Origin of the sequence: Enterococcus sp. H57 (assembly GCF_003112495.1) — a bacterium.
Classification (GTDB): domain Bacteria; phylum Bacillota; class Bacilli; order Lactobacillales; family Enterococcaceae; genus Enterococcus_B; species Enterococcus_B faecium.
The window spans coordinates 1-56,948 of record NZ_BEHC01000025.1 but is presented as its reverse complement, the minus strand read 5'-3'; the positions used below and the strand labels follow the sequence as shown (position 1 = coordinate 56,948).

At 38.1% G+C, this 56,948-nt stretch carries 57 protein-coding genes and 1 tRNA gene; 43 read left to right on the top strand and 15 right to left on the bottom strand.

Annotation, left to right across the window (positions count from 1 at the left end; genetic code table 11):
* Positions 1–302 precede the first annotated feature (302 nt).
* From DIZ30_RS06635 to DIZ30_RS06625, 3 genes are all read left to right on the top strand, one after another.
* Positions 303–737: a universal stress protein gene (locus tag DIZ30_RS06635; protein WP_002292929.1), complete on the top strand. Its 435-nt coding sequence runs from the start codon at positions 303–305 to the stop codon at positions 735–737.
* Between the two features lie 22 nt (positions 738–759).
* Positions 760–1,080 carry a hypothetical protein gene (locus DIZ30_RS06630; protein ID WP_002295768.1) on the top strand — a complete coding sequence of 107 codons (321 nt, stop codon included), beginning with the start codon at positions 760–762 and terminating at the stop codon, positions 1,078–1,080.
* A gap of 140 nt (positions 1,081–1,220) precedes the next feature.
* Entirely contained in the window at positions 1,221–1,412 is a 192-nt protein-coding gene (locus tag DIZ30_RS06625) for a hypothetical protein (protein WP_002296424.1), read from the top strand.
* A gap of 70 nt (positions 1,413–1,482) precedes the next feature.
* Here the strand turns inward: DIZ30_RS06625 and DIZ30_RS06620 are convergent, their stop codons facing one another.
* A complete protein-coding gene (locus DIZ30_RS06620; protein WP_002300170.1) occupies positions 1,483–1,740 on the bottom strand; it encodes a hypothetical protein in 258 nt (85 codons plus the stop codon).
* Positions 1,741–1,897: 157 nt separating this feature from the next.
* On the opposite strand from DIZ30_RS06620, the gene DIZ30_RS06615 reads away from it, so the two are divergent.
* Positions 1,898–2,161: a hypothetical protein gene (locus DIZ30_RS06615; protein ID WP_002292935.1), complete on the top strand. Its 264-nt coding sequence runs from the start codon at positions 1,898–1,900 to the stop codon at positions 2,159–2,161.
* A gap of 23 nt (positions 2,162–2,184) precedes the next feature.
* Positions 2,185–2,373 carry a hypothetical protein gene (locus tag DIZ30_RS06610; protein WP_002288067.1) on the top strand — a complete coding sequence of 63 codons (189 nt, stop codon included), beginning with the start codon at positions 2,185–2,187 and terminating at the stop codon, positions 2,371–2,373.
* An 82-nt stretch (positions 2,374–2,455) separates the two neighbouring features.
* Here DIZ30_RS06610 and DIZ30_RS06605 read toward each other — a convergent pair whose 3' ends face one another.
* On the bottom strand, positions 2,456–2,641 hold the full coding sequence (locus tag DIZ30_RS06605; RefSeq protein ID WP_002288064.1) for a hypothetical protein: 186 nt from the start codon (positions 2,639–2,641) through the stop codon (positions 2,456–2,458).
* Positions 2,642–2,855: 214 nt separating this feature from the next.
* Between DIZ30_RS06605 and DIZ30_RS06600 the strand changes: the two genes are divergently transcribed.
* Positions 2,856–3,227 carry a YxeA family protein gene (locus DIZ30_RS06600; protein WP_002288062.1) on the top strand — a complete coding sequence of 124 codons (372 nt, stop codon included), beginning with the start codon at positions 2,856–2,858 and terminating at the stop codon, positions 3,225–3,227.
* A gap of 149 nt (positions 3,228–3,376) precedes the next feature.
* On the opposite strand, the gene DIZ30_RS06595 is transcribed toward DIZ30_RS06600, so the two are convergent.
* The 3 genes from DIZ30_RS06595 to DIZ30_RS06585 form a co-directional block, all read right to left on the bottom strand.
* Positions 3,377–3,449 (bottom strand) — tRNA-Gln (locus tag DIZ30_RS06595).
* Positions 3,450–3,494: 45 nt separating this feature from the next.
* On the bottom strand, positions 3,495–3,923 hold the full coding sequence (locus tag DIZ30_RS06590; protein WP_002295776.1) for a hypothetical protein: 429 nt from the start codon (positions 3,921–3,923) through the stop codon (positions 3,495–3,497).
* A 59-nt stretch (positions 3,924–3,982) separates the two neighbouring features.
* Positions 3,983–4,741 (bottom strand): C39 family peptidase, encoded by a 759-nt coding sequence (locus DIZ30_RS06585; RefSeq protein ID WP_109023150.1) that lies wholly within the window; start codon positions 4,739–4,741, stop codon positions 3,983–3,985.
* Between the two features lie 294 nt (positions 4,742–5,035).
* On the opposite strand from DIZ30_RS06585, the gene DIZ30_RS06580 reads away from it, so the two are divergent.
* The gene (locus tag DIZ30_RS06580; RefSeq protein ID WP_002288059.1) at positions 5,036–5,233 is read left to right on the top strand and encodes a hypothetical protein; all 198 of its coding nucleotides are present in this window, start codon (positions 5,036–5,038) and stop codon (positions 5,231–5,233) included.
* A 105-nt stretch (positions 5,234–5,338) separates the two neighbouring features.
* Complete coding sequence (locus tag DIZ30_RS06575) at positions 5,339–5,821, top strand: hypothetical protein (RefSeq protein WP_002288056.1); 483 nt, start codon at positions 5,339–5,341, stop codon at positions 5,819–5,821.
* A gap of 58 nt (positions 5,822–5,879) precedes the next feature.
* Here the strand turns inward: DIZ30_RS06575 and DIZ30_RS06570 are convergent, their stop codons facing one another.
* A complete protein-coding gene (locus tag DIZ30_RS06570; protein ID WP_002288054.1) occupies positions 5,880–6,476 on the bottom strand; it encodes a nitroreductase family protein in 597 nt (198 codons plus the stop codon).
* Between the two features lie 387 nt (positions 6,477–6,863).
* On the opposite strand from DIZ30_RS06570, the gene DIZ30_RS06565 reads away from it, so the two are divergent.
* The 6 genes from DIZ30_RS06565 to pheT all read left to right on the top strand — a co-directional run bounded on the left by DIZ30_RS06565 (position 6,864) and on the right by pheT (position 19,942).
* Positions 6,864–8,330: a peptide MFS transporter gene (locus DIZ30_RS06565; protein WP_002288052.1), complete on the top strand. Its 1,467-nt coding sequence runs from the start codon at positions 6,864–6,866 to the stop codon at positions 8,328–8,330.
* A gap of 178 nt (positions 8,331–8,508) precedes the next feature.
* A complete protein-coding gene (locus DIZ30_RS06560) occupies positions 8,509–12,036 on the top strand; it encodes a PD-(D/E)XK nuclease family protein (protein WP_002301086.1) in 3,528 nt (1,175 codons plus the stop codon).
* Entirely contained in the window at positions 12,033–15,755 is a 3,723-nt protein-coding gene (addA, locus tag DIZ30_RS06555) for a helicase-exonuclease AddAB subunit AddA (RefSeq protein WP_002301088.1), read from the top strand. The genes DIZ30_RS06560 and addA overlap by 4 nt, the downstream gene beginning before the upstream one ends.
* 68 nt (positions 15,756–15,823) lie before the next feature.
* The gene (locus tag DIZ30_RS06550; protein ID WP_002295781.1) at positions 15,824–16,165 is read left to right on the top strand and encodes a helix-turn-helix domain-containing protein; all 342 of its coding nucleotides are present in this window, start codon (positions 15,824–15,826) and stop codon (positions 16,163–16,165) included.
* Between the two features lie 308 nt (positions 16,166–16,473).
* Positions 16,474–17,517 carry a phenylalanine--tRNA ligase subunit alpha gene (gene pheS / locus DIZ30_RS06545; protein WP_002295783.1) on the top strand — a complete coding sequence of 348 codons (1,044 nt, stop codon included), beginning with the start codon at positions 16,474–16,476 and terminating at the stop codon, positions 17,515–17,517.
* Between the two features lie 4 nt (positions 17,518–17,521).
* Positions 17,522–19,942, top strand: a complete 2,421-nt coding sequence (gene pheT, locus DIZ30_RS06540) for a phenylalanine--tRNA ligase subunit beta (protein WP_002297428.1) — start codon at positions 17,522–17,524, stop codon at positions 19,940–19,942.
* 169 nt (positions 19,943–20,111) lie between these two features.
* On the opposite strand, the gene trpS is transcribed toward pheT, so the two are convergent.
* Complete coding sequence (gene trpS, locus DIZ30_RS06535; protein ID WP_002288045.1) at positions 20,112–21,122, bottom strand: tryptophan--tRNA ligase; 1,011 nt, start codon at positions 21,120–21,122, stop codon at positions 20,112–20,114.
* A 253-nt stretch (positions 21,123–21,375) separates the two neighbouring features.
* Between trpS and DIZ30_RS06530 the strand changes: the two genes are divergently transcribed.
* The 8 genes from DIZ30_RS06530 (at position 21,376) to cbpB (ending at position 27,741) form a co-directional block, all read left to right on the top strand.
* On the top strand, positions 21,376–22,113 hold the full coding sequence (locus DIZ30_RS06530; RefSeq protein ID WP_002288042.1) for an amino acid ABC transporter ATP-binding protein: 738 nt from the start codon (positions 21,376–21,378) through the stop codon (positions 22,111–22,113).
* A gap of 13 nt (positions 22,114–22,126) precedes the next feature.
* Positions 22,127–22,942: a transporter substrate-binding domain-containing protein gene (locus DIZ30_RS06525; protein WP_002288041.1), complete on the top strand. Its 816-nt coding sequence runs from the start codon at positions 22,127–22,129 to the stop codon at positions 22,940–22,942.
* 12 nt (positions 22,943–22,954) lie between these two features.
* Positions 22,955–23,602 (top strand): amino acid ABC transporter permease, encoded by a 648-nt coding sequence (locus DIZ30_RS06520; protein ID WP_002288038.1) that lies wholly within the window; start codon positions 22,955–22,957, stop codon positions 23,600–23,602.
* A gap of 15 nt (positions 23,603–23,617) precedes the next feature.
* A complete protein-coding gene (locus DIZ30_RS06515; RefSeq protein ID WP_002296876.1) occupies positions 23,618–24,274 on the top strand; it encodes an amino acid ABC transporter permease in 657 nt (218 codons plus the stop codon).
* 161 nt (positions 24,275–24,435) lie between these two features.
* Positions 24,436–25,257 carry a glutamate racemase gene (gene racE / locus DIZ30_RS06510; protein ID WP_002317207.1) on the top strand — a complete coding sequence of 274 codons (822 nt, stop codon included), beginning with the start codon at positions 24,436–24,438 and terminating at the stop codon, positions 25,255–25,257.
* A gap of 2 nt (positions 25,258–25,259) precedes the next feature.
* A complete protein-coding gene (gene rph, locus DIZ30_RS06505; RefSeq protein WP_002296875.1) occupies positions 25,260–26,615 on the top strand; it encodes a ribonuclease PH in 1,356 nt (451 codons plus the stop codon).
* On the top strand, positions 26,616–27,134 hold the full coding sequence (locus tag DIZ30_RS06500) for a metallophosphoesterase (protein ID WP_002288030.1): 519 nt from the start codon (positions 26,616–26,618) through the stop codon (positions 27,132–27,134).
* A 106-nt stretch (positions 27,135–27,240) separates the two neighbouring features.
* Entirely contained in the window at positions 27,241–27,741 is a 501-nt protein-coding gene (gene cbpB, locus DIZ30_RS06495; RefSeq protein WP_109023149.1) for a cyclic-di-AMP-binding protein CbpB, read from the top strand.
* 279 nt (positions 27,742–28,020) lie between these two features.
* Here the strand turns inward: cbpB and DIZ30_RS06490 are convergent, their stop codons facing one another.
* Positions 28,021–28,941 carry a mechanosensitive ion channel family protein gene (locus tag DIZ30_RS06490; RefSeq protein ID WP_002295791.1) on the bottom strand — a complete coding sequence of 307 codons (921 nt, stop codon included), beginning with the start codon at positions 28,939–28,941 and terminating at the stop codon, positions 28,021–28,023.
* Between the two features lie 125 nt (positions 28,942–29,066).
* Between DIZ30_RS06490 and DIZ30_RS06480 the strand changes: the two genes are divergently transcribed.
* Entirely contained in the window at positions 29,067–30,119 is a 1,053-nt protein-coding gene (locus tag DIZ30_RS06480) for a branched-chain amino acid aminotransferase (RefSeq protein WP_002321517.1), read from the top strand.
* A 109-nt stretch (positions 30,120–30,228) separates the two neighbouring features.
* Here the strand turns inward: DIZ30_RS06480 and fabI are convergent, their stop codons facing one another.
* On the bottom strand, positions 30,229–30,984 hold the full coding sequence (gene fabI / locus DIZ30_RS06475) for an enoyl-ACP reductase FabI (RefSeq protein WP_002295795.1): 756 nt from the start codon (positions 30,982–30,984) through the stop codon (positions 30,229–30,231).
* Between the two features lie 219 nt (positions 30,985–31,203).
* Here fabI and fabZ point away from each other — a divergent pair, with 219 nt between their 5' ends.
* Positions 31,204–31,644: a 3-hydroxyacyl-ACP dehydratase FabZ gene (gene fabZ, locus DIZ30_RS06470; protein WP_002295797.1), complete on the top strand. Its 441-nt coding sequence runs from the start codon at positions 31,204–31,206 to the stop codon at positions 31,642–31,644.
* Between the two features lie 114 nt (positions 31,645–31,758).
* Here fabZ and DIZ30_RS06465 read toward each other — a convergent pair whose 3' ends face one another.
* Positions 31,759–32,520, bottom strand: a complete 762-nt coding sequence (locus tag DIZ30_RS06465; RefSeq protein WP_002295798.1) for a peptidylprolyl isomerase — start codon at positions 32,518–32,520, stop codon at positions 31,759–31,761.
* A 188-nt stretch (positions 32,521–32,708) separates the two neighbouring features.
* On the opposite strand from DIZ30_RS06465, the gene DIZ30_RS06460 reads away from it, so the two are divergent.
* A complete protein-coding gene (locus DIZ30_RS06460; protein WP_002295800.1) occupies positions 32,709–33,803 on the top strand; it encodes a DUF871 domain-containing protein in 1,095 nt (364 codons plus the stop codon).
* Between the two features lie 162 nt (positions 33,804–33,965).
* On the top strand, positions 33,966–34,901 hold the full coding sequence (locus DIZ30_RS06455) for an alpha/beta hydrolase (protein WP_002289735.1): 936 nt from the start codon (positions 33,966–33,968) through the stop codon (positions 34,899–34,901).
* 84 nt (positions 34,902–34,985) lie between these two features.
* On the opposite strand, the gene gap is transcribed toward DIZ30_RS06455, so the two are convergent.
* Entirely contained in the window at positions 34,986–35,996 is a 1,011-nt protein-coding gene (gene gap / locus DIZ30_RS06450) for a type I glyceraldehyde-3-phosphate dehydrogenase (protein ID WP_002289734.1), read from the bottom strand.
* A 287-nt stretch (positions 35,997–36,283) separates the two neighbouring features.
* On the opposite strand from gap, the gene obgE reads away from it, so the two are divergent.
* The 7 genes from obgE (at position 36,284) to DIZ30_RS06415 (ending at position 43,717) form a co-directional block, all read left to right on the top strand.
* The gene (obgE, locus tag DIZ30_RS06445; protein ID WP_002296575.1) at positions 36,284–37,597 is read left to right on the top strand and encodes a GTPase ObgE; all 1,314 of its coding nucleotides are present in this window, start codon (positions 36,284–36,286) and stop codon (positions 37,595–37,597) included.
* A gap of 220 nt (positions 37,598–37,817) precedes the next feature.
* Positions 37,818–38,405 carry a DUF1269 domain-containing protein gene (locus DIZ30_RS06440; protein ID WP_109023148.1) on the top strand — a complete coding sequence of 196 codons (588 nt, stop codon included), beginning with the start codon at positions 37,818–37,820 and terminating at the stop codon, positions 38,403–38,405.
* A 176-nt stretch (positions 38,406–38,581) separates the two neighbouring features.
* Entirely contained in the window at positions 38,582–39,523 is a 942-nt protein-coding gene (gene rnz, locus DIZ30_RS06435) for a ribonuclease Z (RefSeq protein ID WP_002295809.1), read from the top strand.
* Complete coding sequence (locus DIZ30_RS06430; RefSeq protein ID WP_002296573.1) at positions 39,520–40,308, top strand: SDR family oxidoreductase; 789 nt, start codon at positions 39,520–39,522, stop codon at positions 40,306–40,308. Before rnz ends, DIZ30_RS06430 begins: the two co-directional genes overlap by 4 nt.
* Complete coding sequence (locus tag DIZ30_RS06425; RefSeq protein WP_199914197.1) at positions 40,309–40,752, top strand: lipopolysaccharide assembly LapA domain-containing protein; 444 nt, start codon at positions 40,309–40,311, stop codon at positions 40,750–40,752.
* Positions 40,753–40,893: 141 nt separating this feature from the next.
* The gene (recJ, locus tag DIZ30_RS06420; RefSeq protein ID WP_002297438.1) at positions 40,894–43,191 is read left to right on the top strand and encodes a single-stranded-DNA-specific exonuclease RecJ; all 2,298 of its coding nucleotides are present in this window, start codon (positions 40,894–40,896) and stop codon (positions 43,189–43,191) included.
* 13 nt (positions 43,192–43,204) lie between these two features.
* Positions 43,205–43,717, top strand: coding sequence for an adenine phosphoribosyltransferase (locus tag DIZ30_RS06415; RefSeq protein ID WP_002295813.1), 513 nt, complete (start codon positions 43,205–43,207; stop codon positions 43,715–43,717).
* Positions 43,718–44,005: 288 nt separating this feature from the next.
* Here the strand turns inward: DIZ30_RS06415 and DIZ30_RS06410 are convergent, their stop codons facing one another.
* Both DIZ30_RS06410 and lexA read right to left on the bottom strand, forming a co-directional pair.
* Positions 44,006–44,224, bottom strand: a complete 219-nt coding sequence (locus DIZ30_RS06410; protein ID WP_002297436.1) for a hypothetical protein — start codon at positions 44,222–44,224, stop codon at positions 44,006–44,008.
* A 179-nt stretch (positions 44,225–44,403) separates the two neighbouring features.
* Complete coding sequence (gene lexA, locus DIZ30_RS06405; RefSeq protein ID WP_002296572.1) at positions 44,404–45,027, bottom strand: transcriptional repressor LexA; 624 nt, start codon at positions 45,025–45,027, stop codon at positions 44,404–44,406.
* 146 nt (positions 45,028–45,173) lie between these two features.
* On the opposite strand from lexA, the gene DIZ30_RS06400 reads away from it, so the two are divergent.
* The 8 genes from DIZ30_RS06400 to DIZ30_RS06365 all read left to right on the top strand — a co-directional run bounded on the left by DIZ30_RS06400 (position 45,174) and on the right by DIZ30_RS06365 (position 53,157).
* Positions 45,174–45,425 (top strand): DUF896 family protein, encoded by a 252-nt coding sequence (locus DIZ30_RS06400; protein WP_002295816.1) that lies wholly within the window; start codon positions 45,174–45,176, stop codon positions 45,423–45,425.
* A gap of 101 nt (positions 45,426–45,526) precedes the next feature.
* Positions 45,527–47,524 (top strand): transketolase, encoded by a 1,998-nt coding sequence (tkt, locus tag DIZ30_RS06395; RefSeq protein ID WP_002295818.1) that lies wholly within the window; start codon positions 45,527–45,529, stop codon positions 47,522–47,524.
* 245 nt (positions 47,525–47,769) lie between these two features.
* Positions 47,770–48,657 carry a glucosaminidase domain-containing protein gene (locus DIZ30_RS06390; RefSeq protein WP_109023146.1) on the top strand — a complete coding sequence of 296 codons (888 nt, stop codon included), beginning with the start codon at positions 47,770–47,772 and terminating at the stop codon, positions 48,655–48,657.
* Positions 48,658–48,796: 139 nt separating this feature from the next.
* Positions 48,797–49,723 (top strand): cysteine synthase A, encoded by a 927-nt coding sequence (gene cysK / locus DIZ30_RS06385; RefSeq protein WP_002296093.1) that lies wholly within the window; start codon positions 48,797–48,799, stop codon positions 49,721–49,723.
* A gap of 235 nt (positions 49,724–49,958) precedes the next feature.
* Positions 49,959–50,405, top strand: coding sequence for a Fur family transcriptional regulator (locus DIZ30_RS06380; protein ID WP_002289542.1), 447 nt, complete (start codon positions 49,959–49,961; stop codon positions 50,403–50,405).
* A gap of 272 nt (positions 50,406–50,677) precedes the next feature.
* Positions 50,678–52,030: an NADH oxidase gene (locus DIZ30_RS06375; protein ID WP_002289543.1), complete on the top strand. Its 1,353-nt coding sequence runs from the start codon at positions 50,678–50,680 to the stop codon at positions 52,028–52,030.
* 170 nt (positions 52,031–52,200) lie between these two features.
* Complete coding sequence (locus tag DIZ30_RS06370) at positions 52,201–52,488, top strand: DUF5960 family protein (protein ID WP_002289544.1); 288 nt, start codon at positions 52,201–52,203, stop codon at positions 52,486–52,488.
* A gap of 102 nt (positions 52,489–52,590) precedes the next feature.
* Positions 52,591–53,157, top strand: a complete 567-nt coding sequence (locus DIZ30_RS06365; RefSeq protein ID WP_002321483.1) for a MarR family winged helix-turn-helix transcriptional regulator — start codon at positions 52,591–52,593, stop codon at positions 53,155–53,157.
* Positions 53,158–53,162: 5 nt separating this feature from the next.
* On the opposite strand, the gene DIZ30_RS06360 is transcribed toward DIZ30_RS06365, so the two are convergent.
* Positions 53,163–54,347: an MFS transporter gene (locus DIZ30_RS06360; RefSeq protein ID WP_109023145.1), complete on the bottom strand. Its 1,185-nt coding sequence runs from the start codon at positions 54,345–54,347 to the stop codon at positions 53,163–53,165.
* Between the two features lie 266 nt (positions 54,348–54,613).
* On the opposite strand from DIZ30_RS06360, the gene DIZ30_RS06355 reads away from it, so the two are divergent.
* Together DIZ30_RS06355 and nth are read left to right on the top strand one after the other, a co-directional pair.
* The gene (locus DIZ30_RS06355) at positions 54,614–55,312 is read left to right on the top strand and encodes a DnaD domain-containing protein (RefSeq protein WP_002289610.1); all 699 of its coding nucleotides are present in this window, start codon (positions 54,614–54,616) and stop codon (positions 55,310–55,312) included.
* A 6-nt stretch (positions 55,313–55,318) separates the two neighbouring features.
* A complete protein-coding gene (nth, locus tag DIZ30_RS06350) occupies positions 55,319–55,996 on the top strand; it encodes an endonuclease III (protein WP_002296097.1) in 678 nt (225 codons plus the stop codon).
* A gap of 125 nt (positions 55,997–56,121) precedes the next feature.
* Here nth and DIZ30_RS06345 read toward each other — a convergent pair whose 3' ends face one another.
* Positions 56,122–56,655: a hypothetical protein gene (locus DIZ30_RS06345; RefSeq protein WP_002289611.1), complete on the bottom strand. Its 534-nt coding sequence runs from the start codon at positions 56,653–56,655 to the stop codon at positions 56,122–56,124.
* Positions 56,656–56,948: the final 293 nt, after the last annotated feature.

Sequence of the window (56,948 nt, the reverse complement as noted above, 5' to 3'; positions counted from 1 at the left end):
TTTGTTGTGTTCAACGAGGAATACTTTAACACGTGAAAATATTTCATAGGTAAAAGAAGCATGACAATTTATGACAAATCCACGTTTTTTGTAACAGAATGATGTTCGCTCGATGTGAAAAATGATGAGGAATTTCACATAATGCAGTAATAATGGGATTAGAACAGGTGTTCTGATGAGAAAAGAAATGTATAAATAACTCGAAAGAAATTGCTTTTGTTCATCATTTTATTTACATATTGCGTATATTTTTTGTATTTTTGCTTGAGATGTTACAATAAAAGAAAAAGGAGGCGGTTCCAATGAGTAAAAGATACCAGAACATCATGGTAGCAGTTGACGGATCAAGACAATCGATCAAAGCGTTCGCTGAAGCCCTTGACTTAGCAAAGGACAATGAAGCCCACTTATTTATCGTGTCAATCATCAACAAAGTTGAGCTGACCCATAGTGCCTATGCCTTTTCAAAAATCTATGCAGATGAAAAACAAAGAACAGAAGTAGCCATGCTTAAAAAAATCAATGATGCCAAAGAGTTCGGCATTGCTGAGATCCACGCAATAGTTGAAACTGGAGATCCAAGAAATTTGATTGCCAATGTCATCCCTGGACAAGAAAATATTGATTTGATCGTTATGGGAGCGACAGGAAAAGGTGCTATACAACAAGCATTAGTTGGATCGACCGCTTCTTATGTCGTATCACATGCCCCTTGCAGTGTGTTGGTCGTGAAGTAATGAGATAAGGGAGGAATAGAAAATGGTTCGTCCTCAAGAAGTTCGTGCGCCAAAAGAAAAAATAGAAATTTTAGCAATTATTGAAGACGGCACACAAACAAAAAAGGGATACTCGATCGCTTTAGTAAAGTGGAAAGGAAAAAAAGGTGTCGCTCTGAGATGGGATGGAGATAATCAACAAGATAAAGGATTCCCTGTCACAGCTAACGGTTATCATCCAGCGTGGTTTGTTCTGCCTGATAAATTTATGGAATTATACAGCTATGATTATGCAAGAGCCGCAGCATCAATCAAAGCATTAGATAAATTAACAGAAGAGCAGAATGAAATGGAGGAAAAATAAAAAAGACGAACCAATCAGCCTTTAGAAAACTGATTAGTTCGAGGAGTAAAAATGAAAAAAGGTTATTTGGGATGAAACTAGAATAATGCGTATAACTTAAATAAAACTTAAAGCAATAAAATGGCAAGAGGGTGAGGCAAATGGAAGCAGGAAAAGTATTACAGGAAGTAAAAGCACTATGTGCAGATAAAAAATATGAAGAAGCGAAAAGCCTGATCGAAAAGAACAAAGAAAATTTGGAAGAAAAGTACCCGATCGCACAAGAATTTATAGAATTAAAACAAGGAACGATCCTTCACCGATTCAAACATTTTTTTGGTATAACAGAATAGAAAAAACGATTAAAGATCGGCAGAAATTTGCTGCATCTTTAATCGTTTTCTTTTTAAACATGCGAGGGATTCAATTCTGATTCTTATATAAAAAATAGATCCAAATAATAAGAAAAATTACTGAAAGCGTCAATTCGATGATTTGTGTTAATAATACAGACGTTGTTTCCCAATGCCTAAAAGAAAAAATTTGATAAGTAAAATATACAGCAGGTAAAGAGGCCAGTAAAACTGAAAACTTCTTTTTTGTCCATTTTATGTAATAGAAAAGAATGCTTATCATAATAAAAAAAGGAATATAAAAAACAAATTGACCGATCGCGATCATACTATTGCCTCCAATAAATAAAGTCCATGATACAAAATAACACTTTGTGCGAAATGGCGCAAGCAGTTTTGTGGATTTATCCAGTAAAATCTGTATCGATTTTGAAATTAGAGGAGAAACTTGCTATAATCAAAGTGAAAGAAGGAGTGGGATTTTCATGGATCATGTAGTGTTAGAAATCGATTTGCATTTAATCAATAATATTCGGGTGATTTACTATGTTGTAAGCAACAGTGTCGAACAACGTGTACTGACGAATAAAATAAATGGTATTTTAGCAAAGAAAGACGTTCACCGATTCAATAATGGTGAAGGAAGTTATTATAGTATCCCAGTAGAAAAAATTATTTATACGACAGTCAAAGTCAGAGAAGATCTAGATACCAAAAAAGCATATGAACCTATTTTTACAACTTATTGATTGACAGCAGATGGAGGAAAAAAATGAATCCATATGAACAACTTATTCAAGATTTGATCGATGGAAAAATCGAAAAGATTGATGTAAAAAGAGAAGAATTAATGGCTTTTCGAGAAGCGTGGCTGAAGTTGGAGAATCGTAAATATGTGGTGGGAAAAGCCTCACTGAACGGCAATGTGACTTATCATTACGATCCGACACGTTTATTTTAGTATGAAGTATTCAGAAAAGAACCAAAGGAGGACGATGCAGTAGCATTGTCCTCCTTTGATTTTACAAAAGTGAAAGTTTTACTTATTTGAATAGATTTTTAAATTTGTTTTTGACACTGTCGATATTTACATCTTTTAAAAGATTTTGGGCTTTCTCTTTATAAGGTCCTAATTGTTCTTTATGTTCTTCGATAAATCGTTTTGCGCCATCGAAATTGCCGTTCTTAATCATTTCCTTGACTTTTTGAAATAATTCTTCTTGATTCATTTTGAACACATCCTTTGCTATCAACATGATTTTTTACATGGACAAAACGAGAAAAACTGATTTATCCACACGTCAATAATATCAAATAACGATCATTTTTACTAAAAAAACACTCGATTCTCGCTTCTAAAGTAGGAGAAAAATCTCCAACTTGGGACGGATGGAATTTCTTTAACTGACCCATATACTGAATATATAACAAGGAGGTAGAAAGATGAAAGTGATTAAATATTTGATTGGACTGGCGGCGATTAGTGGTATTTTGCTATTTGGACTGAAATATTATACTGAAGGAAGTTATGGAGAAATCCCTGGTATACTTGATCAGCTAAATCCATTAGTTGAAAAAGGAGAGGTCTATGTAAAGACACAAAAACCAGAGGAAGTAAATGAATATGGTACAGCAAGGTATGTGCAGAAAGCTGCTGATGCCAATGGGAAAGAACGAACGGTTGAATTTAATGGTCTTTCTGTGTTAAAAGAAAATCATTATTTGAAAATCAGCAATAAAGGAGCACACATAGAAACGTATGAGGAAGTTCCTAGAGAAAAAGTTCCAGAGAAAGCATTAGCAATTATTGGGTAAATCAGTTTTTGTATTAAGAATACGCCCGATTTTATTATTCATAATTTAATTATGTAAACTAAATAGAAGTAGTAAAAATAATACAATAATCCCCCTGCAAAAAGATTGTTCTTTTACAGGGGGTTCATTTTTTCAGCAAGCACATCAAATTGGGATGGCAGGGTTCGAACCTACAATTGCTTGATTCAGAGTCAAGTGCCTTACCAGTTTGGCTACATCCCATTTATTCAACAAAATAATCATAGCACTTTCCTAAAAAAACGCAAGTTATTTTTCTTGATCGGATAGTTGTTGCTTTACTCGTAAAAGGCGGCGTACTAGTTTCTTTTCTAATCCAGCAGGAAGGGCAATCAGTTCTGCTACTGACAAGACGGTGTCCAATAACTGATATTCTTTGACAGGTTCATTCATAATATGATAAATGTTTGCTAAACGTTCAATATATTCAAAGCGAGTATACTCTGTTCGAGCAATCAGAAATTTCAATAAATCGGTGGCTTTCTCGTACTCTTGATCTGCGTAATAAACAAGAGATTGACGATACAATTTGATTTCCAGTTCATTGAGGGTAGCAGGTCTGCGACGCTCGTTCCACTCATTAATAGAGACTTTACCTTGAACATTTCCCTTGCAGTCACGGACAAAAATAATCGGAATTTCATTTGGATCCATTTTTTTATGTGTGAATTTTTCCATTATCTACGCTCCCTTCAAAGGTTTGGTATCTTGAGTATAAGGGATTTTTGTTTGAATTACTAGCTTTTCTCCAAAGTTAGCATCTGTCCACCCATTGCAGTGAAAATCGCCGAAAAATCGTTGATCGGTACTGCTCGATTTTTTACACCATAGGGATCGTTGACATAAATATTTTCTTTGACATATCCAGTGACTACACAAGCATGAACAAGAGGAGTGACTCTTACTTCTCCATTATTTGTGGTCCAAGTCATAAAATCAGTTTCATCTGGGACTTCAAAATTGATAGTCACAGAAGTCCAGACAGGATTTCCTTTAGATAGTGCTTTTTTGATATCATCGAGTTGAGCATCGGTTTTTGGAAAAGTGTGATAATCCGTTTGGACGATTTGCTGAGCAAGGGAGGCAACTGGGGGAACATAGACGCCCATAGCCCAGTCTCCGCCACTGATATCACCAACAAATCCTTCATTAGGATCGCCATGAGTCCCATCTGCATTGAAAACAGGGACGTAATCCAATTGCTCAGCTAACTGGTTTTTAGTTGTTTCATAACCATAAAAAGATAAAAGCATAGAAAGCGAAGTGACTTCACAGCCATTTTCTAAAGAAGGAGAATCAAACTGGCTCTCTAATGGAACATCTAGTAAAACTTCTGCTTTCTCTTTTGTCTTTTTTGTTTTTTGTGTTGAACTTTTTTGTGCAGTGTTCATTGTATGTTCTGGAGAATGGATATGTAGGTAATAACTTGTACCGCTTAATAAAAGAGCAGCTGTGCCCCCTAGAAACAATAGTTTTTTGAACGTTTTTTTCTTCATTTGAAAACTCCCTTTTCAGCTGTTTATCTTTCCTATTATAAATGTATTTTTATTGGAAATGGAAGTATTATATTTTAATATGTAGGAAATAATTAGTTTTTAAGGAATATGTTTTAATTTTTTGAAAAAAATTCTTCTAAATACAACAGCTGTTTTAATTGTGAAAACGAAAACAGTACGCTATAATGCCTGTAAGGTTGATTTTTAACTGTAAATAAAAATCAATGAGTTAAATCTCCAAAGAAATAGCAGTGGTAATGTGGAGAAAAGTTCCAGCAGTTTAGGAGGATTTTGATGACGGAAGAAATGATTAATTTAGGAGAACAATATGCATGCAAACCAATTGGTTTTACAAAAACGGTCATTGGTGAAGTTGTATCAAAAATGACAAACTGCGCCGTGGTCAAAGTTGCCCAATGTGCTGCAGAGGACCAAGAATTATTAGATGAAAAAGCAAGCATGGTTGTTGCAAAATATGATACATTTGAATAAAGAAAACAATTGGACGTGCGGCGTGCTGCAAGTCCAATTTCTTTGAGAAGGTAAATCAGTATTCTTTTCCTATTTTCTGGAGAAGAAAAAGCGAGGCGAGTTGTCATGGTAACATTCTTTACGGTTCTATTGTTTTTATTCGTTGTTGTGATGTTTTTATTTCTTTGGCTGGTTCGAAAAGAAATTATTTATCGGACTGTGCGAAATCGATGGGTCTACTTGGTGATACCCTTCTTAGTGTCACTAGTCATTTGGTATACACTCATCAGTCATCCTACAGCAGATGAATTGGCAAAAGGGATCTTGTCAGCAATGATTTTTATTAGTTTTTTGTTGGACAGCAGAGGAATCACAGAAGAAGGACTTGTTTTGAATAGCTTTGACAAAAAAGGTGTTCCTTTTTCTGAGATCAATAAAATTGTATTATATCAGCCAAAAGGTTCTAAAATCGTAAAAATGAATTTTTTCCGAAACGGATGGCGAGGACCGATGCTGAAATTTTCTGCATCATTAGAAGAATTAGTTCCATTTTTGTCCCAACGCTTAAACGATGAGGCAGAGATTGATATTATGATTGATCCAGAATAAAAAACAGAGGTTGCGACAAGATGTTTGTCACAACCTCTGTTTTTTATTTCAAATAAAATTATCCAAATACGCGGAAGCGATCGGCATCGTTCATGTATTCTTTTTCCCCAGCCGGTGTTTCTGGTGAACCGAATACTAATTGCGAACGTAGTTTCCAGTTTGAAGGGATATTCCATTCTTTTGCAACTGCTTCGTCAATAACTGGGTTGTAATGTTGCAAGTTTGCGCCCAATCCTTTATCAACTAATGCTACCCAAGTATTAGCTGTTGCGATTCCGTTTGATTGTTCTGACCAATCTGGGAAGTTGTCTGCATATAATTCAAATTGTTCTTGTAGACCTTTTACCACGTCAGTATCTTTGAAGAATAATACTGTACCATAACCATTTTTGAAACCAGCTAATTTGTTTTGTGTATTTGGGAAAGCTTCTGCTGGAGTCAATGGGCGAAGTGCTTCTTCAGTGATTTCCCAAAGTTTTTCATGTGCATCTCCGAAAAGGATAACTGCGCGTGTTGATTGAGCATTGAAAGCAGTTGGGCTTTCTTTAATTGCTTCTTTGATCAAAGTTGTTAATTCTTCATTAGAAAGTGAAACATTACGTCCTAGATGATAGATTGAACGGCGGTTTTTCAAAGTGTCAGTAAAAGTTGTCATAATAAAATTTCTCCTTTGATTTGCGTTTTGCATTTTTTTAATTGATTACGAAATGAAGTATAGCACCTTACAAAAAGTAAGTAAACAGATATGCTCACAAAAAATAAGCGAAGTTAAAAAAACAATTTTAATAAGAAAAATCGTTATGTAAGGATTTTCTTAGTTATCGCTTTCATTGTTGTGTTTTAGGAATTTTTGCTTATTTGAAAAAAACAGCTGATATATAATTATTAAATCTCTATCTTCTTTTTTTTTATGATATTGCCATTAAAAATTACTTGTTTTTATAGAAAATTAGTTTATATTTCTTAAATAAGTTTTTTAGTTAAATTTTTCGGTAAAGATGTATAATATTTTCTGAAAATTTAAAGAATTGGGGTATAGATTATGGAAAAACAGCAAGACAAGGGCTTCTTCGGGCAGCCGAAGGGATTGTCAACTTTGTTCTTCACTGAGATGTGGGAACGATTTAGTTATTACGGTATGCGTGCATTACTTATCTATTATATGTACGATACAGTTGCCAACGGGGGACTTGGATTACCACGAGCAACAGCATTAGCTATCATGTCGATCTACGGATCTTTGATCTACATGTCTAGTATCGTCGGCGGATGGGTATCTGACCGAGTGTTAGGAGCAAAACGCACTGTATTCTTCGGTGGAGTTTTCATTATGCTTGGCCACATCGTCTTGGCTTTACCATTTGGTGTAAGTACATTGTTTGTTTCGATGGCATTGATTATTATCGGAACCGCCTTTTTGAAACCAAATGTTTCTGGCATGGTCGGACATCTTTATTCAAAGACTGACTTGCGAAGAGATGCAGGATTTTCGATTTTTTACATGGGTGTCAACTTAGGGGCATTATTAGCACCACTAATCGTTGGTACAATCGGTCAAGAATATAACTATCATTTAGGGTTCTCTTTAGCTGCTATTGGGATGTTCTTTGGATTATTACAATACATCATCCAAGGACGCAAGACATTAGACGGAGTGGGTACAACACCGCCGAATCCTTTGACAACTGAAGAACGTAAAGGATTCATCCGTAACTTGATCATCGCACTTGTTGTTATCGCTGCAGTATTCGGCGGGGCACAACTAACTGGTCATCTGACAATTGACTTTTTTGTCAATACAATCAGTGTATTGGGGATTATCTTACCGTTGTATTACTTTATCAAAATGCTGACTTCAAAAGATGTAACTGCTGAAGAAAAACCAAGAGTATGGGCTTATATCCCATTATTCCTTGCAGCAATCATTTTCTGGTCATTACAAGAACAAGGTTCATCTATCTTAGCTTTATTTGCTAGTGAACGTACACAATCTACGCTATTTGGTGTAACGATCCAAGCAAGCTGGTATCAATCATTGAATCCAATTTTCATCTTTATTCTGACACCAGTATTCGTAACGATGTGGACGAAACTTGGTGAACGTCAACCATCTACAGTAGTGAAATTCTCTCTTGGACTTTTATTTGCAGGATTATCGTACTTGCTATTGATGTTGCCGGGTATGCTTTATGGTACAAGTGGGAAAGTAAGTCCATTGTGGTTGTTGGGAAGTTTCTTCATCGTGGTTATTGCTGAATTGTGTCTTTCACCAGTTGGTTTGTCTGTGACAACAAAATTAGCACCACGAGCATTTGAATCACAAACAATCGCTATTTGGTTCTTAGCTGATGCTTCTTCACAAGCAATCAATGCACAAATTGCACGCTTCTACACACCGGGAACAGAATCTGCTTACTTCGGTATTATCGGTGCAGTAGCAATCGTCGGTGGTATCTTGCTATTTACTGTGAAAGAACCAATCAAAAAACTAATGGGATCTATTCATTAATCAATGAACATAAAGACAGGAATTGCTTATTTGCAGCAGTTCCTGTTTTTTGCGTATACTTAAAAAAGTAGAAATATCAGAACCTTAAAAGGATATAATTTGAAGAATATAGAACAAATGTTCAGTATTTTTTGATATAATAAAGGAGCACCGTATCATGTGTTGAAGGAGGAAAAGCATGTCTTTACAATTTATTCTTGGAAACGGGAAAAAAGATCACCGTCAAGTCTTGATCGACGAAGCATCCGCTTGGATCGACCAGGATGCAAGTAACCAAGTATTTTTCCTTGTTCCCAACTACAGCAAATTCGAACAGGAACAAGAAATTTTAGCGGAGATGCGAAGAAGAAGCGGAAAAAAAGCTTTCAGCACAACAAACGTTCAAGTATTTAGTTTTTATCGTCTGGCTTGGTATTTGCTGCAACAGACAACTCTTCTTACAGGAAATGAATTATCAGAATCAGGATCTGCAATGATCTTGCGACAGATTTTAGAAAAAAATGAGGAAGAATTAACAATCTTTCGCGGAGAAATCAATAAAAGAGGGTTTATTCGTCAATTACAAGAACTTTACAGTGAATTGCGTACAGGAAATATTCAACCAGAAGACCTGATGCTTTTATTTGGTGATTCACCTAATGCAGAAGACCAGCAACTTAAAATGAAAGACTTGAAGCTGATTTTTTCAGCTTATGACAGCGAATTGACTCAACGTGCACTAACAAATGAAGATGCACTATCTATACTAGCAAATTATATGCAGACACAAGATTTCAACAACGTCAAATTTATTGTCAGTGGTTTTTCTCGAATCAATGGTCAAGAGTATCAATTACTGCAGGCAATGATGGAAAAGGGGCAATTGGTTGTCGATTTATTGCTGGATCGTCCTTATACAGCGGATCTTCCAGAAGTACTTACGCTCTTTCATGAGACTGGAAAGCTTTATTTCCGTCTTTTTCAAAGTGCAAGAGAACGGAAAGTCCCTATATTAGTGGACCGATTTGCACCAGAGCAGACTCGTCCGACAGAGCTTCAACTGCTGCAAACAATGTGGGAAGAGACATCTAGCCAAAAGAAAGCGGCAGTACACAAATTAGGGGGACAAGAGCATCTCCATTTGTGGGAAGCTGAAAATCCAACTGAAGAAGTCCGACAATTAGCTGTTGAAATCAGACGACTAGTCAGTGAAGAAAACTACCGTTATCGTGATATCCAAGTGCTGACAAAAAATATGTCTTTATATGGAAATATCCTTCGGCCGATCTTTCAAGAAATGGCAATTCCTTTTTATATCGATGAAGAACAAATGATGGAAAATCATCCGCTGATCGAATGGATCAACAGTCTGTTCGCTCTTGACCGCTATTCTTATCGGCTAAGTGATATTATGCGTTTTTTCAAAACTGAATTATTTCTGTCGACGGAAGCAGAAACCGAACTTGATGAATGGAAACAAGAGCGAGATGAATTCAGGAAAAAACTGGACATCACTGAAAATGTAGCACTTGCTTACAATTATCAAGGAACTTATTGGACTCGTGAAAAAGACTGGCAGTTTGTGGCGTATGATTTTGAAGCAGAACAGATTGAAGACGTACAGTATTTGGAAGAACAGTCAAATACGATTAGACGATTATTTCAGAAAGCTGTACCAGTATTTTTGAAAAAAATAAAGAAAAGCAAAACAGGACAAGAGGCCGCAAATGGTTTTTATCAATTTTTGATCCAAAGTGGCGTACAGCAACAATTATTGTTTTGGCGTAATCAGGAAGTAGACAGAGGAAACTTAGAAGCGGCAAGAAACCATGAGCAGACATGGGGAGCGCTGATTGATCTGTTGGATGAATATGTAGTAATTTATGGTGAATCGGCTTTTGACTGGTCACTGTTCCAAGAAATCATTACGAGTGGTCTAGAAAATCTAAGTTATGGTAAAATCCCTACCGCAATCGACCAAGTGCGAATCAATCGTTTGGAATTAGTTCGACCAAATCAAGCTGCCGTCACTTTTGCATTAGGGTTGAATGATCAAGTGTTTCCAGACCGAAAAGAGACAAAAGGATTGTTGTCCAGTGAAGAACGAGAAGTATTAAATCAGGCCTTGCCAGATGGACAGTTTTTATTCGACCCATCAAAGGAAAGTATCTCTTTTGAGCCTTTCCAAGCCTATCTTGTTTTTCTTTCCGGAACAGATCGATTATATCTTAGTTATGCACAAAGCTATGACACAGATGGTTCGCTGAAGATGTCTCCTTATTTGCGTAGAATCACAGAATATTTATCTGTTCCCGTCGAGAGAAAAGAGCATTTGACGATCGAAAGCGACCCTAATTGTTATGTAGGGACTTACAGAAGCGGAATCAATACAGTCAATAGGATTTATCGATTAGCTTTAGATGAAAAAAAACCTGTACCAAAGCACTGGCAAAAGCTCAAAGAATTAGTACTGAATTCGTCATGGCGAAATTTTGCTTTACAGATTTTTGAAAGTCAGGAACATTTAAATGTTCCTGTTTCGATGCCAGAAAAAATGGCGGAAGAGCTTTATGGAAAAGAAATTTATACTTCAATTTCACGTATGGAGAATTTTTATAATTGTGAATACAAATACTTCATGCAATTTGGTTTGAAATTGAAAGAACGAACTGTTTATGGTCTAACTCCAGCAGCAACTGGTGATTTTTATCATGAATCATTGGATCGTTTCTTCAAGCTACTGTTTTCAAACCAATTATCCTTAGTGAATATGTCCGATGCGCAGCGTAGAGACTTTACTGAAAAAGTGCTGCAGGAAGTATTCGGAGAACTTCGGTTTGAGATATTGGATAGTTCTGCAAGAATGAACTATATCCGCTACCAGTTAGGACAGACGATTCAAAAAGTGGCATGGGCTTTGCAAAAACAGAGCAAAAATACAGGCATGCATCCTCTTCAGACAGAGATTCTATTTGGTCAGATTGCTGGAGCAAAAGGTATCACAGGTCTGGAATTACCGTTGAGTAATGGTGGAAAACTCCATGTTCGAGGGAAAATCGATCGAATCGATGTAGCTTCTGAACAAGAAGATACTTGGCTAAGCGTCGTTGATTACAAATCTAGCGGACGTTCATTCGATGTCACAGAAGCTTATTATGGCATGGCTATGCAATTATTGACGTATCTGGACGTAGCATTGATGGATGCGGTACGTTTGACTGGAAAGGCGGCTGTTAAACCAGCAGGATCATATTATTTACATGTTCATAATCCTGTATTGACGGAGACAGATGATGTAGAGAAGAATACATTGAAAAAATTTAGTTATGATGGCGTTTTTGTCGATGATCCCGCTCTTTTAGAAGTACTAGATCATTCACTGGAAGCAAAAGAACAATCACTGATCTATCCAGTGAAAAAAAATGCGAAAGATGAATACCAAAAAGGTAGTTTCAGTAAAGACAAATTTTTCACGGAAGAAGAACTGCAACTATTCATGGCGCATAATCGGGAAAATATGCGGTTAGCTGGAGATGCGATTACTTCCGGAGAAATCAAACTAAATCCAGCTTATAAAGATAAACAGCGGATTGCCTGCGAATTTTGTCCATTCAGAAGCATCTGTACGTTTGATGTGATGCTGAAAGAAAATAATTACCACCGTCTGGAGAAAATAGATAAGGAAGAAGCACTGCGTAGAATATTGAAAAGGAGTGAAGAAGAGTGAATCAAATTCCTTTAAAACCGCAAAATGAACGATTCACAGATGATCAGTGGCAAGCGATTTTTGATCAAGGAGATAATCTATTAGTCTCTGCGTCTGCCGGATCAGGTAAAACTACAGTGCTTGTTCGAAGAGTGATTGAAAAACTAAAAATGGGTTTTGATATCGATGAATTATTGATTGTGACATTTACTGAAGCTGCCGCAAGAGAAATGAAAGAAAGAATTCAAGAGGCATTACAAGAATCCGTCAATAGCGAAAGTGACCCTGTACGTAGACAGCATTTTACTAAGCAGTTAGTTTTATTGCCCACAGCGAATATCTCAACCTTACATGCTTTTTGCCTGACAGTTATTCGACGTTATTATTACTTAATTGATATTGATCCAGTCTTTCGCATGTTAACAGATGAAACAGAAACGATCTTGATGAAGGAGGATGTGTGGGACGAGCTGAGAGAAGCACTTTATGCAGAAAATGATGAACGATTTTTCCAATTAACAATGAATTTTTCTAATGATCGTTCAGATGACGGCTTGACGAATCTGGTGTTTTCTCTTTATGAGTTTGCCCGTGCCAACCCTGACCCCCAAAAATGGCTAGAACAGTTAAGCGATAATTATCGTTTGCCTGAGGGGCTAGCTAAATCTCGATTATATCAAGAACAAATCCGTCCTTTAGTTTTGGCAGATATATACCAATGTGTACAGTTATATGAACAGATGACTCAGTTAGCACAAGGTGAAGGATTAGAAAAAATGAATGAGCAAGTAGCTGGAGAACAACAGCAGATCAAGAATATCTATGAAGCGTTCTCGCAAGATCGGTTAGAAGAAGCTTATGCTGGTTTGGAACAACTAACTTTTTCAACTTTTAAGAGCAGCCGGAAAGCAGAATTGAAAGAAATTTCCAATGAAGTCAAGGGCATGAGGGATAAAGCAAAAAAACTGATTCAGCAGATAAGTAAAAGTTATTTTCCTGTTTCCCCAAGCCAAATGGAAGAATTAACGGACAAAGCACTACCGTTAGTCGAAGAAATGACAAAAGTCACGCAAAGCTTCATGGACGGTTTCAGTATGCGTAAACGGGAAAAAGGTGTGCTGGATTTCAATGATCTGGAACATTTAGCGTTGCAGATTCTCACAGAAAAAACGAAAGATGCATGGCTGCCAAGTGAAGCTTCAAAACATTATCGAAAAAAATTCAAAGAAGTAATGGTAGATGAATATCAAGACGTGAACCAATTACAAGAAGCCATTTTATACTGGCTAAGAGAACCTGATGATACAAAAGGAAATATGTTCATGGTTGGGGATGTCAAACAATCCATCTATTCTTTCCGTTTAGCAGATCCTAGTTTATTTATCGGGAAATACGAGAATTTCTCAAAGAAAGAAGGCGGACGTCGAATCGTTTTGGCTGAGAACTTCCGCTCTAGAAAAGAAGTCCTTTCTTTTACGAATCTTATTTTTGAACAACTAATGGATCCAGCAGTGGGTCAAATCAATTATGATGAAGCAGCCAAACTGATCCAAGGATTTTCAGACTTTCCAGAGAATGAACAGTTTGAGCCGGAAATCATGATCTATGAAAAAGAACAGGAAGAATCAGAGATTGAGATTCCGACGGATGATATACTGGAAGACAAAACAGAAGGCGAACTTTTTATGACAGGACTAAAAATTCGTCAATTAATTGATTCCTCCTTTATGATTTATGATAAAAAATCAAAAAAAAGTCGTCCGATAGAGTACAAAGACATTGTTCTCTTGACACCTACAAAGAAGAACAACTTAACGATTTTAGAGATTTTCAAAACATTGGATATTCCATTAGAGATGAATGATGCTCAAAACTATTTTCAAGCGACAGAAATTCGCACGATGATCTCGCTGCTACAATTAATCGATAATCCCTATCAAGATATTCCGCTTGCGGCTGTATTGCGCTCACCGATCGTGGGTCTGATTGAACCAGAATTAGCCAGCATTCGATTAGCTGACCGTGCACATACTTACTATGATGCTGTGCTTGCTTATCAAGCATCAAACGAAGATGAATTAGCAGCTAAGCTGGAACATTTTGGCAAGCAACTAGAGCATTGGCGAGAACTTGCTCGCCGTTCTTCGATCACTGACTTGTTATGGGATATCTATTATGAGACGGGATATCTAGAGTATGTGGTCGGTCTGCCAGCAGGGGCACAGAGACAAGCCAATCTTTATGCATTGGTTGATCGTGCCAAAGCTTACGAGCAAAGTTCTTTCAGAGGATTATACCAGTTTGTGCGTTTCATTGAAAAAATGCAAGAAAAAGATAAAGACTTAGCAGAACCAGTCATTTCAATAGAAGATAATGCTGTTCGCGTTATGACGATCCATGCAAGTAAAGGCTTGGAATTCCCAGTTGTATTTTTGTTAGATATGACAAAGGAGTTCAACTTACAAGACTTGCGCAATCGGTATGCTTTTGAAGAAAAACTTGGAGCAGGAATTCGCTATATGGATCCTGAAACACGAGTGTTATATGATACGTTACCGTTTCAAGCCATCAAATTGGCAAAGCAAAACAAATTGTTGTCGGAAGAAATGCGTAAATTGTATGTAGGATTGACTCGGGCAGAACAAAAGCTTTTCATTGTCGGTTCCTATAAAAATAAAGAGCAAATGATCCAAACGTGGTCTGAAGCAGCTGATCATGAGGAGTTGGTTTTTGATCCTGCGCTACGTTTGAAGGGCAGAAGCAGCTTGATGAATTGGATTGGTTACGGATTGATCCGTCATCCTGAAATGCAGAAATACTTAGAGGAAGAAATTTCGACTTCTCTTCTTCAACATTCAAATGCACAGTTTTCTATTTCATGGATGAATCAGCAATCGATCATTGAACAAAGACAGTTGCTTGCTGAAAAAGAACTGGTTAACTTAGATCAGCAGATGAAAGAAGATGAAACTTTATTAGCAGATTCGTTACAAAAACGTCTGGCATATGAATATCCTTATCAAGCTTCTTCACAAACCACAAGTTATCAATCTGTATCTGAAATCAAACGATTATTCGAAGATCCAGATGATACACAAGAATCACGTTTGACTCTGGAAAGCAGTCAGAACAAAGCAGCATCCCGTCAATTTCGTTATACGCAAGAACAACTAGCAGAACCAAAATTTTTGCAAAAAGATCGGCAAGTGTCAGCAGCTACTGTTGGAACTGCTACGCATGCTTTGTTACAATTACTGCCATTAGAGATGCCAACTACAGAGAGTATCCATCAAAAATTACAGGAATTGGTAAGGAAACGGTTAGTAGACGAAAAAGTCGCGAAAAAAGTAGATGTTTCTTCTATTATATGGTTCTTTCAAACAGAACTTGGTCAACAGCTGATTGCCAACAAAGAAAACGTAAAACGAGAACAACCTTTTTCCATGCTGCTTCCTGCTGACGAAGTATTTCAAGACTATCCAAATCAAGAAGATGAACTATTAATCCACGGAATCGTCGATGGATACCTAGAAGAAAAAGATCATCTCAATATCTATGATTTTAAAACAGATTTTATTTTACCTCCGGATGATCCAGCAGAAATAGATGCAATCGTCCAAAAATATCAAGGACAGCTAAGACTTTACCAACAAGCAATGTCAGAAGCTTTGAATAAGCCAGTAGAAAATGTTTTCCTAATTTTGCTTCGAGTGAAACAAATTATAAACATTAACAAATAATTATAATTGAGCAAACTTGACTTATGTTTTGTAAGGATTATGCTATACTCTGGGAAGAGGTGAGTATGATGGAGCTAACACAGACAGAATTCGTTTTATGCCCTAAATTTGAAAAAACATTCTCTATTTTAGGAAAAAAATGGAACGGATTGATTATCGATGTACTACTCGAAAACGGTCCGCAACGCTTTGTTGAGCTTGCGGCAAAAATCCCGATGGTCAGTGATCGAGTATTAGTCGAACGCTTGAAGGAATTAGAAAAAGAAGGAATAGTCACTCGAAACTTTGCCTGTAGCGAAAAGAGCCGTTCAGAATATCTCTTGACTGAAAAAGGAGCAGACTTGCAAAAAGCGATGCGTCAAATACAAGTTTGGAGCGAAAAATGGGTCACAGAGGAAGAATGCGGTTGATTTTGTAAAAAAAATCTTGTAAACTATAGTCCATACGAATAAGTAAAGAACGATGACGAAAAAGAGTAGTTTGGCTAAACCAGTTCAGGGAGATCTGTCGCAGACTGAAAGCAGATCCTGTGTTTGAAAAATGAAGTTCACTTTCCGAGTTCGTCTGATAAAATCAGACCGGCAATTGTCGTTAACGAAGTAAGAGTGCGGTGTAAGTCATTTATCCGCAAATTAGGATGGTAACGCGAAGACCTCGTTCCTTAACAGGAATGAGGTCTTTTTGTTTTGTATTTGGAATTTAAAGGAGGAACAAGCACATGTCTCTACAAGCACAATTAGAGAGCTTGAAAGAAGCAACGCTCGTCAAAATCACAGCGGCACAAGATTTAAATGAATTAAATCAAATACGTGTTGAAACGTTAGGAAAAAAAGGACCGATCACAGAAGTATTACGTGGGATGAAAGATCTAAGTCCAGAAGAGCGACCAAAAGTCGGAAGTTTCGCAAATGAGATCCGAGATCTTTTGACAGAAGAGATCGAGCGAAAAAAACAAGTATTAGAAGAAGAAGCGTTAAATGCAGCTTTGGCAAAAGAAACAATAGACGTGACACTACCTGGTAGAAAAGTAAAACATGGTACACGTCATATCGTGACACAAATCATGGAAGAAATTGAAGATATTTTTGTGGGTATGGGCTATCAGATCGTAGAAGGATATGAAGTAGAATCTGATCATTACAATTTCGAACGGATGAATCTGCCAAAAGATCATCCAGCAAGGGACATGCAAGATACTTTCTATATTTCAGACGAGATATTGATTCGGACACATACTTCACCAGTCCAAGCACGGACAATGGAAAAACATGATTTCTCTAAGGGTGCTCTACGAATGATCTCGCCAGGGAAAGTCTTCCGCAGAGATACAGATGATGCGACCCACAGTCATCAGTTCCATCAAATTGAAGGGCTAGTTGTTGATAAAAACATCACAATGGGCGACCTTAAAGGAACATTAGAAGTCGTAATGAAAAAAATGTTTGGGGAAGATCGTGAAATTCGTTTGCGTCCAAGTTATTTCCCATTTACGGAACCATCAGTAGAAGTAGATGTCAGCTGTTTCAAATGTGGTGGTGCCGGTTGTAACGTATGTAAATACACTGGATGGATCGAAATTTTAGGAGCTGGCATGGTACACCCGAATGTGTTGAAGATGTCAGGAATCGATCCAGAAGAATATTCAGGCTTTGCTTTCGGCCTTGGACCAGACCGCGTAGCTATGTTGCGGTATGGAGTGAATGATATCCGTAATTTCTATCAAAATGACTTACGTTTCTTAAGTCAGTTCAAGGGGGAGTAAGAAAATGTTAGTTTCATATAAATGGCTCAATCGTTATGTAGATTTATCGAATGTAACACCAAAAGAATTAGCGGATAAGATGTCTGTGACAGGAATCGAAGTAGAAGGAGTAACGGTTCCAGAAGAAGGCTTGAAAAAAATCGTTGTCGGTGAAGTCAAGGAATGCGTACCACATCCAGATTCTGATCACCTTTCTATTTGTCAAGTCGATATTGGCGAAGACGAACTGTCTCAAATCGTTTGTGGAGCGCCTAATGTGAAGGTTGGAATCAAAGTGATTGTTGCACTTCCTAACTCACGTATCGCTGGTAATGTAAAAATCAAAAAAGGAAAAATGCGTGGCCAAGTATCAAATGGCATGATTTGCTCATTACAAGAAATTGGCTATTCAGATAGTGTTATACCGAAAGAATACGCTGAAGGTATCTATTATATGCCACAAGAAGCTGTAAATGGCGATCCAGTTTTTCCTTATTTGGATATGGATGATTCGATTATTGAATTATCTATCACACCGAATCGTGCGGATGCATTGTCAATGCGTGGCGTAGCTTATGAAGTTGGGGCAATTTATCGTCAGACTCCTACATTCGATGACGAAAAGTTGCTAGAATCCTCACGACCTGCTAGCGATAAAATTCAAGTGGAAGTTGAAGATAAAGAAGCAGTTCCTGCTTATCAAATCAGAATCATTGAAGGAGTAAGAATCCAGCCAAGTCCTCAATGGCTACAAAATCTTTTGATGAACGAAGGCATTCGTCCAATCAACAATGTAGTAGATGTGACGAACTATATTTTGCTTTTATTCGGACAACCACTACATGCATTTGACTACGACAAATTGAAATCAAAAGAGATCTTTGTCCGCCGTGCAAAAGAAAATGAAACATTAGTAACACTAGATGGAGAATCTCGGGAATTGACAACTGACAATCTCGTCATTACTAACGGCAAAGAACCAGTTGCTTTAGCTGGTGTCATGGGAGGGTTAGACTCAGAGATCACGAATGAAACAACAACAGTTGCACTAGAATCTGCTTTATTTGATCCAATTTCGATTCGTCGTACAGCAAAACAATTTAATTTGCGTAGTGAATCCTCTGCACGTTTTGAAAAAGGAATCAACCATGCGACTGTTGGAGAAGCCAGTGAGGTTGCTGCAGCAATGATCGTTTCTCTTGCGGGTGGGGAAGTTCTACAAGGCGCGGTCAAAGGCTCAGAGATCAAAGCAGAAGACGTATCAGTGAAGATTTCACTTGAACGCATCAATCAATATTTAGGAACATCTCTTGTCGTTAAAGAAGTAAATGAGATTTTTGAAGCACTTGGATTTAGCTATGAAGAAAAGGAGCATGTTTATTCCGTAGTAGTACCACCAAGACGCTGGGATATCCAAATCGAAGCAGATATTATCGAAGAAGTTGCTCGTATTTATGGATACGACCAGTTGCCATCTACACTTCCAAGTGGAGAAACGGTTGCTGGAAGCTTGTCAAAAGAACAAGAAACTACTCGTAAAATTCGTACAATCTTTGAAGGAAGCGGATTGAGCGAAGCAATCAGTTATGCATTGACAACAGAAGAAAAATCAAGACAGTTTGTTATAAATGAAAGTAATATTACACGTTTGGACTGGCCAATGAGCGAAGAACGTTCTGTATTACGAATGAATTTGATCAGCGGACTATTAGATGATATCAGTTATAACACTGCTCGAAAAAATACAGAGATTGCTTTATATGAAATTGGGCGGGTATTCTTCCAAGAAAATGATCCGTGCACACATCTGCCGCAAGAAGTAAAACATGCAGCAATCGCTATTTCTGGTATTTGGGAAGAAAAAGATTGGCAGACGAAAGCTCAAAATGTAGACTTTTTCACCATCAAGGGTCTTTTAGAAAACTTATTTGAACAACTAGGCATCACTGAAGATGTCCATTATCAAACAGTGACAGAAATGAAGGAAATGCATCCTGGAAGAACTGCTGCGATTTACCTTGGCGAAAAATTTATTGGTTTTGTCGGTCAAGTGCATCCAACGATTGCAAAAAGTTATGATATTCCAGAAACATATGTTGCTGAGTTTGATTTATCTGCTGTAGTGGAAGCTGCTCAAAAAGGGATTGTTTTCGAAGCAGTGACAAAATTCCCAGCAGTCAGCCGGGACATCGCTTTGCTTGTAAAAGAAACTGTGACAAATCAGGAATTAACAGAAGTTATCCGTTCTGCTGCCGGAAGATTTTTAACAGATATCCAATTATTTGATGTCTATCAAGGAGAAAACATTGAAAAAGGACATAAATCCATGGCGTATAGCCTGACATTCGTCAACCCAGAAGCAACATTGACAGATGAAGAAATCAATAAAGGAATGGAAAAAGTCGAAAAAGCGTTGGTAGAAAACCTAGAGGCAAGTATTCGCTAAGAGGGAAAATATAGTAAGTAACGATCAAGTAGCTTTTGAAGACCATACATTTGAAAAAGAGATGTGACACAACTTCGTCACATCTCTTTTTTTGATTTTAAAAAAGGAATAGCACAGAGACGAGATAAAAAAACAGGCCTTTACAGCCTGTTTTTTTAGAGTAAATGAATTAATGGAAGTAATTGATTCCCATTGCTGATTTTACTTCAGAAAGTGTTTGTGCAGCTACTTTAGCAGCTTCTTCACTACCTTTACGTAAGATTTCCATAACAGCTGAAGGATCTTTTTCCAATTCTTCTCGGCGCGCACGGATCGGTGCAAATTCAGCTTCCAATACATCAATGAGGTATCGTTTGATCTTTACATCACCAAGTCCGCCACGGCGGTAATGAGCTTTCATTTCTTCAATTGCTTCTTTATCTGTTCCGAATACATCCAAGTAGGTGAAGACCATATTCCCTTCTACTTGTCCAGGATCTTGTACATGGATGTGGTTTGGATCAGTATACATACTCATGACTTTTTTCTGTAAGACATCGGCAGGATCGGAGATATAAATACCGTTTCCTAACGATTTACTCATTTTGCCATTTCCATCGATTCCAGGTAATCTACCCATTCCTTTTGGTGGGAATACGCCTTTTGGTTCCACCAAAACTTCACCATATGTATGATTGAAGCTTTGTACGATTTCCTGTGTCTGCTCTAGCATTGGTTTTTGATCCTCGCCAACAGGTACAAGATTCGCTTTGAATGCAGTGATATCTGCTGCTTGAGAAACAGGATAGATAAAGAATCCTGTAGGCACGCTTTCACCGAATTTTTTTTGTTCGATTTCTGTTTTGACAGTCGGATTGCGCCGAACGCGTCCTACGCTGACTAAGTTCAAATAATACATGGTTAATTCAGCTAATTCCGGAATTTGTGATTGGATAAATAAAGTAGATTTTGCAGGATCTAATCCCACGGCTAAATAGTCTAAAGCAACTTGCAAGACATTTGATGAAACCTTCTCAGGATTTTTAGCATTATCTGTCAGTGCTTGCATGTCAGCAATCATGACAAACAGTTGGTTGTCTTCATCTGCCTGCATAGCCACTCGGGTTTTTAGAGAACCGACGTAATGCCCTAAATGCAGCTTCCCAGTTGGTCGATCTCCCGTTAAAATAATATTTTTCAAAAAAGACACCTCTTTACGATTTGTAAGTCTGAGCACTTAATATCTTACCGTTTTTCCTGAAAAGAAACAACAGTTCCTAATGAAAAAACAAGGAAAGAGGATAAAATAACTAATAGATTAGAAATGGAAGAAATATTTATGGGAGAATAAACGTTCTAAGAAACTTTACAAATTACTAAACTATCAGATATAATGTATTTTATTATACATCTTTAAAAGAAATCTTACTAAATAATAATGGGAGTGTAATTCTATGGCAATGATTAAATTTGATCACGTGGATAAATATTATGGCAAGTTCCACGCATTAAAAAATATCAATCTCGAATTCGAGAAAGGAGAAGTTGTCGTTGTCATTGGTCCTTCTGGTTCAGGAAAGAGCACGATGCTTCGCTGTATCAATGGATTAGAGACGATTTCTTCAGGCAAGCTACTAATTAATGATACTGACTTGCATGATAAAAAGACAAAGTTGACAGAAGTCCGAAAGAATATCGGCATGGTTTTCCAGCATTTCAATTTGTATCCTAATAAAACCGTTCTGGAAAATATTACATTAGCACCAATCAAAGTGTTAAAGCAAGACCAGGCAACTGCAGTCAAAAACGCGGAGAAATTTTTGAAAACTGTCAATATGTTAGATAAGAAAGATTCTTATCCTTCCATGTTATCCGGGGGACAACAGCAACGGGTGGCAATCGCCAGAGGTTTAGCGATGAATCCTGAGATGCTGCTGTTTGATGAACCTACTTCTGCTTTGGATCCGGAAATGATTGGTGATGTATTAGACGTTATGAAAAAATTGGCTCATGACGGTATGTCAATGATTGTCGTGACACATGAAATGGGCTTTGCCAAAGAAGTGGCGGATCGTGTTATCTTCATGGCTGATGGAGAAGTATTGGAAGACAGCAGAAATGTGAGAGACTTTTTCGAAAATCCAAATGAAGTCCGAGCACAGCAATTTATCAGTAAAGTTATCAATCATTGATAGGAGGAAAAAGATGCGCAGGTTAAAAAAAATACGCCTGATTTTCCTTTTAGGCATTGCTTTTCTTGCACTAGCCGGATGTAAAGGAAATGGGTTGGCAAATGAAGATATTTTAGAGCGAAGCAAATCTACCAATGAAATCATCTGGGGTGTCAAGTATGATACTCGATTATTTGGAATGATGGATATTGAGAGCAGAACTGTACAAGGATTTGATGTAGATATTGCAAAAGCAATCACTAAAAAGATCCTTGGTGACAATGGAAAAACAGAATTTGTTGAAGTCACTTCTAAAACTCGGATTCCATTATTGAAAAACGGAAATATCGATGCAATTATTGCAACGATGACGATCACAGATGAACGAAAAAAACAGGTTGACTTTTCAGATGTCTATTTCGATGCTGGCCAAGCTTTGTTGGTAAAGAAAGGAAGCCAAATCAAAAGTGTAGATGATTTGAATGCTTCTACAACGGTTCTAGCAGTCAAAGGTTCTACATCGGCTGCGAATATCCGACAGCATGCACCAGATGCAAAAATTTTAGAATTAGAAAACTATGCAGAAGCATTTACTGCTTTACAATCTGGTCAGGGAGACGCGATGACTACGGATAATGCGATTTTGTTAGGGATTGCAGATGAAAATCCAGAGTATGAGTTAGTTGGTGGAACGTTTACTAATGAGCCTTACGGGATTGCGATCAACAAAGGGCAAGAAAACTTCTTGAAAGCTGTTAACCAAGCGCTAGAGGAAATGCATGCAGATGGCACATACGATAAAATCTATCAAAAATGGTTTCCAAATGAAACTGAAGGAAAAGTAGAGTAAGGGGGAGAGGCAATGAGCGAATTGATACAGACTTATGGACCAATCTTTGTCGACGGGTTCAAGATCACATTGTTTTCGAGTGTCTTAGCACTTGTGTTTAGTTTGATTATCGGAACGTTAATGGCAATCTTCCAATTATCAAAGAATAAAGTAGTGAGCGCCTTAGCAAAGGCATATGTAGAATTTTTTAGAAACATTCCATTATTAATCATCGTGATGTTTTTTTATGTTGTCGTACCGATTTATTGGTTTAATCTAGATGGATTCCAAGCAGGTACGATTGGATTAACGATCTATACATCTGCTTTTATTGCTGAAACAGTACGTTCAGGGATTCAAACCGTACCAAAAGGTCAAACAGAAGCAGGACTATCTTCTGGTTTTACCTATTCAGAAATCATGCGTTATATTGTTTTACCGCAAGCATTCAAAATCGTTATCCCGCCATTAGGCAACCAATTTATCAACCTCGTAAAAAACTCATCTATTTTAGCAATCGTAGCTGGTTTAGATTTGATGTATCAAGGAGACTTGATCGCCAGTGAAACATTCAATACCTTCGATACGTATATCATCGTTGGGTTATTTTACTTAGTTATCACGCTACCGTTATCTTACTTAATGGTTTATCTTGAGAAAAAATGGGCGGTTCGTTCATAGAAGGAGGGGAAATACATGGATTTTAGCGGCGCTTTTTCATGGATGAATATCCGTTTTTTATTGGAAGGATTAAAGGTTACTGTTGAAGTTTCATTGTTTTCGATCATTTTTAGTTTCTTGATCGGTGGTCTGACAGGTGTGATTCGTTTTGCGAATATCCCTTTCTTTTCCAAAATCCTTGGTGTAGTGATTGATATTATACGGAATCTTCCATTATTATTGATCATTTTCTTCACTTACTTTGCCTTACCTCAAATCGGCATTCAGATGAACATCTTCTGGTCCGCTGTCGCAGCATTAACGATTTTTGAGTCAGCTATGTTGTCGGAAATTTTCCGAGCTGGACTCAATGCTGTTCCAAAAGGACAGATGGAAGCAGGATTATCAACGGGACTGACTTATGTAGAATCGATGCGAACGATCGTGTTACCGCAAGCATTTAAATCAATGATCCCGGCAATTGTGAGCCAATTGATTTCACTGATCAAAGATACTTCATTAGCAGTAATCATTTCTTTACCTGAACTTTCTCATCAGGCACGTATTATTTATGGACAGAACACCAATTATGTGCTTCCGATGTTCATCATCATGACACTTATGTACTTCGTGGTATGTTACGCGCTTTCTCTGCTTTCCGGTTACTTGGAAAAGAGACGGTACAGTTATTAATAGATGATTCTTTTAGCGGTTGTGGCAAACTAAAGTCACAACCGCTTTTCCTCTTTCCATTCGAAAAAAAGAGATTTCGATTGTTTTAAGCAAGTAAGAGCACTTGAAAATTCACGCTAAAAAGTACACAATAGGGAGGATAGAATTTATTGAAAAAAAGGATGATACGATTGACAGATAATCGCCCTATCGGATTTATTGATTCAGGTGTCGGCGGCTTGACTGTAGTAAAAGAAGCCCTGAAACAATTACCGAATGAAAATATTTTATTTGTAGGAGACACAGCACGCTGCCCATATGGCCCTAGACCCGCGGAACAGGTAATCCAGTATACTTGGGAAATGACGGATTATCTGGTGGAGCAAGGAATCAAGATGCTGGTGATCGCCTGCAATACCGCAACTGCGGTGGCTTTAGAAGAAATCAAAGCTGCTCTTTCTATTCCAGTCATCGGTGTGATCCTTCCCGGTACTAGAGCGGCAGTAAAAAAAACACAAAATAAACAAGTTGGCATTATCGGTACGATTGGTACGGTAAAAAGTCAAGCTTATGAAAAAGCACTGAAAGAGAAAGTACCAGAATTGACTGTGACAAGTCTTGCTTGTCCCAAATTTGTTTCAGTTGTCGAAAGTAATGAATACCATTCATCGGTGGCGAAAAAAATTGTGGCAGAAACATTAGCTCCTTTAACCACTAAAAAAATCGATACATTGATTTTGGGATGCACCCATTATCCATTATTACGCCCCATCATTCAAAATGTAATGGGAGAAAATGTTCAACTGATCGATTCTGGAGCAGAAACAGTAGGTGAAGTATCTATGCTGTTAGATTATTTCAATTTGAGCAATTCACCGCAAAATGGTCGGACATTATGCCAGTTTTATACAACTGGCTCTGCCAAACTTTTCGAGGAAATAGCTGAAGACTGGCTTGGAATCGGACACTTAAATGTAGAACATATCGAATTGGGAGGAAAATAAGGATGCGTCATGACGGGAGAAAAGCCCAAGAGCTTCGCAAACTGGAGCTTCAAACAAATGTTTTCAAATATCCAGAAGGATCGGTAGTGATCCGTTTTGGTGATACAACAGTTATTTGTTCTGCAACAATAGAAAATTCTGTTCCCCCTTTTTTGAGAGAAACAGGAACAGGATGGGTGACAGCAGAATATAGTATGCTGCCTCGAGCAACGAGTACGAGAAATCGTAGAGAAAGCAGCAAAGGGAAACTTTCTGGTAGAACAATGGAAATCCAGCGTCTTATTGGTCGTTCCTTGCGTGCAGTAGTAGACTTGGAAAAATTAGGAGAACGTAGTATCATCGTAGACTGCGATGTGATCCAAGCGGATGGCGGTACTAGAACAGCAAGTATCACTGGGGCATTTGTGGCATTGAAATTAGCCATTGAAAAACTTTTAAGAGAAAAAGAATTGTCAGAAGATCCAATAAAAGAACATCTTGCTGCAGTTAGCGTAGGAATCTTACCAGATGGGACTTGCGTCACAGATTTGGATTACCAAGAAGATTCCGCAGCACTTGTAGACATGAATCTTGTAATGACAGAATCTGGAAAATTCGTGGAGATTCAAGGAACTGGAGAAGAAGCAACGTTTGATGGTGAACAGTTGAATGAAATGCTCTTTTTTGGAAAAAACGCGATTGAAGATTTGATCAAAGAGCAAAAACATGCTTTGCTAACAGAGTTTGCTCAAAATGATGAGCGGATAGAAGAAACAAAAACAATCATCATTGCGACAAGAAATCCAGGAAAAGCAGAAGAGTTTCGAAATATGTTCAAAGAAGCGGGATATCATGTAAAAACATTACTTGACTATCCTGAATTGCCAGATGTGGAAGAAACTGGCAGCACATTTGAAGAAAATGCCCGATTAAAAGCAGAAACGATTGCACAATTGCTTGATCAGCCAGTCTTAGCAGATGATTCAGGTTTGAAAGTGGATGCTTTAGGCGGTATGCCAGGAATCTATTCTGCACGTTTTGCAGGGGAACAAAAAAGTGATGCGGGGAATAACGCCAAATTATTATATGAATTGACAGATGTGCCGGATGAAAAAAGAACAGCACAATTCCATTGTACGTTAGTATTCGCGGCACCCAAAAAAGACAGCCTTGTAGTAGAAGCGGAATGGCCCGGTCGAGTAGCCCGTATACCATCTGGCGAAAATGGCTTTGGGTATGATCCTTTATTTATCCCAGAAGGTAAGAAACAAACAGCAGCAGAATTATCGAGCGAAGAAAAAAACAAGATCAGTCATCGGGCTCAAGCAATGAAAAAATTGAGTGCCGAGTGGAAACAATGGCTGGAAGGAGAGAGATAGATGCGGTATTTAGTAGTAAGTGATAATCATGGAGACAGAGATATCCTCGTTGACTTAGTAGATCGTTATCGTTCTGAAGTGGATATCTTTTTCCATTGTGGTGATTCGGAATTAGAAGCTTCTGACCCATTATGGGATACATTCCAAGTGGTTCAAGGTAATTGTGATTATGGACCAGGATTCGAACAGAAAAAAGTGATCCAAACTGGTCAGGATACAGTATTCATGACTCACGGTCATTTATCGAATGTCCGATTTGGTTTGACACAGTTAGCAATCGAAGCTCGAGCTGCAACTGCCGATATGGTGTTTTTTGGTCATACCCATCAAATAGGCTGTGAGATGGATCAGAAAATCCTGTTTTTGAATCCTGGTAGCATTTCTCAGCCTAGAGGCCCGATCCAAATCCCATCATATGCTCTTATCGAAAGTTTAGATGACCAAATTTCTGTTCAATACTATAACCGTGCCCATCAGGCAGTTGAAGAGTTGGCCTTTTCTTTTTCGAGAGAGCGCTGAATAAAAAAACTCTAATTTTTAATAAAAATAAGCTTTATTTTATGAATTTTGCATCCGGTTTCGGTAAAATAGTAGTGTTGAATGAAATAGAAATGGAGGCCATCAGATGATTGGACCTATAGTAAGAGAAATGCTGCTGGAAAATCAGGAAACGTTTTTGATTCCTGCAGAAAATGTGGCAAATGTTATGTATCATCATCCATTGTCCCATGGTTTACTTGTGTTATCGAAGGTCGGTTATTCCAAAATTCCTGTATTAGGAAAAGATGATCACTTTGTAGGACTAGTAAGTTTATCAGATGTGGTCAATAAAATGATTGACTTGCAAACAATCAGCATGGACCCGTTAGAAGAACTAACGGTTGCTGATGTGACAGAAACAGATGTTCCGACAATTGATGAAAATTGGGAACTAGAAGAAGTACTCCATTTGTTAGTCGATTCGCCTTTTTTACCGGTTGTCACAGAAGATCGGATTTTCAAAGGAATCATTACAAGAAAAGAGCTGCTTAAAGCCGTAAACTTCATGGTGCATGAATTAGAACGTCGTAATATATTGTCTCCGAAAATCGAAGAATTAAAAGAACAAATCGATATCGTGAGCTAAAGAACGAGAAACTAAAAGATAATCAAAAAATAAGTAGAAAAAACAGCGTACCAGTTTTGACTTTATCTTGAAAAAGATGCTGGGACAAAAGCGTTTAACTCCAAGAAATAAGAAGGAATTCACGAAAATTGCTTTTCAAATTTTTGTGAATTTCAGCTTATTTCCGAAGGAGTTGCTTCTGCTTCCGCCGTTTATACGTGTTTAGAGCGTGGGACAAAAGTGTTCTTTACTTTTGTCCCACGCTCTTTTTAGTGAGATTCGTTGCATCGTTTGTCCAAATTATTTTCCGACAGCAATTGGACTGTTCGGAATCGTGAAACCAGAAGCTGTCAATTCTTTGACATAGGAGCTCAAGAACTCTTCTTTTAAGGCATATTGTTTTCCGTTCAATGCGTAGCAGACCGTACGAATCGCAAAATTGCTGTTTCCAAGATCCACTAATCCAAAGATAGAAGGTTCAGTTTGGAGCTCTTCTTGGTATTTTTCAGCTAATGTACGATTTACTCGATCAATGATCTCATAGATTTTGTCATATCCTTCTTCAGGAACAATCCGAATATCTAAAAGTACTTGCATATTTGCACGAGAGAGATTGCTGATCGTGGTGATGTTTCGATTCGGGATGAAATGGACAGTACCATCCGTTGCTTTCAGCTGAAGGGTACGGATACCAACAGATACGACGGTTCCTTCAATCGTTAAGTTTGCTAGCTTGATGTAGTCCCCAACATCCATCTGTTGTTCCATGATAATAAAAAATCCGGTAATAACATCACTCATGAACCCTTGGGCACCAAGACCGATTGCCACACCTGCAATTCCGGCACCAGCCAAAAGTGATCCGATCGGCACACCGATAGCAGATAAAATTGCATAGATAAAAAAGAAACCAAGGGTATAATGAAAAATAGTATTTAAAAGACTATGTAAAGTCTTTAAGCGGCTCTCGTTTAGAATGGCTTTTTTAGAATACTGATTAAAAGACTTGTCAATCAGATATTTTCCCACACGGTGAAGAATCCAAAAAAGGACGATCAAAAAAATCAGATATAAACTTTTTTGGATAAAGGCAGCCAAAATGGCGTCCCAATCAATCCCGTCCCAAAACCGCTGAAACGCATTTACTTTGCTGACAGCTTGATCTGTCAATGTCTCGCCAGAAGAGTCTGTCGTACCGGCAGTTGCTAATAATGAAAACATAAAATCCTCTTTTCTAAAATTTGATTCTTTCTGTATTGTACCAAGAAGTTTTCAAAAAAGGAAATAGCAAAAATAACTATAATGAAGGAAAAAAGCTGAAAATAAAATGACAAATAATATGGATAATGATAAAATGTGGAGAAAATAACGAAGGTGGTAAGTATATGCAAATCGATTGGAACAATCTAGGTTTTTCTTATATCAAAACTCCTTGGCGTTTTATTGCCAAATGGAAAGACGGACAATGGGAAGAAGGAGAATTGACAGAAGATAATTACCTGACGATTCATGAAGGCTCTCCAGCGCTTCATTATGGTCAGCAATGTTTTGAAGGTCTAAAAGCTTATCGTCGAAAAGACGGCAAGGTCAATCTCTTTCGACCTGAACAAAATAGTCGACGGATGAATCAAAGTGCTAGACGATTGCTGATGCCAATGGTCCCTGAAAAGATGTTCGTTGATGCTGTCAAGCAAGTGGTAAAAGCAAATGAAGATTTTGTGCCGCCCTATGGAACAGGCGCTACATTATACTTGCGCCCTTTACTGATTGGGGTCGGTGAAAACATTGGTGTCCATCCAGCTCCAGAATATTTATTTGTCGTCTTCTGTACGCCAGTAGGAGCGTATTTCAAAGGTGGACTAAAACCAACGAATTTTATTGTATCTGATTACGATCGTGCTGCTCCTAAGGGGACTGGTGCAGCAAAAGTCGGCGGAAATTACGCAGCGAGTTTACTTCCAGGAACAGAAGCAAAAGAACTGGATTACTCAGATTGTGTTTATCTTGATCCAGCCACACATACGAAAATCGAAGAAGTAGGTGCAGCAAATTTCTTTGGAATTACAAAAGACGGAAAATTCATCACTCCGCAATCGCCCTCTATCTTACCAAGTATCACGAAATATTCCTTGTTGCAGTTAGCTGAAGAACGACTAGGACTGCAAGCAATTGAAGGAGATATTTTCATTGATGATCTAGATCAATTTGCAGAAGCTGGTGCATGTGGTACAGCGGCTGTTATTTCTCCAATCGGTGGGATTTATCACAATAACAATCTTCATGTATTTTATAGTGAAACGGAAGTAGGACCAGTAACAAAACGGTTGTATGATGAATTGACAGGTATTCAATTTGGAGACATAGAAGCACCAGAAGGCTGGATTGAAGTCGTGGAATAATTTCAAAGTAATGAGTTGAAAAAAACGTAAAAAGAAAAAATCAGGAAGAGACTTTAAAAAGTTTTTTCCTGATTTTTATATGTTTTACTTTAAAGAATGCAACAAAAGTTTATGAAAGATGGACACCTTTGTCAACGTAGATAATATCACCGATGATTCCGCTGGAAAGTGGGCTGATTAAGAAAGCACAAGCATTACCGACTTCTTCGATCGTCACACCTTGCTGATCAGGCGTACGAGATTCAGATAACTGGATCAGTTTTTGATAGTCTTTAACACCTGTGACAGCTAATGTTTTGATTGCCCCAGCTGAGATTCCATTGACCCGAATTCCTTTAGGCGAGAACTCAGCTGCCAAATAACGGATAGCAGCTTCAAGAGAAGCTTTCGCAATACCCATCATGTTATAATTCGGGATTGCGCGTTCTGAACCTAGATAAGTCATGCTAACGATCCCGCTGTTTGGTGCAAGAAACGGTTGTGCGTATTTTGATACAGCAATTAAAGAGTAGCTGCTGATATCTTGAGCTAATTGATAGCCGTCTCTGGAAATATCAGACACATTTCCGGACAATTCTTCTTTGTTGGCGTAAGCAACTGCATGGACAAGGCCGTGGATCTCCCCAGCATATTCACCGATGGCATTCATTGCTTTTTCGATGCTTTCGTCGCTAGAAACATCACATTCTACAGTGAATGCTTCTTCGCCGACCAATTTGACTAATGATTTTTTCATTCGTTCATTTTGGTAAGTATAGATAATTTCTGCCCCTTGTTTCAACATTGCTTCAGCACAACCCCAAGCAATGCTTTTTTTGTTAGCGACGCCCATAATGACGATTTTTTTTCCTTCTAGAAATGACATAATGACTCTCCTTTGTTTCTGATAAAAATTTGATAGTCGTAAAAAAATAGAGAATAATAGCTAAAATAACTTCTTGATTTCTTAATTATTAGTCAAAATGTTTTGATTGTCAAACTATTTTTTCTTAAATTAAAAAAAGATTGCTAAATATTTAGGAATATGATACTTTGATAGTCAAAGTAATGAAAATGGCAATTGCCTGAAAGAAGGAGTTTAATTATGTCTTACGTATTATCTGCTACTGAAGTAATGGAATTGATTCCTAATCGTTATCCTATTTGTTATATTGATTATGTAGATACTTTAGAACCAGGAAAAAAGATCGTTGCGACAAAAAATGTAACAATCAATGAAGATTTTTTCCAAGGTCACTTTCCTGACAATCCAGTGATGCCGGGTGCGTTGATTCTAGAAACACTGGCACAAGCAGGTTCGATACTTATCCTAAAATCAGAAGAGTTTCTAGGAAAAAGAGCTTATATCGGTGGGATCAATAAGGCCAAATTCCGTCAAAAAGTTGTTCCAGGAGATGTGCTGAAATGTCATTTTGAAATCACCAAAATGAAGGGATCAGTCGGTACAGCGTTATCTGCAGCATATGTAGATGATAAAAAAGTCTGTGAGTGCGAGTTCACGTTCATCGTCAACCAAAATGCTTGACTATAAAACCTGATATAGCAAAACAAAAGGAAGCTTACTTGCTTTTTATGTAAAAAGAAGACGCCTGAATCCTAGCATACGTTGTCATCTATGCAGGATTCAGACGTTATTTTTTTATTTTTGTTTTGCTTCTTGCAGTATATTGATTTTATCGATTTTTACTTCTTCTTTTGGTTTGTCTGAACTATCTGTTTCGATATTTGCAATAGCATCCACGACATCCATTCCTTCAATCACTTGGCCGAAGACAGTATAATGGCCATCTAGTGAAGGATAACCGCCGTTTTTATAAGCGTCGATGATTGCTTGAGGATAGTCGTCTTTTAAAAGACCATCATGCATATCATCTGTATTTTGAACGATAAAGAACTGGCTGCCGTTACTGTTAGGATCTTGTGAGCGAGCCATAGATAACGCACCTCTTATATTATAAAGGTGGTTGTTGATCTCTGTTTCAAATCCTTCTCCCCAAATGCTTTCCCCTCCAGTGCCATCGCCTTTAGGATCGCCACCTTGGATCATGAAATCTTTGATGACGCGATGGAAAGTCAGTCCGTTGTAGTAACCGTCTTTTGCATGTGTCATAAAGTTTTCAACCGCTTTTGGTGCGTATTCGGGAAATAATTTGATTTTGATTGTGCCTTTATTCGTCACCATTTCGACCAGATCTTCATTTTCGGCGACATCTTTCGTCAATTGTGGTAATTCCAATGCGTTCAAATCGACGCTACTGGCAGTCGTGCTTTCCGCAGTAGATGTACTTTTTGAACTTTCTGTAGACGAACTAGAAGAAGTCGTGTTGTTTGCAGAACAACCAGCAGCAAACAGCAATGCTGCTGCTAAACTAATACTTAAAATAACTTTATTTTTCTTCATAACTGTTCCTTTCCAATTTACTATTTTGTTATCTTTAATGATAACAAAATAGAGGGAAAATACCTACTTAAATTATTGGAATTTATCATTTATTTTAAAAGAAAAAGAAAAGGTGTAGACCATTTACTTTGTGTTTGCTATAATGTAAGTGGATACAAAAACGAAAAGATGCAGGAGGAAATGGTAATATGGGAAAATTAGGAATCTCGATTTATCCAGAACGGTCAACATTTGAAAAGGACAAAGCGTACTTGGATTTAGCTCATAAGTATGGGTATAAACGGGTTTTTACCAGTTTGCTGCAGATCAATGATGATAAAGAAAAAGTTCTTTCAGAATTTAAAGAAGTAGTTGATTACGCGAATAGCCTAGGCATGGAAGTAATGGTTGATATCAATCCAGCGTTATTTGAACAGTTGGAGATTTCTTACGATGACTTATCTTTTTTCCATAAGATGGGTGCCTACGGGGTCCGCTTAGATATCGGATTCACAGGAGCAGAAGAAGCAAAAATGACGCGCAATCCTTTTGGTATCAAAATCGAGATCAATATGAGTTCGGGCACGAATTACGTTGACAACATCATGAGTTATTCGCCAAACACGGATAATTTATTAGGTTCTCATAATTTTTATCCTCATCGATACTCTGGTTTAGGATACGAACACTTTGTTTTTTGTTCAGAAAAATTCAGAAAATATAATTTGAATACGATGGCATTCGTCAATTCGCAATCTGCTGAGTTTGGCCCTTGGCCTACGCAAGATGGCTTGTGCACGCTGGAAGACCACCGAGATCTTGAAATTGCGACACAAGTGAAGCATTTAATCCTTACAGGATTGATTGATGATATTTCTATTGGAAATGCGTACGCAAGTGAAGAAGAATTGAAAGAAATGGCAGAAGCATTTAACGCGGATTATCCAACATTGAAAGTAGATACGGAAGAAGGTATTACAGAAAACGAACGAATCTGCTTGTTTGATAACCTTCATAGTTATCGAGGGGATCGCTCAGAATATATCCTTCGTTCAACGATGACTCGTGTATACTACAAAGATAAAGATTTCCCGCCTCATAATACGCGAGATATGCATCATGGGGATGTACTGATTGACAATGAAGGGTACGGTCAATACAAAGGAGAAACACAAATCGCCTTGAAGGATATGAAAAACGACGGACGTGTCAATGTTGTAGGAAGAATCTCCGATGACGAATTATTCCTCCTTGACTTTTTGAAACCATGGTCAAGCTTTAAATTAATTGAAAATAAAAAATAGATAATTAGTTATTGCAGAAATAATCCGCTAGAAATAGCCAGTTATTTCTGCTTTTTTATTTTGTTTTTTTATAGGTTATAAAAATGAACATTGCATAGTAGAGATTCTTTGATTATACTAATTCAAGGTTATATGAAAAAAGAGAAATGAGATGGATGATTTATGAAACTTTGGATGAAAATCCTTTTAGGCGTCGCTTTAGCTCTGATTGTTGCGTTAGTGTTTGCAGGGAATTATTTTTATAATTATGCTGTTGTGCCTTCTGAGAAAGACTTTTTAGACGAAGATACACCTGGTACAACACAGACATCCAAAGAAACGGATGCACATAAATGGTTTAGTTCAAAAGAAAACCGAAGCGATTGGACCATCACTTCAAAAGACGGTCTGAAATTATCAGCGATTTATCTTCCTGCTGAAACGAAAAGTGAAAAAACAGCTCTTGTGGCTCATGGCTATATGGGAAACGCTGAAACGATGACCAATTACGCAAAGATGTTTCATGATATGGGTTACAATGTCCTTGTTCCTGATGCAAGAGGACATGGAAAAAGCGAAGGGGATTACATTGGATTTGGATGGCCAGAGCGTAAAGACTATGTACAGTGGATAAACAAAGTGCTAGAAAACAATGGAAAATCGCAAGAAATCGTTCTATACGGTGTCAGCATGGGAGCAGCAACAGTTATGATGACTAGCGGAGAAAAACTACCAGATAATGTGAAAGCAATCATTGAAGATTGCGGTTATTCTTCCGTTCATGATGAGCTTGCTTATCAGCTAGACGATATGTTTAGTCTTCCAGCATTTCCGCTTATGCAAGTAACGAGTCTAGTGACAAAAGTCCGTGCTGGCTACTTTTTCGGTGAAGCAAATGCAGTGGAACAATTGAAGAAAAACCAGCGCCCAATGCTCTTTATACATGGAGACGAAGATACATTTGTACCATTTGAAATGTTAGATAAGGTCTATCGTGCAACGAAGGGACCAAAAGAAAAGTATGTTGTAAAAGGAGCCGAGCATGCGGAAGCATACAAGACAGATCCTGAAAAATATCAGCAAGTAGTCCAACAATTTTTAAGCCAATATGTTCATTGAACGAGTTTAAAAGTAGGGGATGAAAAGAAAGAAGCCTTTGACTGGATCCAGTCAAAGGCTTCTTTTATCGATTGATCTATCAAATTACAAGTTAGCGAATTTTTCTAGTAAGCGAATCATTTGGCAAGTAAATCCATACTCATTGTCATACCATGCAACAGTTTTAACAAGTTGGAAATCACCAGCAGTTGTTACTTCTGTTTGCGTTGGGTCAAAGATCGAACCTTGAGTTGTTCCAATGACATCGCTAGAAACGATTTGACGGTCATCATACCCGAATGAAGGATTGTCAACTGTGTGTTTTTTGATTGCTTCGTTTACTTGATCAGCAGTTACTTTTGTTTTCAATACTGAAACCAATTCAGTTAATGAACCATCAACGACTGGAACACGTTGTGCGTGTCCTTGTAATTTTCCTTGTAGCTCAGGGATAACTAAGCCGATTGCTTTCGCAGCACCAGTAGAATGTGGGATAGTATTGTCAGCAGCTGAACGAGCAGCACGCAAATTACCGCCTTTTACAGGTCCATCTAAGAGCATTTGTGTGGAAGTGTAGGCATGAACTGTTGTCATTGTACCAACTTCGATCCCAAATTCATTATTTAAGAAATAAGCCATAGGTGCTAAACAGTTTGTTGTACATGAACCTGCTGAGATGATTTTGTCGTTTTCATCTAATGTATCATCATTGACGTTATAGACGATGGTTTTCATAGCACCAGCTGGGGCAGAAATAACTACTCGTTTGACACCAGCATCTAAATGCGCTTTTGCTTTTTCTTCAGATGTATAAAAACCAGTACATTCTAGTACGATATCTACACCGTTTTCTTTTGCCCAAGGGATTTTGCTTGCGTCGGGTTCTGCATAAACACGAGTTGCTTCGCCATCCACTACGATTGAGTCTTCTGTTGCAGTAACTGTGCCAGGATAAGTACCATGAGTAGAGTCAAATTGCAATAATTGTGCTAACATAGTTGGACTTGTTAAGTCGTTGATTGCTACTACTTCAATATCATCTGAGACTTCTTTGATGCGGCGGAAAGCCAGACGGCCAATACGCCCAAATCCGTTAATACCTACTTTTACTGTCATATCAAAAGTTCCTCCTTTATTAGGGGTGCTGTGAAACGGCATCCTCAATTAATACAATTAATACACTGTTATTCTGCTACGCAAAGAATATTTTGTCAAAAAATTATACTTGGTAGCAGAAAAAAGGTTGGAAACCTTACCAAATGATAAAAAAAGAAGAAGGTAAACAATCTTTTTGCTGAAATGATAGACAAAATCAGATTTCACCGATAAAATAAGTAAGACTTTTGTTTATTGTGGAAATTCAGGCAGTCAAATAAATAAATGAATAATAGGAGGACTTAATTATGTCCATGTTTTTAGATCAAGTAACGATCGATGTGAAAGCTGGCAAGGGCGGAGACGGAATGGTTGCATTTCGTCGCGAAAAATACGTTCCTGACGGCGGACCGGCTGGCGGAGACGGTGGTCGTGGAGGCGATGTCATCTTGATCGTCGATGAAGGGTTACGTACATTGATGGATTTTCGGTTCAATCGCCATTTCAAAGCGCAGCCAGGTGAAAATGGGATGAGTAAAGGGATGCACGGTCGTGGTTCAGAAGATACCTATGTTAAAGTACCACAAGGAACCACTGTCCGAGATGCGGAGACTGGTGCTCTTTTAGGAGATTTAATTGAAAATGGTCAAACACTAGTTGTGGCAAAAGGTGGACGCGGTGGACGAGGGAATATCCGTTTTGCCTCTCCTCGGAATCCTGCACCGGAAATTGCTGAAAACGGTGAACCAGGACAAGAGCGAAAAATCGAACTAGAATTGAAAGTATTGGCAGACGTTGGACTTGTAGGTTTTCCATCTGTCGGGAAATCGACTTTACTATCCGTTATTTCATCTGCTCGTCCAAAAATCGGCGCTTATCATTTCACGACGCTCGTACCTAATCTAGGAATGGTTACTACAAGTGATGGCAGAAGTTTTGCCGCAGCAGACTTGCCAGGCTTGATTGAAGGAGCTTCGCAAGGTGTTGGGCTGGGTACACAATTCCTTCGTCATATCGAAAGAACACGAGTAATTTTACATGTGATCGATATGAGTGGGATGGAAGGACGAGATCCTTATGAAGACTATCTTGCCATCAACAAAGAATTATCTACTTATAACTTACGCTTGCTAGAGCGTCCGCAAATCATCGTGGCAAACAAAATGGATATGCCGGATGCACCGGAAAATCTAGTGAAATTCAAAGAACAGCTGAACAAGGAAAAAGAAGATGAATTTGCTGATGACATCCCAGTATTTCCAATTTCTGGAGTGACTCGACAAGGATTGGACGCGTTATTGAATGCTACAGCAGATTTGTTAGAAGTAACGCCAGAATTCCCATTGTACGAAGAAGAACTGGAAGAAGAAACTGTACACTATGGATTCAATCCAGAAGGTCCTGAGTTCCAAATCGATCGTGATTCAGATGCAACGTGGATCTTATCTGGTGAGAAGATCGAAAAATTATTCCAAATGACGAATTTCGATCATGATGAAACAGTGATGCGTTTTGCTCGTCAATTACGTGGTATGGGTGTGGATGAAGCTCTTCGGGCACGCGGTGCGAAAGATGGCGACCTTGTACGTATCGGTGAGTTTGAATTTGAATTTGTCGAATAGGCAAGCAAATAAAAACAAATACCAAAAAATATAGATTCAGATTTAAGGGAGGTTGTGACAGAAGTGATCAGCTTCAAGAACGCCGTTTATTCGGAAAAAGGAGCTGTGATACGACTTTTGTCACAGCCCTATTTTATTGGAAAAAAAGAGTGCTTTTCTTTTCTTATTTTACAATTAAAGGTAAAATAAATAACAAGAAGGTATGAAAGGGGCGTTTTTAATGAGCAAACGAGTAATCATTTTAAATTTTCAAGTAGAAAGCCAGGCATATCAGGCATTTTCAGAAATCAAAAAGTTACATGCTGTTCGTTCGATTAAAGGAGAACAGATGGCAGTTGTCAGCCATGATCCTAATGGGACACATCAATTCAAAATAGAAGATTTTATCGACTTTACCGGTAATAACAAATCTTCTACGGGTGGATTAATCGGAATGTTGGTTGGTGTATTAGGTGGTCCGCTAGGGATTTTATTAGGATGGTTTGCCGGAGGAATGATCGGTGCGACACAAGATGCCAAAGAAATAAAAGATGCCCAGACCGTGTTCGACTTTGTAGGAAATAAAATCGGTGAAGGAGCTACAGGACTGATCTTGATTGCTGATGAAGAGGACAATCGCCCACTGAATCAATTGGTAATGATGGAATTAGGCGGAGAAATTACCCGCTTGGATTATGAAGATGTCGAAAAAGATGTGCATGATGCGAAAGAAGCTGAAAATCATGCGAAAGAAGCTGCACGAAAGACTTGGAAGGACAAACATCCGCAAACTTCCAACGACAATGAAAGTTCTGGATCTTCAAATTAATAAAAAACAGCAGAGGATCTCAAACGGGTTCGCTGCTGTTTTTATAGTAATTTTCAAAGAAAACGCTATCGCTTTAGAACGTTATTTTTAATTTGAACCCATTCTCGACTTACGGTTGATTATCCCTTCTTTTTACCCTAAAATTAAAGAGGAACTTAAAGAAAGTCAGGTAGATTATGGAATTACAATTTTTAGGAACAGGTGCAGGTGTTCCTGCAAAACATAGAAATGTGACAAGTATAGCATTGAAACTTTTAGACGAGCGCAATGAAGTTTGGTTGTTCGACTGTGGCGAAGGCACGCAAATGCAGATTTTGCGAACGACTATTCGTCCGAGAAAAATCGGTAAAATTTTCATTACACATTTACACGGCGATCATATTTTTGGACTTCCCGGGCTCATCAGCAGCCGGTCATTTCAAGGTGGGGATACGCCATTAGAGATTTACGGGCCAAAAGGGATAGAGGAATACATAAAAGTCTCTTTAGGTATTTCGCAAACGCGTTTAAGTTATCCGCTGAAATTCATTGAGCTAAATGAAACAGCCCCGATTTTTACTGATCAGCAATTTTCTGTTTATACAAAAAAACTAAATCATGGGATCGACAGTTTTGGTTATCGTGTGGTTGAACATGATCATAAAGGAGAATTGCAGGTGGATCGTCTAAAAGAATTAGGTATTCCAGCTGGACCACTGTACGGCAAACTGAAGCAAGGTGAAACGATCCAACTAGAAGATGGGCGGACGATCAATGGAAAAGATTTCGTAGGTCCAGATAAAAAAGGACGAATCGTGACTATTTTAGGCGATACGAGAAAAACACATAATTCCGTTGTGCTTGCGGAAAATAGCGATATTCTGGTACATGAAAGCACATTTAATAAAGATGAAGCAAGAATGGCGCACAACTATTTCCATTCCACGACTCATCAAGCTGCTGAAGTTGCAAAAGAAGCGCAGGCAAAACGGCTGCTACTTACTCATATCAGTGCGAGATATTTAGGAAAAGCAGCTTTAGAGCTTGAAAAAGAAGCACAAGAAGTGTTTGAAAACACGACGATTATGAAAGATTTTGATAGCATTGAGATTCCATTTCGCGAGGAGGAAGAGGCATGAATTTAGAAGATAAAGTTGTTTTAGTAACAGGTAGTTCAGGCGGTCTGGGCGCACAAATCTGTTATGAAGCAGCAAAGCAAGGAGCAATCGTTATAAGTTGCGCACGAAGAATGGCATTTGTAGAAGGTGTCAGAGACGAGTGCAGACGCTTGAGCGGCAAAGAGGCTTATGCTTTCAAGGTAGACGTCAGCAATCCTGAAAGCGTGGACGAATTATATGAAAAGGTGATGGAAGAAGTCGGGCGCGTCGATATTCTGGTAAACAATGCGGGTTTTGGGATTTTCGAAGACTTCCTTACATTCGACCTTGGAAAAGCATACGATATGTTTGAAGTCAACATCTTAGGAATGATGGTTTTGACACAAAAATTTGCGATCGATATGGCAGAAAGAAGACAAGGTCATATCATTAATATCGCCTCTATGGCTGGAAAAATGGCAACTGCAAAATCAACGGTTTATTCTGCCACGAAATTTGCAGTCCTTGGCTTCTCCAACGCTTTGCGATTAGAATTGAAACCACTTGGCGTAGCTGTTACGACAGTGAATCCAGGTCCAATCGAGACAAATTTCTTCGATAAGGCTGATCCAAGCGGAAGCTATTTGGAAAAAGTCGGACAAATCGTTTTAGAACCTGCCAAGTTGGCAAAAATGATCGTCCGCAATATGAGACATCCAAAACGGGAAATCAATCAACCGTTTATTTTAGAAGTTGCATCAAAATTTTATACGCTGTTTCCAACGATTGGTGATTATTTAGCCAGCGGAATTTTTAACAAAAAGTAGGTGAAGGAATTGAAAAAGCAAAGCAATGTGATTCTTGGATTTGTTTTAGTTTTGATTATTGTTCTTTTTGCTGTATTGAACAATAAAAATGTTCCTGTAAGTTTTGGCTTCACTTCCTTTTCTGCGCCATTGATCTTAGTGATCATCGGTTCTGCGCTGATTGGTGCACTGATTGTATTTTTGACTGCTTCGGCAACACTATGGCAGCAAAAAAAGCAAATCAAACAGCTGACTCAGAAAATGTCAGAATATCAAACAGAACTTCAAAAGAAAATTGAAGAAGCAAAAGAAGAACAGCAACGCGAGTTTAGAAACGAACGTGCGGAGTTGGAAGCTGCTTATCAGGCGGAGTTACAAGCGAAAACCGCACAAATCAGTCAATTGAAAGCGCCGGAAGAACAAAAAACTCAATCGCCCAAACAAAGCTTCAATTATTTTGACTAATAGGGATATTTCATAAATGGTCGTACAAAAGATCAGGTCCTGCTGAACATCTGTCTAGCGGATCTGATCTGTTTTTATTCTTTCTTTCTGCTTTTTTTTGCTGATTTCCTTTGCTATAATAACTAAGTTAGGAGTGAGAAAGTGAGACAAGCAAATTTTGATTGGAAGTTAAGCGAGACAGAGCCTTCTGAATCCTTTCTCCAAATGATCCGTGAACTGAAATTATCTCCATTTGTCGGTAAGTTACTGTGGCAAAGAGGTTACCATGAGGAAAAGGATATCAACCGATTTTTACATCCAAAGGAACAAGAATTACATGATCCGTATCTGATGCACGATATGGATAAAGCAATCAGCCGAATCCAAGAAGCTGTAATCAGTGGAGAAAAAATCCTCGTTTACGGTGATTATGACGCAGATGGGATCACCAGTGCAACGGTAATGAAAGAAACACTGGAATTACTTGGTGCAGAAGTAGAAGTATTCCTGCCAAATCGATTTGAGCATGGGTATGGACCAAACCAATCGGTATACCAAGAAAAGATCGAAGAAGGAATCCAGTTGATCATCACTGTTGATAACGGGGTAGCAGGAAATGATGCGGTAGCATACGCTCAGCAAGCTGGTGTAGACGTGATCATTACAGATCATCACGAACTACCTGAGAATTTACCAGACGCTTATGCGATTGTTCACCCTCGTCATCCAGCGGGGCACTATCCATTTCCAGATTTGGCAGGAGTCGGAGTAGCATTCAAAGTAGCTTCTGCATTATTGGAAGAACCGCCTGCAGAATTTTTGGATTTAGTAGCGATAGGAACGATCGCCGATTTAGTTTCATTGACTGATGAGAATCGAATCCTTGTTTCATTAGGAATCGATGCCATTCATCATTCAGAACGGATAGGACTTCAGGCGCTATTTGAAGAAAGCGGCGTAAAAATGAGGGACGCAGACGAAACAACGATCGGTTTTTCGATTGCTCCCAGACTAAATGCAATCGGTCGGATGGGCGATCCACGTCCTGCCGTCTCGTTACTTGCGACGTTTGATGAAGAGGAAGCATCCGTTCAAGCAAAAAAATTGAATGAGATCAATGAAGAAAGAAAAGCAATCGTAGAGCAGATAACACAAGAAGCATTAGCGATGGTCAATAAGGAGAATCATATCCATCTATTGGTAAACCGAGGATGGCATGAAGGCGTTTTGGGCATTGTTGCTGGGAAAATAATGAATGAAACGGGTAAACCAACGCTTGTCCTTACTTTAAAAGAAGATGGATCAGCTAAAGGATCTGGACGTAGTATTGAAGCCTTGAATCTTTTTGAAATGCTTGACCAGATGCGAGATTTATTTACTTACTTCGGAGGACATCATGCAGCAGTCGGTTTAACGATGCCAAGTGAAAATGTCACTATACTACAGGAGAAGATGAACCAATATATAGTCGATCATCAAATTGACTTGATGAGAGGGCCTGAGTTGAGAATTGATGAAGTATTGCTGCCAAATGAAGTAACAGTAGAGCGAATTGATGAGCTGAAACTATTGGCGCCATTTGGTACGGATAATCCTTTGCCTCAGTTTTTATTTCGACAAGTCCAAGCAGAAAATATCAAAAGAATCGGAGCAAACCAACAGCATCTGAAATTTGTCCTTTCCGATGCATCGAGTCAGCTTGATGCGGTCGCTTTTGGTTTTGGTACTCAAGAAGAAGAACTGCTGAATAATCAGGTAGATGTGGTAGGAAAGCTTTCGATCAATGAATGGAACGGGCGTAAGAAACCGCAGCTGATGGTATCTGATTTTTCTGTGGGTGGTCTGCAAGTATTTGATTGGCGGGCAAAACGTTTCCGTGAACAGAGCCGAACGTCGGAAGGTAGCCTTTATTTAGCATTTGATTCTTCGACGTTGAAATTCGTGCCTGAGATTATCCAGGAAGCTGCGATTGTTTTCGAAGGACTAGATTCTGTAAAGGCAATAATTGAAAAAAGAAAACCAAACTCTCTAGTTGTTATGGATTGTCCAGATGATTTAGCGGATCTGAAAGAAGTTTTTCGGTCTTATTCATTCAATCGTGTTTATCTGATGGGGATTTCACCTGATGAGGCCTATTTGAATGGGGTAGGCACAAGAGAACAGTACGCAAAATTGTTTAAATTGATCCATTCTCAAGAACGAATTGATATACGTCATAAAATAAAAGCAATAGCTCAATATTTGCGTATCCCTGAAAAATTATTAATTTTTATGATACAGGTGTTTTTTGAATTGAAATTTGTTACAATAGAGAACGGTGTTTTACAAAAAGTCGCTAGCCCAGAAAGTCATCCTTTGACTGAGAGCAGATTATACCAGCGACGGCTCAATAAAATCAAAGTTGAGGAATTTTTGCTTTTGAGCGATATTCCTACCATAAAGAAATGGTTAACAACCTAGGAGGAAACAAAGAGTGGATTTAAAAGATTATATTGCCAGTATTCCCGACTATCCGTCAAAAGGAATTGTGTTTCGAGATATTTCCCCACTGATGGCAGATGGTGACGCTTATCGGGAAGCTACTAAACAAATCGTAAATTATGCAAAAGAAAAACGAATTGATATGGTAGTTGGGCCAGAAGCCCGTGGATTCATCGTAGGATGTCCTGTTGCTTATGAGTTAGGAGTCGGTTTTGCCCCAGTCCGCAAAAAAGGGAAGTTACCTCGAGAAACCATCGAAGTGACTTATGGATTAGAATATGGAACAGATACATTGACATTGCATAAGGATGCCATTAAACCAGGTCAACGTGTGCTGATTTGTGACGATTTGCTAGCTACTGGAGGAACAATCAAAGCGACGATCGAACTGATCGAACAATTAGGCGGTGTAGTCGTAGGCTGCGCATTTTTGATCGAATTGATGGATCTCCATGGACGCGACAAAATCAAAGGATATGACATCATTACATTAATGGAATATTAAGCAGAAAAAAGAAGCTATTCTTGATGTTATTCTTAAAGAAGCGATTTTAAAGCGACCCTCAAAAGTCAGATTCTCTATCTGACTTTTGAGGGTCGCTATTTTTTTATAAATGGAAACAAGCAAAGACCAGTAGAAGTTTAAAAAATCACTTTTTCCGCAATTTGACTTAATACCGAAAAACTGGCTTTAGAACACCGTTTATTCGAAAAAAAGGATGTGACCGATTTTTGTCACACCCCCGTAAAAGTTTAACTTCTTGTCTTTTGAATAATTAGCAGTCAATCCTTATTATGATTGCCTGGATCTGTAGTAGGGCTCATGATAGAAATGATCTTCATGAATTCTGCGCCGCTCAGATTGACGGTACTTCTTTTCATCCCACAACATGAACCACAAAGTAAATAACGGAACAAACACAAGTAAAGCTGGACGTATGCCGAAATTACCAATAATAATACCTAAAAACAAAACAGTTAATACTAAGCCAAGACGTCTCATTGATTTCATGAATTCTCACCTCGTTAATTTATGCGAACAATTGTTCGTATATTTAGTATACGAATATTTGTTCGGTTTGTAAAGAGGGAAGTGATAAAAATTTGAAAGAAGAAGAACCCGGGCGAAAAAAGAGTTTGAGACCAACGTCTCAAACTCTTTTTAAAAAGTTTTCTTTTAATTAGTAGCAATTAATAGATATGACTACGATAAAGTCCTACTACTCGTCCTAATATAGATACTTGATCTAAGATGATTGGTTCGAGCAAGTCGTTTTCAGGCTGCAGACGGAAAAAGTTTTTTTCTTTATAGAATCGTTTGCAAGTCGCTTCGTCCTCGGCAGTCATTGCAATGACAATATCGCCATTTTGAGCAGTTTCTTGCTTCCGAACGATCACGTTGTCACCATCCAAGATCCCAGCATTGATCATACTATCTCCACGAATTGTCAGCATAAAGAGACTGCCTTCTTCGGAAGAAAGATTAGGAGGGATTGGAAAGAAGTCTGAAGCATCCTCTACTGCTAAAATGGGTTCTCCAGCTGTTACGACGCCAAGTACTGGAATAGTTGTTGGACGAATCCCAATCTTTTCTAAACCTTGTTTTGTCAACTCGATTGCACGAGGTTTCGTCGGATCTCTTTGGATAAACCCTTTTTTTTCAAGCCGTGCAAGATGACCGTGAACAGTAGAAGTAGAAGAAAGCTGAACAGCTTCCCCGATTTCACGGACAGTCGGCGGGTATCCTTTTTGGGTTACTTGTTCATGGATATATCGTAAGACTTCGATTTGTCTTGATTCAGTTTGTCGGGCCACAAGGTACACCTTCTTTCACTTGATAAATAAATAGTACCATATAAAAAGCGCTAAATCAAACGAATGTTCGTATTTTATTTAGTTTATCTAGTTGTTTTTTTTTCAGTTTTTATATAATATGAAGGAGAGTAAAAGGAGGGCTGAGCATGCTGTCACCTGAAAAAATAGAGCGGATCAATGAACTTGCACGTAAAAAGAAGGAAAATGGTCTCTCAAAAGCCGAAGAACAAGAACAAATCAACTTGCGCAAAGAGTATTTGGAAGCTTTTCGTTCCGGTATGCGTCATCATATCGAAGGAATGAAAGTCGTCGATCCTGAGGGCAATGACGTGACCCCGGAAAAATTAAAAGAAATCCAAAAGAAAAAAGGCTTACACAACCGAAATGACAACTTTTAGTAAAAAATACTGAAAAAGATTGCTTTTTCGTGTGACATCTTATAGAATGAAAGTGTAAGAAATAAAGGTAAAAAAAACCTAAATTAATAGGAGGGGTTATTTTGTTTGACAAAATTGACCAACTTGGCGTTAACACAATTCGTACATTAAGTATTGAAGCAGTCCAAAAAGCAAACTCAGGACATCCTGGATTGCCGATGGGCGCAGCACCTATGGCATATGCGTTATGGACAAAACACCTGAAAGTAAATCCAACGACATCAAAAAACTGGGCTGACCGTGACCGTTTCGTTCTTTCGGCAGGACATGGGTCAGCAATGTTGTATAGCTTGCTTCATTTAGCTGGCTATCAAGTGACAATCGATGATTTGAAACAATTCCGTCAATGGGATTCTAAAACACCAGGACATCCTGAAGTACATCATACAGATGGTGTAGAAGCCACTACAGGGCCATTAGGACAAGGGATTGCAATGGCTGTCGGTATGGCAATGGCAGAAGCGCACCTTGCAGCAACGTATAACAAAGAAAACTTTAATGTGATGGATCACTATACGTATGCAATATGCGGTGACGGAGACTTGATGGAAGGGGTATCTCAAGAAGCAAGTTCGATGGCAGGTCATATGAAACTAGGGAAATTGATCGTTTTATACGATTCAAACGATATTTCACTAGACGGTCCAACTTCAAAAGCTTTCACAGAAAACGTTGGTGCTCGCTATGAAGCATATGGCTGGCAACATATCTTAGTGAAAGACGGAAATGACCTAGAAGCAATCTCTAAAGCGATTGAAGAAGCAAAAGCTGAAACAGACAAACCAACATTGATCGAAGTAAAAACAGTCATCGGCTATGGTGCTCCTAAAGAAGGAACATCTGCTGTTCATGGTGCTCCTCTTGGTGAAGATGGCATCAAGATGGCTAAAGAAGTTTATGGTTGGGAGTATCCAGATTTCACTGTTCCAGAAGAAGTAGCTGCCCGCTTCCATCAAACGATGATAGAAGAAGGACAAAAAGCTGAAGATGCATGGAATGAAATGTTTGCCAATTATAAAAAAGCTTATCCTGAATTAGCACAACAATTTGAAGATGCTTTTGATGGCAAACTACCAGAAAACTGGGATGCAGAATTGCCAACTTATGAAGTTGGAAGCAGTCAAGCAAGCCGTGTTTCAAGTAAAGAAGTCATCCAAGAATTATCGAAAGCTATACCAAGCTTCTGGGGTGGTTCAGCGGACTTGTCAGGTTCCAATAATACAATGGTGGCTGCAGATAAAGATTTCACTCCTGAACATTATGAAGGACGCAACATCTGGTTCGGTGTCCGCGAATTTGCAATGGCTTCGGCTATGAATGGTATCCAACTTCATGGCGGAACTCGTATCTACGGTGGAACATTCTTTGTCTTTGTCGATTATCTAAGACCAGCAGTTCGTTTAGCAGCAATCCAACATACTCCTGTTGTTTACGTCTTAACACATGACTCGGTTGCTGTCGGAGAAGACGGACCAACGCACGAACCGATTGAACAACTAGCATCTGTTCGCTGCATGCCTGGTGTTCAAGTGATTCGTCCGGCAGACGGAAATGAAACACGTGCTGCTTGGAAAGTAGCGATGGAGACAACAGATGCGCCTACTATCCTTGTATTGAGTCGTCAAAACCTTCCAGTATTGCCTTCTACAAAAGAAGTAGCAGATGAAATGGTGAAAAAAGGCGCGTATGTTCTTTCTCCATCACAAGGAGAAACACCAGAAGGTATTTTGATTGCAACAGGTTCTGAAGTTGATTTGGCTGTGAAAGCTCAAAAAGAATTGGCTGAAAAAGGCAAAGATGTTTCTGTTGTTTCTATGCCAAGCTTTGACCTCTTTGAAAAACAATCTTCTGAATATAAAGAAAGTGTACTTCCTAAATCAGTGAAGAAACGTGTGGCTATCGAAGCTGCTGCATCATTTGGATGGGAACGCTACGTAGGAACAGAGGGCGCAACGATTACAATCGATCATTTCGGTGCATCTGCCCCTGGCACTAAAATTTTAGAAGAATTTGGATTTACAGTAGAAAATGTCGTGAATACGTACAATCAACTATCATAGATCCAAGCAATTGTTTGACTGATAAGAACAGCTGTCTGCAAGTTGGAGACAGCTGTTCTTTATGTGTTAGAAGAATAAATCAATATTACTTTTCGTTTTCGGCTATGTTACATTTAAATGACAAAACAAAGAATTCTTCGGATTAGTTTGTGTTTCTTGAGAATTAAAAGTATAATTTAATTAATTAAGTTTGTTTTAAGAAGAGAACTTTTTATTAAGTTTTTTTATTTTGAGGAGGAATTTGAATGCAAGAGCTGAAGACCCGCAGTGCCCGGCACCATAGACCTAAAAGAAAAATGGTGATCAATAAAAAAGCGATTGCTCCTTTAATTGGAACGAGTCTTTTAGTTGGGCCGATGATGGTTACAGCGGTACCGCAACATGTTCATGCAGATGAACAAGGATCTCAAACAGTCGCTGATCCTCAAGCGTTTATCGATCAAATCGGCTGGTCTGCGTCAGAAGTTGCTGCAAGTAATGACTTGTATGCTTCAGTCATGATCGCTCAAGCGTTGTTGGAAAGTGCATATGGCACTTCCGGATTAGCTAGTGCGCCAAATTATAATCTATTCGGTGTGAAAGGAAGCTATAACGGACAGGTCGTTTATATGGCAACCAAAGAATATGTAAACGGACAATGGGTAACGATGAATGAGCCATTCCGAAAATATTCTTCTTATTGGGAATCCTTCCAAGACCATGCGAATGTTCTTCGTTCAACCAGTTTTTCCACGGGCGATTATCATTATGCTGGCGTGTGGAAAAGCAATACAACAAGTTTTTATGATGCAACAGCGTACTTGACAGGTCGTTATGCTACCGATCCAAATTATGGGGCCAAATTGAACTCATTGATTAATACTTATAATTTAACCCTTTTTGATACGCCATCAACAGGTTCGGCTACAACAACCACAAGTACAACAACAACGACTACTACGACGACTTCAACGTCATCATCTTCAACAACAGATGTAAATACAAATAATGGTCAGACATATACAGTCGTGTCAGGTGATACGCTATGGGATATTGCACAAAAATTTGGCATGTCTGTTGATGATCTAATGGCGAAAAATGGCATGTCTATGTCCAGTTATTCTTTATTAGTTGGTCAAGAACTAAACGTTTGATTTAGATAAAAAGGCAAAGAAACTACCATATATGGTATATCTTTGTCTTTTTTTTGCTAGTCAAAGACGAATCACTCGCCATAAATGAACAGATTGTATTATGATAAGTAAGAAGAGCAAAGACAAGGAGGAATTGAAGATGACAGCTATCTATAACTCAGTCACCGAATTGATTGGCAAAACGCCAATCGTCAAATTAAATAAAATCGTACCAGAAGATTCAGCAGATGTTTTTGTAAAGCTTGAGTTTTTTAATCCAGGAGGAAGTGTAAAAGATCGTATTGCTTTAAGTATGATAGAAAAAGCAGAACACGATGGTCTACTGAAACCAGGTGATACTATCATTGAACCTACTTCTGGAAATACAGGAATCGGATTGTCGATGGTAGGAGTTGCAAAAGGATATAAAGTAATCATCGTGATGCCTGAGACGATGAGTATCGAAAGACGTTTATTGATGAAAGGGTACGGCGCAGAGTTGATTTTGACTCCTGGTGCGGATGGTATTTCTGGATCAATCAGAGAAGCAGAACGTTTGGCAAAAGAAAACGGCTACTTTTTACCATTACAATTTGAAAATGAAGCAAATCCTCTTGTGCATGAGAAGACGACTGGTCCTGAGATACATCAAGCATTTGGAGTAAATGGCTTGGACGCGTTTGTTGCAGGTATCGGTACAGGAGGAACGATCACTGGCGCTGGCCGAGAATTAAAACGTGTGTATCCGAAAATCGAATTAATCGGGGTAGAACCAGCAGAATCTGCTATTTTAGAAGGGAAAGAAGCGGGACCTCACAAAATCCAAGGAATCGGTACAGGTTTTGTTCCTAAAACACTGGATACTTCTGTGTATGATAAAGTCCTTTCTATTAGTGGAGACGAAGCGATGGAAACAGCTAGAGAAGTTGGGCGAAAAGAAGGGATTTTAGTAGGCATCTCATCTGGCGCTGCAATTGCTGCCGCGCTAAAAGTCGCAAAAGAATTAGGAAAAGGCAAGAAGGTATTAGCTGTGGTTCCCGACAATGGTGAACGTTATTTATCTACAGCCCTTTACCAAGAGATATAAGGCACTTGGTTTTTCTCCAGATAGGTTTATGTAAAAAACTTTTAAAGATGAAAAGAACACACAAAAATTTATGATGAGAAAAATTATTTGAATAGAGACGTAGAATAGTGAACGCGACTGTTTTACGTCTTTTTTCATTAAAATACAATAAAATTGAATTTTCTTTTCATGTTAAGTGGATTTTAAAATGTAAAAATAGTATGATAAGACGAGAATAACAACGTGGGGTGTTTACATGGAAAATAAGTTAGTCGAAGAGGTTATCGAAAAGTTAAAAAAAGAGAACATTCGAATCACACCTCAACGGTACGCGGTTTTAGAATATTTGATTGAACATCATTCCCATCCAACGGCTGATGAGATTTATAAAGCACTTGAACATCGGTTTCCAAATATGAGTGTTGCGACTGTTTACAATAACCTTCGCTTATTTACTTCGATTGGATTTGTTCAAGAAATGAAGTACGGCGATGCTTCTAGCCGATTTGATTTCAGTTCAAAGCGTCATTATCATGTAATTTGTGAAAACTGCGGTAAGATTGTTGATTTTCATTACCCAGGGCTTGAAGATATAGAAATGGCTGCAAGCAGACTGACTGATTTTGAGATTAATGAACATCGGTTGGAATTGTATGGACTCTGTCCGGATTGTAAAGAGTCAGCAAAAAAGGCGCAAATGTAAAAACAGTTTCTACAAGTGTTATACCTAAAAAAAGCTAGCTGTGTAAAAAAAACGCTAGCTTTTTTATTTTTTTGTCTTTTATTCACAATCTTAGATATAAAAGTGAATATTATCAAAATAAGAATCTTGTAGATATTGGGTTCTTATGCTTGAAAAGGAATGAAACTACAAACAAACCTTTGTGAATTCACAAGCATTAAACTGTTGTATCCGTTTTATTTCTGTTATAGTAGTTTTGTCGAAGGACAAAATGTTAATCGGAGGGACCATAAATGAAAGTAGTAGTAATTGGCTGTACTCATGCAGGTACTGCAGCTGTAAAAAGTATTTTAAAAAATCATCCAGAAGCAGAAGTGACAGTATATGAAAGAAATGACAATATTTCTTTCTTATCTTGCGGTATCGCACTTTATGTCGGCGGAGTAGTAAAGGACCCAGCAGGCTTGTTCTACTCAAATCCTGAAGAATTATCTTCATTAGGAGCAACAGTTAAAATGGAACACGATGTAACAGACGTCGATACAGAAAATAAAACAGTAACGGCAAAAGATCTGAAAACAGGAGAAACAGAAACGGTTTCTTATGATAAATTAGTGATGACAACTGGTTCATGGCCTATTATCCCACCGATTAGTGGAATCGATGCGAAAAATGTACTCCTATGCAAAAACTACAATCAAGCAAATGAAATTATTGCACAAGCGAAAGAAGCAAAACGTGTAGTAATTGTTGGTGGTGGATATATCGGTATTGAATTAGTAGAAGCTTTTGTCGAATCTGGAAAACAAGTGACATTGATTGATGGATTAGATCGCATCTTGAATAAATATCTAGATAAACCATTCACAGATATCTTAGAAAAAGAATTGACAGACCGCGGTGTTACTCTTGCGCTAGGCGAAAATGTTACTGAATTTATCACAGATGAAGAAGGAAAAGTGAAACAAGTAGCTACACCAACAGATACATTTGATACAGATATGGTCATTTTATGTGTGGGCTTCCGTCCAAATACAAAACTGATCGAAGGAAAAGTAGATACACTGCCAAACGGGGCAATCAAAGTGAATGAATACATGCAGACAAGTAATCCAGACATTTTTGCAGCTGGAGACTCTGCAGTAGTCAACTACAATCCAAGTGGCACGCAAAACTATATTCCTTTGGCAACAAATGCCGTTCGTCAAGGTTTGCTTGTGGGAAATAACTTGACAGATCATAAAATGGCGTATCGTGGTACTCAAGGAACTTCAGGACTTTACCTATTTGGCTGGACGATCGGTTCGACAGGTGTGACCAAAGAAAGCGCAACTTTGAACGATCTAGAAGTCCAAGCGACTGTATTTGAAGATAATTATCGTCCAGAGTTCATGCCAACTACTGAAAAAGTAATGATGGAGCTAGTCTATGAAAAAGGAACGAATCGTATCGTAGGTGCTCAGTTCATGTCCAAATACGACATTACACAATCAGCAAATACCATGTCTTTAGCTGTTCAAAATAAAATGACTGTAGAAGATCTCGCACTTTCAGATTTCTTCTTCCAACCACATTTTGACCGCCCATGGAATTACTTGAACCTACTTGCACAAGCAGCGCTAGGCGAAATCGAAACTGCACAATAAAGAAAAAGGGTTGTGACACAATTTTGTCACGACCCTCTGTCTTTTTTTGTGAAAAGTACAATTAGTTGTCTTTCTTCGAATTTTTTGTCACAATAAGCAGCAAAGATAAAGCTGTTACATAAAAGAACAAGCAGCTTTATTTGATTTTGAAAAGAAAGGTGAGAAAGAAGATGAATAAAGAATATTTTGTCCAACAAGATGCATTTTTAGAAGATTATAAAAGTGCTTCGAAGAAATCAACGATCAATATTGATGAGTTGGCAGATCAAGTACTCTCTCAGTTGAATGAAACGCAAGAGGAATATTACACGATGCCAGCAAAAGACGCCAAAGATAATGTTTCTCATCGTTTTCCTTTCAGTAGACGCATCTACTCAGATGAAAATGACGGCACATTGAATACAGAGTACACATATGAAGGTCAGCCATATGTGCTAGAAACTGATGATGATCTTTAAAGACAGTTTTTGAAAAGGCCGCTCATCCTTAAGTGATGACAAAAAATCATCACAATTACCGATGACTGTCTCTTTACTATCTTTTAATCAGAAAAAGGGGTTATGACAAGCTTTGTCAACCCCTTTTTTTCTTGGTTTCAGATTGGGTTTTCCTACAAAATATTTTTATCTTTGTTGAATAGGAAACAAAAAAACAATATAATGAAAGAAAAAGAAGGTGTAGAAATGGATAAAAGACAACTGCTAATAGAAGAATATCTGGATTTAGCTAATGAGATTATTCATCGTAATAAACCAGAAATGGAAAAAGAATTTGCAGGATTTACTCTAAATGAACTAGAAGTGATTGAACATATCGGGAAAATCCCTGATCCTAACGTGACAAAATTAGCGAATGCTAGTTACATGACTAGAGGAGCCATCAGTAAGCTAACAAAAAAACTGATAGCTAGAGGGATCATAAACACTTATCAAAGCGAAGAGAATAAAAAAGAAATCTATTTTCAATTGACGCCAATCGGACAAAAAATAAGGAATAGACACGAGCAACTCCATCAAAAATGGGTACAGCGAGATGCTACTGTATTTGAAAATATGTCAAAAGAAGAATTTGACACAGTATTTCGTTTTATCGGTCGATACAGAGAATTTATACGAAGTAGCAAATGAAGCTACTATTTTTTATTGTAGTGATAATAGGCAAAAATCATAAGCAAAAATCCGAATACCGTCGGAAGAAATGGTGCTGCAGCATAAAGCTGTCCTGCGATTAGCGGGCCGATGACGCGCGATAGAGATTGTATACTTTGGGTACCGCCCATTACAAGACCTTGCTGGTTATCTGAGACAGAATTGGATAGTTGGCCATTGAATACAGGAGTAAAAATAGAATCACCGAAACCATAACAGATAATCCCAAATAAAAACAAAATCGGCAGTAGAAGAATTCCAGATAATGTGATGAATAGATAGGCGAGGATTTCACTGAACATCCCTATTCTTGTGATCTGCTGTTCTGAAAATTTTTTGAGCAATCGAGGCATAATGAACAATTGCGAGACAGTATCCAAGATTCCAATCAAAGAGAAGCTTAAACCAACCAACCCAGCCTTCCACTGAAAGGCGTCAATCGAAAATTGAGAAAAGATAGATTGAAGAGAGGCAGCTGCCAACCAAACAGCAAAACCTGCTGTCAATAAAGGAATAACGGATGAAATCTTGAATAATTGTTGTAATTGGTGAAAAGGTCTTACATGGGAGAAACTTAAATCTACTGAACGTTTTTTTATTGGAAGGCTTTCTAGCATAAATGTGTAGCCATAAACGGCATTTAAGAAAGTAAAGAGTGCTCCAATAAATATAGGAACAGAATTCCCCAACTCAGCTAATAGACCCCCTATAATAGGACCCAGCGTTGTTCCTATACCGACTAAAGCACCCATCCATCCAAAAACTTTGGTTCTTTCATTAGGTTCCGTGATGTCGGCAAAGTAAGCATATAAGGTGGAGATTTCTCCTGCCGTCAATCCTTCAATGATACGACCAAGGAACAACATCCATATCGAATTTCCTAAACCAAAAAGCAAATATCCGATACTTGATCCTAATAAACTGATAATAAGGATCGGACGACGCCCAAAATGATCACTTAAGCTACCGAGAATGGGGGCAGATAAGAAGGCAGCTAGAGCATAAACAGACATGAGCAAAGTGATATAGAAAGCTTGCTGATGTATGGAGTGAGAATAAGGCAGCGTTAAAAACGGAAGTACAGGACTGACGATAGTAAATCCTAATCCAGTGAATAAGACAGAGACGTATCCAAAAACTTTAGAATGTTTATTTGTGAAACTGTACATGTAAAAACTCCTTTATGCAATAATGTTAACTTGGAAACAAAAATAGTGTATAGTAATTTTGTTTCCTTGTCAACATTCTAAGGAACAGCGAAATCTACTTAATTTATTTATTCCGAAAAGTGAAGATACGCATCAAAAACATGAACAAAAAAAATCAAGTAGACGACATTGTAAATCTGACCGATCAGTGAAGTAAATAGAAAAGAAACCTGTTCTTGCTTCCCATGTTTTTTTTACGTATACTGTGATTGAGCGGAGGAGAAATCATGTTGAATTTAGAAAATTACTTAAGCGCTGGACAAACAGTCATATCTAATCTTTTACTTAAAAATTATCATAGGATCGGTCTACAATCTGAAGAATTTTTATTTGTTCTACAGTTGCATATGGCACAGCTTGAAGGAGATACTTTCCCTGATTTGCAGATGATTGCTATGGATATGGGAATCAAACAAGATCAGATTTTTCAAATACTGGATCGTCTCGTAACAAATGGATTTATCAAGATAGAAACGACGATTGTCAACGGTAAAAAAGCAGATCGATATAATCTTTACCCCATCTATGATCTATTAGGTGAGTATTTAAAAACACAAGAAAAAAAATACGAAGAAAAAACACAAGAAAAAGAAATCCAGTCAGTGTATCAATTATTTGAACAAGAATTTGGACGCCCGCTTTCTTCGATCGAGTTCCAGCGGATCGGACAATGGCTAGAAGAAGACCATTATCAGCCGGAAATTTTGAAGCTAGCACTGCGGGAAGCCGTATTAAATCAGGCTTATAGTTTTAATTACGTTGACCGCATTTTGCTATCGTGGGAAAGAAAAAATCTACGTACAAAACAACAAGTGGAAGAAGACCAAAAACGAAGAAAACAGCAGCTTCTTCAAAGAGAAGTAGAACAGTCAGCTCAACAAGAAGAATTGCCGAAAGTCTCACTGAAAAATTGGTTGGAGGAGTAGCGGAATATGTTAAGCAAACAAAAAACAATGGAAGCTCTAGAAACGATGTATGGAATGTTTCCCGAAGCACATGGAGAACTCAAGCACAATAATCCATTTGAGTTATTGATTGCAGTGATCTTAAGTGCCCAGGCGACAGATGTATCAGTGAATAAAGCAACGCCAGATTTGTTTGCCTCTTTTCCGACACCCGATGCGTTAGCAGAAGCTTCAATCGATGAAATCATTCTTAAAATAAAAACGATTGGTTTGTATCGAAATAAAGCAAAAAACATCAAAGCGTGTGCACAGCAGCTGATTGAACGTTTCGATGGGCAAGTGCCAACGTCAAGAGAAGAATTGATGTCTCTTCCTGGTGTAGGCAGAAAGACAGCAAATGTCGTATTGGGGGATGCATTCGGGATACCAGCAATCGCAGTAGATACCCACGTGGAACGTGTCTCAAAACGCCTGAGGATCTGCAAACTAGATGCTACGGTCATGGAAGTAGAAGAAACACTGATGCGGAAAGTACCACAAGAATTATGGGTAAAGACACATCATACACTGATTTTTTTTGGTAGATATCATTGCACGGCAAGAAATCCCAAGTGCGAGGTATGTCCTTTGCTATCAATATGTCAAGATGGGAAAAATCGGATGCGTCTAAAAGAAAAGGCGCTAAAAAAGAAACCACGCCTGTAGACGTGGTTTCTTTAATTGCAAATAAATGTATGAATTATCTTGTTATTATGGAGAAAAGCTGTTTCGTTTATCTTTTTTGCATGAAAAAGTAAATGTACATACTCAGTAGCTAGGATGGTAACTTATTACAATTTATTGCGATAAAAATAAAAGTTGTTATTTTTATTGGGAAAATACCCGATGTAGAAAATAATGCCTTCCAATATACCTATAAAATAAGTCCAGTATTCCAAAGGATTATATAAATAAGTGACGTATCTATCTAAAGGTGTAATAAAAATGATAAGTGATAATAAAAAAATACCATTTATAACTAAACATAAACTAATGGATTTGGGCGGTTTCAGGCTCATCAGAAAAATATAGATTCTGGTGAACAACAACCATAAAAAAGTGAGAATCATTGCATGAGAGCTTCTTTCCATAAATTTTCCTTTAAGAGTAGTGCTTAAAAGTACAGAAAAAATAATAAATGCAAGGATAGGAGCAATTAAAGTAAATTTATTTAATAATAAACAAAATTTTTCAGCTTTTTTATTCTTGGAATAACGAGGTATTGTTTTCGATAAAAAAAGATGGTGCAGACAAATTATGATAATTAAGCATACTATCAGATAACTCAAAATGAAGCCTTCTTTCAAAAAATTATTCAAAACCATATATTGTATTTTTTATTTGATAATAACATTGGGATTATTAAGAAGTGGCACTAAATAAAAGGGAGCGTCAATAATTTTGTGTAAATAAATTGTCCTCCTGCAAAATAATTAGTTACTCAGTAAACATTGAAACTAATGTATCGGTTACCTGTTGAAAACCTTTATGGCTTCTGTTTAGAAATTTTTGATTGTATGTATCAATGGATAGGCTACAATTAACTAGACAGAAAAATTAAGGTGTGTAGACTAGAAGAAAACATACCAGGAGGAATTTTTATGTCTAAGAGAACACG

What these genes read in the sequence shown, in the direction of transcription:
- DIZ30_RS06370 (WP_002289544.1), top strand. Translation starts at nt 52,201, where the DNA reads ATGAATAAAGAATATTTTGTCCAACAAGATGCATTTTTAGAAGATTAT.
- DIZ30_RS06610 (WP_002288067.1), top strand. Translation starts at nt 2,185, where the DNA reads ATGAATCCATATGAACAACTTATTCAAGATTTGATCGATGGAAAAATC.
- DIZ30_RS06490 (WP_002295791.1), bottom strand. Translation starts at nt 28,941, where the DNA reads ATGTTTTCATTATTAGCAACTGCCGGTACGACAGACTCTTCTGGCGAG.
- DIZ30_RS06630 (WP_002295768.1), top strand. Translation starts at nt 760, where the DNA reads ATGGTTCGTCCTCAAGAAGTTCGTGCGCCAAAAGAAAAAATAGAAATT.
- obgE (WP_002296575.1), top strand. Translation starts at nt 36,284, where the DNA reads ATGTCCATGTTTTTAGATCAAGTAACGATCGATGTGAAAGCTGGCAAG.
- DIZ30_RS06580 (WP_002288059.1), top strand. Translation starts at nt 5,036, where the DNA reads ATGACGGAAGAAATGATTAATTTAGGAGAACAATATGCATGCAAACCA.
- DIZ30_RS06345 (WP_002289611.1), bottom strand. Translation starts at nt 56,655, where the DNA reads ATGGTTTTGAATAATTTTTTGAAAGAAGGCTTCATTTTGAGTTATCTG.
- DIZ30_RS06455 (WP_002289735.1), top strand. Translation starts at nt 33,966, where the DNA reads ATGAAACTTTGGATGAAAATCCTTTTAGGCGTCGCTTTAGCTCTGATT.
- DIZ30_RS06390 (WP_109023146.1), top strand. Translation starts at nt 47,770, where the DNA reads ATGCAAGAGCTGAAGACCCGCAGTGCCCGGCACCATAGACCTAAAAGA.
- DIZ30_RS06400 (WP_002295816.1), top strand. Translation starts at nt 45,174, where the DNA reads ATGCTGTCACCTGAAAAAATAGAGCGGATCAATGAACTTGCACGTAAA.
- pheS (WP_002295783.1), top strand. Translation starts at nt 16,474, where the DNA reads ATGTCTCTACAAGCACAATTAGAGAGCTTGAAAGAAGCAACGCTCGTC.
- DIZ30_RS06615 (WP_002292935.1), top strand. Translation starts at nt 1,898, where the DNA reads ATGGATCATGTAGTGTTAGAAATCGATTTGCATTTAATCAATAATATT.
- DIZ30_RS06585 (WP_109023150.1), bottom strand. Translation starts at nt 4,741, where the DNA reads ATGAAGAAAAAAACGTTCAAAAAACTATTGTTTCTAGGGGGCACAGCT.
- pheT (WP_002297428.1), top strand. Translation starts at nt 17,522, where the DNA reads ATGTTAGTTTCATATAAATGGCTCAATCGTTATGTAGATTTATCGAAT.
- DIZ30_RS06570 (WP_002288054.1), bottom strand. Translation starts at nt 6,476, where the DNA reads ATGACAACTTTTACTGACACTTTGAAAAACCGCCGTTCAATCTATCAT.
- DIZ30_RS06460 (WP_002295800.1), top strand. Translation starts at nt 32,709, where the DNA reads ATGGGAAAATTAGGAATCTCGATTTATCCAGAACGGTCAACATTTGAA.
- DIZ30_RS06560 (WP_002301086.1), top strand. Translation starts at nt 8,509, where the DNA reads ATGTCTTTACAATTTATTCTTGGAAACGGGAAAAAAGATCACCGTCAA.
- DIZ30_RS06530 (WP_002288042.1), top strand. Translation starts at nt 21,376, where the DNA reads ATGGCAATGATTAAATTTGATCACGTGGATAAATATTATGGCAAGTTC.
- DIZ30_RS06410 (WP_002297436.1), bottom strand. Translation starts at nt 44,224, where the DNA reads ATGAAATCAATGAGACGTCTTGGCTTAGTATTAACTGTTTTGTTTTTA.
- DIZ30_RS06440 (WP_109023148.1), top strand. Translation starts at nt 37,818, where the DNA reads ATGAGCAAACGAGTAATCATTTTAAATTTTCAAGTAGAAAGCCAGGCA.
- DIZ30_RS06515 (WP_002296876.1), top strand. Translation starts at nt 23,618, where the DNA reads ATGGATTTTAGCGGCGCTTTTTCATGGATGAATATCCGTTTTTTATTG.
- nth (WP_002296097.1), top strand. Translation starts at nt 55,319, where the DNA reads ATGTTAAGCAAACAAAAAACAATGGAAGCTCTAGAAACGATGTATGGA.
- DIZ30_RS06465 (WP_002295798.1), bottom strand. Translation starts at nt 32,520, where the DNA reads ATGAAGAAAAATAAAGTTATTTTAAGTATTAGTTTAGCAGCAGCATTG.
- cysK (WP_002296093.1), top strand. Translation starts at nt 48,797, where the DNA reads ATGACAGCTATCTATAACTCAGTCACCGAATTGATTGGCAAAACGCCA.
- DIZ30_RS06360 (WP_109023145.1), bottom strand. Translation starts at nt 54,347, where the DNA reads ATGTACAGTTTCACAAATAAACATTCTAAAGTTTTTGGATACGTCTCT.
- DIZ30_RS06605 (WP_002288064.1), bottom strand. Translation starts at nt 2,641, where the DNA reads ATGAATCAAGAAGAATTATTTCAAAAAGTCAAGGAAATGATTAAGAAC.
- DIZ30_RS06500 (WP_002288030.1), top strand. Translation starts at nt 26,616, where the DNA reads ATGCGGTATTTAGTAGTAAGTGATAATCATGGAGACAGAGATATCCTC.
- DIZ30_RS06600 (WP_002288062.1), top strand. Translation starts at nt 2,856, where the DNA reads ATGAAAGTGATTAAATATTTGATTGGACTGGCGGCGATTAGTGGTATT.
- DIZ30_RS06625 (WP_002296424.1), top strand. Translation starts at nt 1,221, where the DNA reads ATGGAAGCAGGAAAAGTATTACAGGAAGTAAAAGCACTATGTGCAGAT.
- racE (WP_002317207.1), top strand. Translation starts at nt 24,436, where the DNA reads ATGATACGATTGACAGATAATCGCCCTATCGGATTTATTGATTCAGGT.
- DIZ30_RS06480 (WP_002321517.1), top strand. Translation starts at nt 29,067, where the DNA reads ATGATAAAATGTGGAGAAAATAACGAAGGTGGTAAGTATATGCAAATC.
- DIZ30_RS06550 (WP_002295781.1), top strand. Translation starts at nt 15,824, where the DNA reads ATGGAGCTAACACAGACAGAATTCGTTTTATGCCCTAAATTTGAAAAA.
- DIZ30_RS06590 (WP_002295776.1), bottom strand. Translation starts at nt 3,923, where the DNA reads ATGGAAAAATTCACACATAAAAAAATGGATCCAAATGAAATTCCGATT.
- DIZ30_RS06430 (WP_002296573.1), top strand. Translation starts at nt 39,520, where the DNA reads ATGAATTTAGAAGATAAAGTTGTTTTAGTAACAGGTAGTTCAGGCGGT.
- gap (WP_002289734.1), bottom strand. Translation starts at nt 35,996, where the DNA reads ATGACAGTAAAAGTAGGTATTAACGGATTTGGGCGTATTGGCCGTCTG.
- DIZ30_RS06620 (WP_002300170.1), bottom strand. Translation starts at nt 1,740, where the DNA reads ATGATCGCGATCGGTCAATTTGTTTTTTATATTCCTTTTTTTATTATG.
- DIZ30_RS06355 (WP_002289610.1), top strand. Translation starts at nt 54,614, where the DNA reads ATGTTGAATTTAGAAAATTACTTAAGCGCTGGACAAACAGTCATATCT.
- DIZ30_RS06520 (WP_002288038.1), top strand. Translation starts at nt 22,955, where the DNA reads ATGAGCGAATTGATACAGACTTATGGACCAATCTTTGTCGACGGGTTC.
- DIZ30_RS06365 (WP_002321483.1), top strand. Translation starts at nt 52,591, where the DNA reads ATGACAAGCTTTGTCAACCCCTTTTTTTCTTGGTTTCAGATTGGGTTT.
- DIZ30_RS06565 (WP_002288052.1), top strand. Translation starts at nt 6,864, where the DNA reads ATGGAAAAACAGCAAGACAAGGGCTTCTTCGGGCAGCCGAAGGGATTG.
- DIZ30_RS06525 (WP_002288041.1), top strand. Translation starts at nt 22,127, where the DNA reads ATGCGCAGGTTAAAAAAAATACGCCTGATTTTCCTTTTAGGCATTGCT.
- DIZ30_RS06375 (WP_002289543.1), top strand. Translation starts at nt 50,678, where the DNA reads ATGAAAGTAGTAGTAATTGGCTGTACTCATGCAGGTACTGCAGCTGTA.
- rph (WP_002296875.1), top strand. Translation starts at nt 25,260, where the DNA reads ATGCGTCATGACGGGAGAAAAGCCCAAGAGCTTCGCAAACTGGAGCTT.
- DIZ30_RS06575 (WP_002288056.1), top strand. Translation starts at nt 5,339, where the DNA reads ATGGTAACATTCTTTACGGTTCTATTGTTTTTATTCGTTGTTGTGATG.
- fabZ (WP_002295797.1), top strand. Translation starts at nt 31,204, where the DNA reads ATGTCTTACGTATTATCTGCTACTGAAGTAATGGAATTGATTCCTAAT.
- DIZ30_RS06635 (WP_002292929.1), top strand. Translation starts at nt 303, where the DNA reads ATGAGTAAAAGATACCAGAACATCATGGTAGCAGTTGACGGATCAAGA.
- cbpB (WP_109023149.1), top strand. Translation starts at nt 27,241, where the DNA reads ATGATTGGACCTATAGTAAGAGAAATGCTGCTGGAAAATCAGGAAACG.
- fabI (WP_002295795.1), bottom strand. Translation starts at nt 30,984, where the DNA reads ATGTCATTTCTAGAAGGAAAAAAAATCGTCATTATGGGCGTCGCTAAC.
- DIZ30_RS06380 (WP_002289542.1), top strand. Translation starts at nt 49,959, where the DNA reads ATGGAAAATAAGTTAGTCGAAGAGGTTATCGAAAAGTTAAAAAAAGAG.
- rnz (WP_002295809.1), top strand. Translation starts at nt 38,582, where the DNA reads ATGGAATTACAATTTTTAGGAACAGGTGCAGGTGTTCCTGCAAAACAT.